We start from the raw sequence: 57,671 nt of genomic DNA on the forward strand, positions 1-57,671 counted from the left end.
GAAGACCGTTCCTGAGCATGCCATAGCCCCTGCCCCACCGCAGCAACGAAACTATCGGCGGCCAACCCGAGAAGCAGAGATCTCAGGGAACGATCGGTTCCCGCAGCATCGCCTCCAGGTCGGCACGGTTACCGTCGACGGTCAGTTCCGCCTCGTCCAGGGTGACCCGGCCCCACAGCAGGAGCGCCAGTCCCTCGGCGGTACCGGAGATCCGCAGCGGCACCTCGTCGATATCGTGGCCCGCGCCGCCGAGCACCCAGCCCGGGGCCGGTTCGAGATCTGTGGCCACCAGGGCGAGCGGGGACGGCAGCGGTTCCGTCCGGCCGATACCCACCTGGCGGGGATAGAAAACCGTGACCACCTCGTCCACGGCATCCGCCCAGACCTCCGGCAAGGCCCGCATCAGGCCCAGTGCGGCCTTACCCGCGATCGCGGCGCGCAGATCGTGCCCGTGTACGAGGGTTTCGTGGACCTGCCGACGATGCCAGAACGATACCGGCCCTTCGCCCATCGGCTCCGGGTACGCCAGGATCCGGGCGGTCGCCGCCGGGTCCAGTTCGGCGAGGGTTTCGCGCAGTTCCGTGGCGCAGGTGGCGTAGTGATCGGCAAGCTCGAACGGCCCCTCCCCCAGCCGTATCGCTTTCCGGGCGCGCGCATTCGCCGCCGCCCAGTGATGCACGAACGCGAGATGTTCCACGAGTTCGCGGACCGCCCAGTCGCCGCACGCCGGAACGGTGGCCGCGGGATCGGCGTCGGGAATCGAGGCGAGGAACTCGCCCTGGAAATCGGAAAGCAGCAGCGGGAAGTCGAGACCGGAAAGCGCGCTCATGGCGTCAAGCTACCGCAGGCCACCGACATCGGAGCCCCGTCCGGCCGGGTCGGATAACCTGGCTGCATGCTCGCCGACAGTCCGCCGCAGCGGCCATTCAGCAGTATTCCCTGGACCGCGGCGCAGCGCCGGACGATGGCTGCCGCGCTCGACCTGATCGGCGTACACGGGGTGAGCGGTACATCGCTGCAGATGATCGCCGACGCTGTCGGTGTCACCAAGGCCGCGGTGTACTACCAGTTCAAAACCAAGGAGGAGATCGTCGTCGCGGTCACCGCGAGCGAGCTGGCCATCCTGGAGGACGGGCTGATCGCCGCCGAGGCCGAACCGGATCTGGCCCGGGCCCGCAAGGTGCTGCTCGATCAGGTCATCGATCTCGCGGTATCGCGCCGGCGCTGGGTGAGCACCTTGACCAACGATCCGGTGATCACCCGGATCCTCAGTCAGCACGAACCGTTCCGGCAGTTCCTGGGCCGCCTGTACTCGGTGCTGCTCGACGAACGGCACGGTGACGATACGCTCACCCGGGTCTCGGCGGCGGTGCTCTCGGCGGCGATCGGCGGCTCGGTGATCAACCCGCTGGTCACCGATATCGACGACGACACCCTGCGGGCGACCCTGGTTCATCTGACCCAGCGGATGCTGGATCTGCCGGACTGAACAGGACACCCGCACTACCAGAGGTAGATGCCCAGCACCGCACCCCACAGCACGATCAGCCACGCATCGGTGGCCGCTTTCAGCCAGCGCGGCGCGGTGCGGGCCTCCATGAAGTACCGGATGATGAGCCGGCCTTTGACGGCACCGAGAACGACGACCAGCATCGTGATCGGTGTGCTCGGTGATACCGGCGCCGCCCCGTGGCCCGGAGCCAGTACCCAGGACAGCAGCGTGATCGCGGAGAGCAGCAGCCACACCGCGGTGGTCGCCCGCGCGGACACGATTCGCAGCATCGCGTTCACCTCATCACGTAGAGGAGGCCGAAGATGACGATCCACAGCAGATCGACCATATGCCAGTAGACGGCCCCCGATTCGGCGACCGTGATCCGCCGCCGGCGCGGGTCGCGCAGTTCGCGGACCACGATCCCCAGGATCAGCAACCCCAGGCCCACATGGAAGAGATGGACCCCGGTCAGCATGTAGTAGAAGGTGAAGAACTCACCGCTGGGCAGGGTGTAGCCGCGGGCGATCTCGGACGACCATTCGTAGACCTTGATCCCGATGAACAGCACACCCAGCCCCGCACCCGCGTAGATCCGGCGCAGGGCCCGATCGGGTGCCCCGGCCCGGGCGGCCTGCACGCTCCGTGCGACGCACCACGAGCTGGTCAGCAGGACAAGGGTGTTCACCGTTCCGAGGTCGAGATTCAGATGCTGTTGGGCGGCGAGGAATTCCTGCGGTGCCATGGCGCGGTGCACCATGAAGATCACGAAATAGGCGCCGAAGATCAGCAGATCACCGAGCACCATCACCCACATATGCCCGTCGCCGGGTAACGGGAGTCGTTCGGCGCCGGCCGATTGCGGCTCACCCGATTCCTCGCGGGTGGCGACGAGGGGCCGGTCGGTATCGGTCATCGCGAACCTCCTTCGCGGGACTCGGTGGTGGGCGCGCGGGTCATGGCAGCGGCGGTTCGCCGGCGGGCTGCCTCTGCCCGGCTTTCCGCAGGAAGGCGATGACACACATCAACCAGAATCCGAAGACGACCGTGCCCATCCAGAAACTGATCGACCCGTTCCAGGCGAACGGTCCTGCCATGGAGATGAACACCGGGGTGGCGAGAATTTCCGTGACGATCTGCCAGACCGTCACGTAGCCGAGCCATTTGGGGAAGATTCCGTTGCGGTCGTAGAAGATCGCGAGAGCGAACCCGAAATATGCGGTGACGAAACAGCCGAGCGAGCCGACATAGGAGAGCAGGCCGAGATCGTAGAGGAGGGCCAGTAATTCCGGATCGCGGTCGTCGCGGTAGACGGCGACCAGGAAGCAGAAGGCCACGAGCAGACAGCCGGGTAGTGCACCGACGGCCATACCGCCCATATAGATGTAGGCGCCCACGGAGCCCACCGACATTCGTTTCATGTGATAGACGACGATGCCGTTCGATATTCCGGCGCCGCCGACTATCAGCAGCAGTACCGCGAACCCGATCTGGATGGTCACGGTGTGGGTGTCGAAGAATTGCGTGATCTGCTCGGGGCCGGTGTCCGGCCGCGGTGGCGGCATCACTCGGGCGAGCAGGACGAAGATCAGCCCGAACGCGGTGTAGAAGGCCGGGACGATCGCGAAGCAGACCCAGACATCTCTTTTCCCGGCCGGTTCGGGGGGATCGCGCTGCGGATCTCCGCCGGCTGCCCGGTCGAATACGGGTTGCAGAACTCTCATCGCGACCCGCCCGTCGCCGCCGCCTGCCGTCGCAGAGTGGCCCGCAGGACGAAGAACATCACGACGGTGAACGCCGCGAAGGCGCCGTTGCGCAGCCAGAACGATATGACGCCGTCCCAGGCCAGCGGGCCACTGGTGACCACCGCGGCGGCGGTGGCGGGCGCCATCGCGATCGCTGTGCCGACGGCGAAATGGGCGACCCAGCGCGGGAATACCCGCTGCGGACCGCTGTCGAAGTAGATCGCCGCGGCCAGCAGCAGATTCTGGGCCACGAGAATGCCGACCGGCGCGATGAACACGATCCAGGCCATATCGTTGAGCAGCAGGATCAATTCGGGATCACGGTCGGGCCGGAAGGCGGCGACGAGGTAGAAGATATCGGCCAGTGCGAAAATCGTCGCGCCGCTCACCGTGGCGGTCAGGTAGCAGTAGGCGAAGACATGGGTCTGGGTGGCCATTCTTTTCAGCTGCGCCACGATCACCATGAAGAACGGGATCAGCATGATGCCACAGAGATTGAAGGTGATCATGCTGAACCGGATCAGCGCCTGATTATCGGCGTAGAAGGCGGCGACCTGCTCCGCCGGCATATCCGGCGATATCGGGGGAAAGAAGCCGGGGAATGCCAGGAATGCGATCAGCAGGATCACACCGGCCACCGGGCCGGTCCACACACTGATCGATTGGATCTCCAGATCTGCGGCGGAGCTGGAATCTTGCGCCTCGGCGGGAATCTGCATCGCACCTCGATTCACTCCCGACCGGCCCGGGGCGCGGCATATCAGCCCACTCCGCAACACCTAGCCGATCGGCTAGAACGAGGATAAACCGACGGACCGGAATTTGTCGATCCCCGAACCGGGATTTCCACTGAGAGACAGCCCGTTACCACACAGCGCACGTGCCACCGGGCCGATTCCGGGCCCGAAATCTTTTCTAGCCGTTCGGCTAGCACGGCCATTCCGGATCCGTTAATCTGCCTCCAACGCCGCTGAGCACAGGCTCAATACCCAGCGGGTGGGCGGAGGTCTTCATGAGCATCGGACCAACCCTCGACGACAACACACCGGTAGCGACCGACCGGATCACCGCATGGTTTCGCGGGTACCTACAGCGCCATCCCGTCGCTGCCCTGGCCACCCTCGGGCGCCAGGTCCTCATGGGCCGGCAAGCATTGCGCTATCTGTTCGCCGATCTGGCCACCGGCCGCTTCCCCGTGGGTGAATTCGTCCATCAGGCCGCGTTCATGGTCCGCACCTCCTGGCTGCCGACGGTCGCGGTGGCGCTCCCCATCAGTGCGACCCTGTCCATCCAATTCGGTTTGCTCGCAGGTCAGGTCGGCGCCACCTCGCTGGCCGGTGCCGCCAGCGGCCTGGCCGTGATCCGGCAGTCGGCGCCCATGGTCACCGCGATCCTGATGGCCGCGGCGGTCGGTTCGGCGATCTGTGCGGACCTCGGTGCGCGCACCATCCGCGACGAGATCGACGCCATGGAGGTCATGGGCGTATCGGTGCTGCGCCGGCTCGTGGTGCCGCGGCTGGCCGCCGGGATCGTCGTCGCCGTCGCGCTCACCGGATTGAGCTGCTTCATCGGCTTCCTGGCCGGATACCTGTTCAACGTCTATGTGCAGGCGGGGACTCCGGGCAGTTTCATGGCCACGTTCTCGTCCTTCGCCACCGCGAGCGACCTGTATCTGGCCATGGTCAAAGCGGTCGTCTTCGGTGTGATCGTCACCGTGATCGCCTGCGAGAAGGGCCTCAGTACCCGGGGCGGTCCCGGCGGAGTGGCCGACTCCGTGAACGCGACGGTGGTCGCCTCGATCATCTTCCTGATGGTCGTCAACGTCGGATTCACGGAGATGTACACGATTCTCTTCCCGAGGACGACACTCTGATGGCAGCGACCTACCACTTTCCCGGGACCGCGCGACCGCTCGCGCTGGTCCGGCAATGCGGCCGGGTGTTCATCACGCTCGGCCATATGATCACGTTCTTCGTGCGGGCGGTCGTCTCGATCCCGGTGGCCCTGCGCCACTACAACCGCGAATCGATGCGGATCCTGTCGGATGTCACCTGGGGCAACGGATCACTGGTGGTCGGCGGCGGGACCGCGGGTGTGATCATCGTGCTGGGGGCCGCCGCGGGCGCCATCGTGGGGATCGAGGGCCACAGTGCCTTGAAACTACTCGGGATGGAGCCCGCCACGGGCATGATCGCCGCGACCGCTGCCACCCGCGAACTGGCGCCGATCATGGCCTCCATCGCCTTCGCCGCGCAGGCGGGTTGCCGGTTCACCGCCCAGCTCGGTGCGATGCGGATCGCCGAGGAGATCGATGCCCTGCACGCCGTGGCGATCAGGCCGATCCCGTATCTGGTATCCACCCGGCTACTCGCATCGATGATCGCCGTGGTGCCGCTGTATGTCGCCGCACTGGCCGCCGACTATCTCGCGGTGGAGTTCTTCGTCTGGGTCGCCGGGGGCGAATCGTTCGGCACCTACGAGCACTACTTCAACCTGGTACTCGGCGGTACCGACGTGCTGTATTCGCTGCTCAAAGCACTGGTCTTCGTGGTCATCACCACGACGGTGCAGTGCTACTACGGCTACTACGCGGCCGGCGGTCCACAGGGTGTAGGAGTGGCGGCCGGGCGGGCCATGCGGGCCGGTATCACGGTGATGATCTCGGTGAATCTGCTGCTGACCCTGGCGCTGTGGGGTTTCGACTCCGGTTCCCGGATCAGCGGATAGGGGGCCTGAGATGCCGAGTGCTTTCGAAGCGGACGACCGGAACCTGCCGGACTGGAAACTACTGGTGCGCGGGATCGGTTTCGCGTTGGTCGCCGCCGCCTTGGTCGCCGCCGGAATCGCGCGCTCGCAGGGGGCTTTCGAATCCACCGTCCCGGTGACCGCACTGATGACCGATATCGGCGACGGTCTCCCGGTGAAATCGGATGTGAAATACCGCGGTGTTCTCGTCGGTATCGTCACCGAGGTCACGCCGGGCGCCGGCGGCGGACCGAACTGGGTCGGGATCGAACTGTGGCCGGAACAGGCGCGTGGTATCCCCGCCACGGTCACGGCCCGCGTCGTCCCCAGCAATGTGTTCGCGGTCCCCTCCATCCAACTGGTGGACAACGGCCCCGCGCCCGCGCTGCGCGCCGATACGGAGATACCGCAGGACCACAGTCTGGCCACCGTCCAGTTACAGACCTCGCTGACCGCCTTGAGCCGGATCGCGGCGGCCGCCGGCCGCTCCCCCACCGACCCCACGGTCGGGATCCTGGCCACGGTCCAGCGCGCGACCAGCGGGCGCGGCGCGGAGATGGTGCAGGCGGGGGCGCAGCTGGAACGGATCGCCCGGGCGCTGGACGAATTCGCCGCACCCGGTCAGGGCCCCTCGACGATCGATACGCTCGCCCGGGCACTGGCCGGTCTGCAGTCGTCGGCGCCGGATCTGCTGCAGGCGGTGCATCATACGGTCGGGCCGATGCGCATGGTCGCCCAGCAACAGGGGCACCTGTCGGCCCTGCTGTCCGGAGGGCTGGTCACCGCATCGAGTGCCGGGACCGCCCTGACCAACCACGCCGGCACCCTCACCGATATCACCGGCAAGATGGCGCCGGTCCTGGATGTGCTGGCCCGCGGCAGTCAGAACTTCGTACAGATGACCACCTCGCAGGCGCGCCTGTCGCGGAAGTTCGGAACCGAGATCTGGAAACCCGAATCGCAGAGTGCCGCCGCCGCGGTCATCGTCGAACTCACCCCGCACAAGCAGTACATCCGCGCCGACTGCCCCCGTTACGGACACCTGGCCGGCCCCAGCTGTGCGACCGGCCCGGCCGGGTCGGCGCCGGTGATCCCCGGGGGGTTCACGCCCGCGGCCGCGGATTCCGGCGGCGGGGCGGTCGGGGGCCAGGGCGAACGCGACAAGGTCACCACGGTATTGGGCACCGCGGCCGATGATCTGTCGACGCTGCTGCTGGGACCACTGGTGCGCGGCAACGAGGTCACGGTCGTACCGGATACGGCGGAGGGTCCGCGATGAGCTATCGCAAACCACTGATCGGACTGTCGATCTTCCTGGTCATCGCCATGACACTGACGTGGATGGTGTACCTGACCCTGCAACGGGGCGTCGCCGAGGAGACCCATTCCTACGAGGCGGTGTTCACCGATGTCTCGGGTCTGCGCGCCGGTGACGATGTGCGGATGGCGGGGGTGAAGGTGGGGCGCGTCGATTCGATCGCCGTCGACGGGACGCACGCCCGGGTCGGTTTCGAGGTCACCCGGGATCAGACCCTCTACGGCAACACCCTCGCCACCGTCACCTACCAGAACCTGATCGGCCAGCGATATCTCGGGCTGGCACCCGACGATTTCGGCAGTCCCGAACCGCTGGAACCCGGGGCGGTGATCCCGGTCGAGCACACCGAACCGTCCTTCGATATCTCCGGCCTGCTCAACGGTTTCCAGCCGCTGTTCAGCATGCTCGACCCGGGCGATATCGACAAGATCACCGCCGCGCTGATCAGGGCGCTACAAGGCGAGGACGGGGCGCTGCTCGCGCTGATCACCGAAACCAGTGCGCTCGTCGAATCGTTCGCGGGCCCGGATCAGGTACTCGGGACGATCATCGACAATCTCGGCCGGGTCCTCACCGATCTGGCCGAGCACAGCGGCGAATTGCAGACCACGATCACGCAGACCCGCGAGATCTTCGACAGTCTGCACGCCCGGCGCGACACCCTGCTGTCGCAGACCACCGATATCGCTGTGGTCCTGGACCGCGCGGCGCAGGTGGTGGGCGGCGCGGCACCGGCGCTGGCCCATTTCGTCACCCGCGAACCCGGCTTCGCGCGGCATTTCCTGGACAACAAACCGAAGTTCGCCTATCTGGGGGCCAACTTGCCGCTGATGCTGAAGGCGCTCGCGCGGATCGTCGACAAGGGCGCCTATATCAATGCCTACGTCTGCGATATCGGATTCAGTATGGTGCCGGGTTTCGACCCGCTCATTGCCCAGATACTCGCGCTCGCCTCGCCCAGCGGCCGGGTCGAACATTCGGCGATCTGCAGGTGAGGACCTATGCCTTCGATACTGCGCACGGCCCGCGGATACACCGCGGCACTACGTAATCGGTTACCGGTACGGCGGCGGCGCGATACGGCGGGCCGCCCGTCGCGACCCCTGCGCCTCGGGATCGTGACGGTCGCGCTGGTGGCGGCGGTCTTGCTGGTGACGGTATTCGTCAATTCCCTGCACCTGGGGAAAACCACCTATCGCGCGCATTTCCAGCAGGCCGCGGGGATCGAAGCCGGTGATTCGGTGACCTATGCCGGGGTCCCGGTCGGCACGGTCACCGCCACCCGTCTCGACGGTGCTCAGGTATCGGTCACGATGAAGATCGAACCGGGTGTCCGGCTGGGTGCCGATACCCGGGCCGCGATCAAACTCACCACCCTGCTCGGTTCGCGGTATGTCGAATTGCGGTCCGCCGGAACCGGCGATCTACCCGACCGGCTGATCCCGCTGTCGCAGACCAGCGTTCCCTACGATCTGGAAGCCGCCCTGCAGGACGCGACCACCACCTTCGCCGGGGTCGACGCCGACCAGATCGCGACGTCGATGACCACACTCGCACAGGAGTTGCGGGGCCTTCCCCCGCTGGTGCCGCAGGCGCTGCGGAATATCGAAACCGTGGCCGGTGTCGTCGCGCAGCGCCGCGACCAGATCGGCGCGCTGCTGCAGAGCACCGAACAGGTCACCACCGTATTGCGCGACCAGCAGGCCGATCTCGGGGCACTGATCGGACAGGGCCGCACCGTGCTCCAGGAGATCACCGCCCGCCAGGCCGCGCTGCGCCGGCTCCTCGAGGCGACCACGACCCTGGTGCGGGAACTGGAACCGATCGTCGTCACCGAACGCGGCAAAATCCAGGCACTACTCGACGATCTGCGCGCGATGACCGGGCTGATCGCCGATAACGACGCCCTGCTGCGCAATATCCTCCAGGTCCTGCCGGTGCCCTGGCGGCTGTGGGCCAATGCCACCGGTACCGGAATGGAACTCTCGGCCAACGCCCCCGACGGCGCGTTCATCGATTCCTTCATGTGTGCCCTCAGTGGGCGCGCCGTCCAACTGGGTAAGGCCCCGTACTACGAGGACTGCCGATGAAACGACTGGCCCGCCGGATCGTCCTCGCGCTCATCGTGCTGGGTGTGGGGTTCAGCGGCTGTGCGAGTACACCCGGCCTCCGGACGCCCGACACCACCATCACCGCCCGATTCGCCAACGCCAACGGCCTCTACACCGGGAACGCGGTATCTGTGCTGGGTATGCGGGTCGGCGAGATCGCCGCGATCCGGCCGGGCGGTACCGGTGTGGATATCGAACTCCGGGTCGACGGCACGATCCGGCTGCCCGCCGATGTCCTGGCGTTGGCGATCTCGGATTCCGTGCTCACCGACCGCCGGATCGAACTGAGCCCGGTGTACCGCGGCGGTCCCGAACTGCCCCGGGAGGCCGTCCTGGGGCCCGACCGCACCCGGGTCCCCGTCGAATTCGACAGCCTGCTCGCGATGGTGCAGAAACTCGCGAACTCGCTCGGCGGCGACGGCACGGGAAACGGTCCGGTCGGTGATCTGCTCGACCTCGGCACCGGTGTCACCGCCGGCCACGGCGAGCAGATGCGCACCGCGCTCGGCGAACTGTCCCGGGCACTGCAACTCGGCAGCGATCAGGGCGCGGCCACCCGCGACGCGATCACCGCAGTCGTCACCAACCTCGACGCACTGGTCGCCGTCGCCGCCCGCAACGATACGACGCTGCGCGAATTCGGCGCCGGCGTCCACCAGCTCAGCGATTTCCTCGCCGCGCAGGGACTCGGCTCCGGCGATACCGGCGCCCGGCTGAACCGGATCATCACCACCGTCACCGAACTGCTGCAGCAGAACCAGGACACGCTCGGCGGCCTCGCGGGCAATACGAACACTATTTCCCGCGCACTGGCGGACTACCACGTGAATATCGGCGAGTTTCTCGACGTCTTCCCCCTTGTCGTCGATAACGCCTACAACGCCATCGATCAGAACACCGGCGCCCTGCGCGTGACATTCGATCTGAACAAATTCCTGCTCGACGGCCAGATGGTGAAGGAAGTGTGCAATCTGCTGCACCTCACCGAACTCGGATGCGATACCGGAACGATGCGCGATATGGGACCCGATTTCGGTCTCACCGCGATACTGCAGGCCTTGGCGGAGGGACAGCCACGATGATCCCGGGCAGAGTCACCAGTTTCCTGGCGGCAGCCGCGGTCGCGGTATGCACGGCCACCGGCTGTTCGGCGAGCCTCGACGAACTACCGTTACCCGCCCCCGGTGTGCCCGGCGATTCCTGGTCGGTCACCGCGACATTCGCCAATGCACTCAATCTGCCGGCGAAGGCGAAGGTGCGATTCAACGGCGCCGATATCGGCCTGGTCGAATCGATGGTGGCACGTGATTACACCGCCGTGGTCACCATGCGGATCCGGCCGGAGGTGCAGCTTCCGGCCGGGACAACCGCCGAACTACGTTCGGCGACCCCCATGGGCGATGTGTATGTCGCACTCGCCGCACCCCCGTCGCCGCCGCCGGACGGCGGGCTGCTCCGTGACGGCGCCACCATTCCGATCGGATCCACCTCCGCCGCCGCGACGATCGAAGAGGTCCTCAGCCGGTCGTCGCTGCTGGTGAACGGGGGTGCGATCAAGAACCTCACCGAAATCGCCCAGGCCCTCGGCGAACATCTCGACGGCCGCGGCGACCGGGTGGCCGCCGTCCTCGACCGGACACGGCGGCTCCTGGAAACGCTGACCGCGCGCTCCGGGCAGATCGACGCGATACTCACCAGCGCCGCGGCGCTGAGCACGACCCTGGGCAACCAGCACACCGCCCTCGGCGATGCGGTCGCCGCGGCGCAACCGGCCACACAGGTCCTCGGCGCGGAAACCGATTCGATCATCGCCCTCGTCGACCGGGTGCACGCCATCACCGTGCAACTGGCCCGATTCCCCTCGATCCAGGGCACCAACCAGGGCAGTCTGGTCGCCGATATCAACGGGCTGGCCGCGGGACTCAATGCCGCGGCACTGAATCCGGAAGCCGATCTGGGCACCCTCAACGACATCCTGTCGATCGTGCTCAAAGTGACCAACGGGTCGTCGGCACATGCCGATATCGATGTGGCACAACTCGCGCTGGGCGCCGTACCCGATCCCAACTTCCCGGGTGATCCGGGTGCGCGGCTGCCGGACGCCACCGACTGGACCGCCTTCGTCGGATCGCTCCAGTACATGCTGGGGCGGCTCGGCGGACGACTGAACGGGCCCCCGCGATGAGCGCCCGCGGCGCCGTGGCCGAACGGCCGGCCCGGATCCTCGTCGGTACGGTCGACCGGGTCCGGCGATACCGCACCACCACATCCCTGTTGGGCTTGCTGCTCGTGCTGCTGATCGGTAGCGGTTATCTGCTGTTCGGCGCGCTCGATATCAATCCGTTCGCCGCGCAGTACCGGGTCCGGGTGGAGCTGCGCGAATCCGGTGGGTTGCTGCCGGGGCAGGATGTCACGTTGCGCGGGGTACGGATCGGGGAGGTCGACTCGGTCGAGGTGGCCGGCGGCAAGGTCGTGGCGGTCGCCGCCATCGACGAACGGATCCGGATCCCGGCGACCGGGCGGGTACGCACGGCCGCTCTGTCGGCCGCCGGCGAGCAGTACCTGGATTTCCTGCCGGACACCGACGGCGGGCCCTACCTCCAGCCCGGCGCGGTGGTGACCCAGGACCGGACCTCGAGCCCGGTTCCACTGTCCACCATGCTGGAAGGCCTGTCCGGCATCCTCGCGCAGGTCGATCCCGATCAGCTCCGCACCATCTCCGACGAACTGGGTGCCGGCGACGCGGGACCCGAGAAACTGGCCGCGCTCATCGACGGCGGTTTCTTCATGATCTCCACCCTGGACGGGGTTCTGCCGCAGACCGTGAGCCTGCTGCGCAACAGCCGGACCGTACTCGGCACGATCGCGGAGACCGCGCCCGGCCTCCGCAACACCGCCGCCGGCCTGTCCACCACCATGGGCGGGATCGCCGCCATGACGGGTGGATTCGAGCACCTCGTTGCCCGCACACCCGAAACCTTGGCAGCGATCGATACTTTGATGGCCCGGAACGGGCCGACCATGGTGCAGTTGCTCGGCGAACTCACCACCGTCGCGCAAATGGCGAACCCGCGAGTACCGGCCTTCGAGGAATTCTTCTTCCCGCAACAGCGTGGCGGCTCCGCCCTCGACGCCATGGCCACCGCCTTCCACGACGGGAAGATCTGGGCGCTGGCCAGTATCTACCCGCGCTATCAATGCGATTACAACGTCCCCCGGGCCCCGGGCCCCGTCCCCGATTATCCGGAGCCCTACCTGTATTCGGACTGCACCGACCCGGACCCCACCCTGCTGCCCCGCGGCGCACGCAATGCCCCGCGCCCACCCGGAGTGAGCCCGCTACCGGCGGTACCGCCGGGAGCAGACCCCCTCGACACCGCGGACCCCACCCCGACCGGGCCGCTCACCATCCCGACCCCCTACGGCGGGCCGTATACGCCCACCTATGTGCCGCCCAACTGAGGAGCGATCAGTGACATCACCGGAGGAACCCACACCGGATCCGGACACCGGGACACCGGGGCCGGACGCCACCACGGAAGCCGTGCAGGAGACAGGCCGGGGAACAACCACATTCGGCCGGCCCGCTCGCCTGCTCGCCGGAGTCCTGGCCGTGTTGCTGATCGCCGCCACCGGCGTGGCCGGTGTCCTCGGCTGGGAGTGGAAGGACCGCCGCGATACCGATCGTGCGGCCACCGCCGCCCTGGCCGCGGCCCAGCAGTACGCGGTCGCATTGACGAGTATCGATACGACCGAAATGGACGCCGACTTCGCGGCTATCGCCGACGGCGCGACCGGCGAATTCAAGAGTATGTACACCCGGTCCGCCGAACAGCTCAAACCACTTCTGGCACAGGCACAATCGGTGAGCAAAGGCCGGGTTGTCGCGGCGAGCGTACAGTCCGCGTCCCAGGACCGGGTGGTGGTCATGCTGTTCGTCGACGCCGAAATCACCAACACCACCACACCGCAGCCCCGTCTCGACCGCAACCGCATCATCATGACCATGGACCGGGTCGGCGACCGCTGGCTGGCCGGTGAGGTCGAACTCGTCTGAGGCCGGTTTCAGCCGATCGGCAGCCGCGAATCCAGTAGGAACGGCAGCAGGAAATCGCCCAGCAGGGCGCGCTCCTCGGCCTCGTCCGCGGGCGGCAGGGTCAGCAGCGACACCATGATCCGCACCGCCCACCGCCCCAGCCGTTGCGCCGCGGCGGCCGGCAGATCGGGCCGGAACCGGGACACGAAGGCCGTGACGAGGGCGTCGATCACCTCCGACGAATCCGCCAGCCGCGCCACGATTCCCGCATTCGCCGGTTCGAACCAGACCGCCAGATGGGGCGTTTTCCGGGTTTCGGCCAGGGTGGCGGTGATGCCGTCCAGGAGCCGTTCGGCCCGGTCGGGACCCTCCAATTGCTGGTCCCGCCAGACCCGTTCGATCAGCTGGGTCGCCTCGCGTCCGGCGAAGGCCACATACAGCGACTGCCGGCTGTCGAAATACCGGTAGAGCGTGGCGCGCGAGCAACCCGCGGCCTCGGCGATCTCGGCCATACCGACGGTTCCGGCGCCCTTATCGATCACCAGAGCCCGGACGGCATCCAGAATTCGCTCCGCCGCCAGTTCGCTGCGTCCACCGGCAAGCCAGTCACCACTCATATGCCGCCCCGCATGCCGACGCTCTGCCGCGCCGAGCCCGGCTCGCTCATACCGCGCACCGGAACGGAACGCTGGTGGGGCGCCGGACATATGGACCGGGAGCGTAGGTGACGGCGTCGATATCCACCTGGTACCGCGGGAAACGATCGAGCAGTTCCTCCAGTGCCACCCGCGCCTGCATGCGGGCGGCGGCCGCGCCGAGGCAGTGATGCGGGCCGTGACCGAAAGTCATGATGCGCTGCGGATCGCGCTCGATATCCAGTTCCGCCGCATCGGCGCCGAAGGCCTGTTCGTCGCGGTTCGCCGAGCCGTACACGAGGAGCACTTTACGGCCCGCCGGGATCGTCCGGCCGTTCAGCTCCACATCCCGCGTCGTGGTGCGGGCCAGCCCCTGCACCGGGGAAGTGAGCCGGGCGAATTCTTCGATCGCCGGCCGGATCTGTTCGGGGTCGGCGGCGAGCGCGGCCCGCTGCTCGGGGTGCTGTTGCAACAGTTGAACGGCACCGCCCAGGAGCCCGGTGGTGGTGTCGTTTCCGCCGGAGACCATGGTCCACGTGTAGGCCAGGATCTGCACCAGCCCGTTCACATCGGCATCGTCGGCCGCCATCCCCGCCTGCACCAGCAGTGAAACGGTATCGTCGCCGGGATCGGTGCGCCGCCGTTTGATCAGTTCGGCGAAATAGCCCAGCATCTGCATCGACGCCGCCTGCGCGTCCACGGTGCGCTGGGTACTCGCCGCGACGACGGCATCGGTCCATCCGTCGAAGAGCGGCCGGTCCTCCTCCGGAACCCCCAGGTAGTAGGCCACCACCATGGTGGGTAAGGGTTTGAACAGGTCGATGACGATATCGCCGCCGCCCTGCTCGGCCAGCCGGTCCAGCCGCTCCCGGACGAACCGGCGGACCACGGGCTCGACCTCCGCCACCTGCCGCGGCGTGAAGCCCGCGGCCACCAGTTTGCGGAATTCGGTGTGCTGGGGTGGATCCTGCATCACCATCGGCGGGTTGGCGGTGAGGTTGATCTTCTCCAGTTCGCCGTACTCCACGGTCAGCCCCTGCCCCGAGGAAAAGGTGGCGACATCACGCGCTGCCGCGTACACGTGCTCGTGCCGGGTGAGCACCCAGTAGTCGTCCTCCGGCTGCCTGGGCGGAACGACCCGATGTACCGGGTCGTGCTCCCGCAGACCGGCGTACATCGCCCACGGCGACCGCCACGTCTCCCCCGAACGCAACTCGAAGTACGCCTCGCCCTGATACGTCTGACCCGCCATGTTGTAACGATAAGACAGAATCGGCATTTTGTCTGACGAATCGCGCTACTGCCGCCACCCGATAACGCCCACCCATCTCGGCGGCGTGAAGCCCTCCCATCGACCGGACAGAAGGGGCATAGTTGGGATCACCCCGATATAAACCCTGGCACCGGCAGGTGGGACGCCCATAACCTCGGCGGGCCGCAGCGGCGTATCCCGGCCGAGGCAGCCGGAAAGTACGCTTGATCGTTCCCGACCCAGTACAGAAGGACATCGCGATGACCGATTCCACCCCGCCGCCGAATCCTGCCGACGGCTGGAGCTTCGAGACCAAGCAGATCCACGTGGGACAGGTTCCCGACGGCACCACCAATGCCCGCGCCCTGCCGATCTACCAGACCACGTCCTACACCTTCCGCGATACCGAGCATGCGGCCGCTCTTTTCGGCCTGGCCGAACCCGGCAATATCTACACCCGGATCATGAATCCCACCCAGGACGCGGTGGAGCAGCGGATCGCGGCGCTCGAAGGCGGTGTCGCCGCACTCGTGCTGTCGTCGGGACAGGCCGCCGAGACCCTGGCGATCCTCAACCTGGCCGGTGCCGGTGACCACATCGTCTCCAGCCCGCGGCTCTACGGCGGCACCTACAACCTCTTCCACTACACCCTGCCCAAACTGGGTATCGAGGTGTCGTTCGTCGACGAACCCGACGATCTCGGCCAGTGGCGCGACGCGATCCGCCCGAATACGAAGGCCCTCTACGGGGAAACGGTGTCCAACCCGCAGAACCATATCTTCGATATCCCGGGTATCGCCGAGGTGGCACACGCCGCCGGTATCCCGCTCATCGTCGACAACACCGTCGCCACCCCCTATCTGATCCAGCCGCTGGCGCACGGTGCCGATATCGTCGTCCACTCGGCGACGAAATATCTGGGCGGCCACGGTGCTGCCATCGCGGGCGCGATCGTCGACGGCGGCACCTTCGATTGGACCGTGCGCGCCGAAGACGGCCCCCGCTTCCCCGGATTCACCGAACCGGATCCGAGCTACCACGGCGCCGTATTCGCCGATCTGGGCGCGCCGGCGTTCGCGCTCAAAGCCCGGGTCCAGCTACTGCGCGACCTCGGCCCCGCGGTCGCCCCGTTCAATGCGTTCCTGATCAGCCAGGGCCTGGAAACCCTGAGCCTGCGGATGGAACGGCATGTACAGAACGCTCAGGCCGTCGCCGAATTCCTCACCGAACGGCCCGAGGTCACCTCGGTGTCGTACGCCGGTCTGCCGTCCTCGCCCTGGTACGAGCGCGGTAAGCAGCTCGCACCGAAGGGCACCGGCGCGGTGATCTCCTTCGAACTGGCCGGCGGTGTGGATGCCGGGAAGAAGTTCGTCGACGCACTCACCCTGCACAGCCATGTCGCCAATATCGGTGACGTCCGCTCGCTGGTGATCCACCCGGCCTCGACCACACATTCCCAGCTGACGCCCGAGGAACAGATCAGCTCGGGAGTGACACCCGGTCTGGTCCGGCTGGCGGTCGGTATCGAGGGAATCGACGATATCCTCGCCGATCTGCGCGCCGGGTTCGCGGCCGCGGCCGGCTGATCCCGCCACCCGACTACCGAGAACCGAAGAGTCGGACCTCGCCCACGAGCGGGGTCCGGCTTTTTGTTGTGTGAGCCGCTCACATCGGGACGCACGGCGTGCCCGACGAATACACATGCAGTACGCAGCGCACGGCCAGGATGATGGCGTCGGCCAGTTCGGCGGGCGTATAGGCGAACGGGTGCATGAACGGTCCTCCGAGTGCAGGGCCGGGATCGTCCCGGCCGGGCGGACATTCTTTGCGTGAAGCCTCCCTTCAGAGTGCGCCCTCGACCCGGTTCGCGCGCCGATTCGCCGGACACATCTCCACATCGACTTCGCGCGCAGGCCGCGCATCGGTCTCCGCAGACGCGCAAGGAAGGCGTCAAGGCGTGGGCGGGGGGCGTAAAGGACTCGTCAACGGGCGGGGCGCCGGGGTTTGCAGCTCGTAGTTTCGACCCGGTTGGGCAGCCGCAGCCGTTCGGGTTGCGTCGCGCTGCCCACGGTTTTCGGAATGGAGGCGGACGTGTCGATCCTGGCCTATCTCCTGGTCACGGTCGCGGTATTCGGTGTGCTCGGGTTCGTACAGCGGATGGTGGAGCGACTGTGAACATCGTCGATGCCGTGGGCCTGGCCCTGGCCGTCGTGGTCATCGGATTGATGGTGGCCGCCCTGCTGTTTCCCGAGAGGTTCTGAGTGAGTACAACCATTGCGGGTGTGCTGTTCCTCGGCACGCTGGTGGCGGCGCTGGCCGCGGTACATGGGCCGCTCGGGGACTACATGTACCGCGTCTACACGCGCACCACCCATTCCCGCTTCGAACGCAGGCTGTACCGGCTGGTCGGCGCCGACCCGAACCGCGAGCAGACCTGGGGCGGTTACGCCCGCAGCGTCCTCGCCTTCTCCGCGGTGAGCGTGGTGTTTTTGTTCGTCCTGCTGGCCGTGCAGCACAAACTGCCGTTGTTCCCGGACGAGACGGCCACCCCGATGACCGCCGCCCTGGCCTGGAACACCGCCGCCAGTTTCGTCACCAACACCAACTGGCAGAACTACTCGGGCGAGTCCACGCTGGGCCCGCTGGCCCAGGCCGCGGGGCTGACCGTGCAGAATTTCGTCTCCGCCGCGGTCGGGATGGCCGTCGCCATGGCCGTCGTCCGCGGCCTGGCGCGCTCACGCGGCGGCACCCTCGGGAACTTCTGGGTCGATCTGGTACGCGGTACGGTGCGCATTCTGCTGCCCATCTCCACCGTGGCCGCGATCGTGCTGATCGCCGGCGGCGTGATCCAGAACTTCCATCTCAACGATCAGGTGGTCACCACGCTCGGTGGCGTGCAGCAGAACCTGCCCGGCGGGCTCATCGCGAGCCAGGAGGCCATCAAGGATCTCGGTACCAACGGCGGCGGACCGTTCAACGCGAACTCCGCGCATCCGTTCGAGAACCCCACCGCGTGGACCAACTGGGTGGAGATCTTCCTGCTCACGGTGATCGCCTTCTCGTTGCCGCGCACCTTCGGCCGCATGGTCGACAGCCGCAAACAGGGCTATGCGATCGCGGCCGTCATGACCGTGCTCGCGTTGGTCAGCGTCAGCCTGGTCAGCGTTTTCCAGCTCCAGCACCACGGCACCGTGCCGGCCGCGGTCGGGGCATCCATGGAAGGCGTCGAGCAGCGCTTCGGCGTGGCGAATTCGGCGACCTTCGCCGCCGCCACCACTCTCACCTCCACCGGTGCGGTGGATTCGATGCACGATTCCTACACCAGCCTCGGCGGCATGATGCTCATGTTCAACATGCAGCTCGGTGAGGTGGCGCCCGGCGGTGTCGGCTCGGGCCTGTACGGCATGCTGGTGCTGGCGCTGATCACGGTGTTCGTTGCCGGACTGATGGTCGGGCGCACCCCGGAATATCTCGGGAAGAAAATCACGCCCCGCGAGATCAAATTGGCCGCCGCCTATTTCCTGGTGACGCCGGTGATCGTGCTGACCGGGACCGCGCTGGCCGTGGCCATGCCGGGACAACGGGCCTCGATCCAGGATCCAGGGCCACACGGCCTGTCAGAGGTGCTGTACGCGTTCACCTCGGCCGGTAACAACAACGGCTCCGCCTTCGCCGGCCTGTCCGGCAATACCGAATGGTTCAACACCGCACTCGGCCTGGCCATGCTCTTCGGCCGGTTCCTGCCGATGATCCTGGTGCTGGCCCTGGCCGGTTCACTCGTGAAACAGCGCACCACACCCGCTTCGGTGGGAACCCTGCCGACACATCGGCCGCAATTCGTCGGCCTGGTCGTCGGGGTCACCGTAATCCTGGTCGCTCTCACCTTCCTGCCCGCGCTGGCGCTCGGGCCGCTCGCCGAAGGACTGCACTGATATGTCCGCTCCCACCATCGAATCCGATCCAGTACCCGCGGCGCCGCAACCCACGAAGAGCCGGGTCCGCGGTGGTCTGCTCGATCCGCAGATGCTGCTGACTTCCCTGCCGCAGGCGGTGCGCAAACTGGATCCGCGCACCCTGTGGCGCAATCCGGTGATGTTCATCGTCGAGATCGGCGCGGTCTGGGCGACGGTGCTCGCGATCGCCGATCCGAGTTTCTTCGCGTGGGCGATCGTCGTCTGGCTGTGGCTCACCGTGGTGTTCGCCGATCTCGCCGAGGCGGTGGCCGAAGGACGCGGTAAGGCTCAAGCCGATACGCTGCGCCGCGCCAAGGCCGATACCGTTGCCCGCCGACTGGTCGACTGGGCACCCGGCGCCGCCCTCACCGAGGAATCCGTTGCGGCGCCGCAATTGCGCCGCGGCGACCATGTCGTCGTCGAGGCCGGGCAGGTGATTCCCGGCGACGGCGATGTGGTGGAAGGTATCGCCTCGGTGGACGAATCCGCCATCACGGGCGAATCCGCCCCGGTGATCCGGGAATCCGGCGGCGACCGGTCCGCGGTCACCGGCGGCACCACGGTGCTGTCGGACCGGATCGTCGTGCGGATCACGCAGGAACCGGGCCAGAGTTTCATCGACAAGATGATTGCGCTGGTGGAGGGCGCCGCCCGGCAGAAGACGCCGAACGAGATCGCGCTCAATATCCTGCTGGCCGCGCTCACGCTGATCTTCGTGGTCGCGGTGGTCACGCTGCAGCCGCTGGCGATCTTCGCCGTGGACAACAATCCCGGCGTGCCGGACAGTCTCGCCCTGGGCAGCTACGGGATCACCGGGATCGTGCTCGTCTCCCTGCTGGTGTGCCTGATCCCGACGACCATCGGCGCCTTGCTGTCGGCGATCGGGATCGCGGGGATGGACCGGCTGGTGCAGCGCAATGTCCTGGCCATGTCCGGCCGCGCCGTCGAGGCCGCGGGTGATGTGAACACGCTGCTGCTGGACAAAACCGGCACGATCACCCTCGGTAACCGGCAGGCCACGCAGTTCCTACCGTTGTCCGGTATCGGCGAACAGGAGCTGACCGATGCAGCGCAGCTGTCCAGCCTCGCCGACGAGACCCCCGAGGGCCGGTCCATCGTGGTGTACGCGAAGGATGCCTACGGGCTGCGCGAACGCACCCCGGGCGAACTCGCGCACGCCGAATGGGTGCCGTTCACCGCCGCCACCCGGATGTCCGGGGTGGATATCGACGGTGTGCAGTTGCGCAAGGGCGCCGCGAATTCGGTGGCCCAGTGGATTCGCAGCAACGGCGGTACGGTACCGGCCGAACTCGATACCGTCGTCGACAGAATCTCGGAGGGCGGCGGGACTCCGCTCGTCGTCGGGGAGATCCGCGACGGTCAGGCCCGTATCCTCGGCGTGATCCGCCTCGAGGATGTGGTGAAACAGGGGATGCGGGACCGTTTCGCCGAAATGCGCCGGATGGGCATCCGCACGGTCATGATCACCGGTGACAATCCGCGTACCGCCAAGGCGATCGCCGACGAAGCCGGCGTGGACGATTTCCTCGCCGAGGCCACGCCCGAGGACAAACTGGCGTTGATCCGGCGGGAACAGGAGGGTGGGCGGCTGGTCGCGATGACCGGCGACGGCACCAACGACGCGCCTGCTCTCGCACAGGCCGATGTCGGAGTCGCGATGAATACCGGGACCTCGGCCGCCAAAGAGGCCGGGAACATGGTCGATCTCGATTCCGATCCGACCAAACTGATCGAAATCGTCGAGATCGGCAAACAGCTGCTCATCACCCGCGGCGCGCTGACCACGTTCTCGATCGCCAACGATATCGCCAAGTACTTCGCGATCATCCCGGCGTTGTTCGTCGGGTTGTTCCCGGGGCTGGATCTGCTGAATGTCATGCGGCTGGCCAGTCCACAGTCGGCGATCCTGTCGGCGGTGATCTTCAACGCGCTGGTGATCGTGGCCCTGATCCCGCTGGCCCTGCGCGGCGTGCAGTACACGCCCGGGAACGCGGCGAAACTGCTCGGCCGCAATCTGTCGATCTACGGGCTGGGCGGGATCATCGCGCCGTTCCTCGGGATCAAACTGATCGACCTCATCGTCCAATACCTGCCCGGGATGTCCTGATATGCCTGTCTCCGATCTGATCCGCCAGCATTCCGCCGCGCTGCGGGCGCTGCTGATACTGACCTTGATCACTGGTTTCGCCTACCCCGGGATCGTCTGGGTGGCGGGCCAATTACCAGGGCTGCACGATAAATCGCACGGTTCGATCGTCGAGGCCGGCGGTCAGGCCGTGGGCAGTTCCCTGCTCGGCCAATCGTTCACCGATACGAACGGCAACCCGATCACCTGGTACTTCCAGAGCCGTCCCTCGGCGGCCGGCGACGGTTACGACAGCCTGGCCTCGGGCGGAAGCAATCTGGGCCCGGAGAACATCGTCGACACGCCCGCCGACCCGGCCCTGCTCGCCACCGGAACCGACCCGGAATCGGCCGGATTCACCCCGAGCCTGCTCACCCAGGTCTGCACGCGCAGCCACGAGATCGGCCTGCGCGAGGGGGTCGACGGTGCCCGGCCGTTCTGTACACCGGACGGTGTCGGGGCGGCGCTCTCGGTCATGGGGACCTACACCGCGGACGGCGCGGTGATCCCGGAATGGGTGGTCAGTGTCAACGAACCCTGCCGGGCCGGATCCACGGTGTTCCGCGCCGAATACCAGGGCGTCCCGGTGGAATGCGCACAGTACGGCGAGGACTATTCGACCGGCCGGATCGTGCCGATCGCCGAGGACGCCCCCAGCCAACCGGCGGTCCCCGCGGACGCGGTGACCAGCAGCGGCAGCGGCCTGGATCCGCATATCTCGCCCGCCTACGCCGCGATCCAGGTGAACCGGGTGGCGGCCGCGCGCGGAATCGAACCGGCCGCGGTCCGCGAGATCGTCGCGGCGCATACCAGCAGCCGGGTCCTCGGTTTCGCCGGCGAACCGCGGGTCCACGTCCTCGAACTCAACCTCGATCTGGACAGCCGCTACCCCGTATCCGGCACCGCGAACGGACAGTGATCCGTGCACGGTGACATGATTCGCACGTGACCGCTACACCACACCGCACCCCGGGTGAGCTGCGCATCTATCTCGGCGCGGCCCCCGGGGTCGGTAAAACGTTCGCGATGCTGGGTGAGGCGCATCGGCGCCTGGCACGCGGCCAGGATGTGGTGGCCGCCGTGGTCGAAACACACGGCCGCGCCCAGACCGCGGAGCTGCTGGACGGTATCGAGCAGGTGCCGCAGGTCGAGATCCGCTATCGCGGCACGGTGCAGTACGAACTGGATGTGGACGCCGTCCTGGCGCGCCGGCCCGATCTGGTGCTGGTGGACGAACTGGCACATACCAACACGCCGGGCAGCCGCAACCGGAAACGGTACGAGGATGTTCAGGAACTGCTGGCCGCCGGGATCACCGTGGTGTCCACCGTGAACATCCAGCATCTCGAGGGTCTCAACGATGTGGTCGAGCAGATCACCGGCGTCACCCAGCACGAGACCGTGCCCGATGCGGTGGTGCGCGCCGCCGACCAGATCGAACTGGTCGATATCACTCCGGAAGCGCTGCAACGGCGGATCACTCTCGGCAATGTGTACGCGCCGGAGAAGGCCGATGCCGCGCTGGCGCACTACTTCCGGCGCGGCAACCTGACCGCGCTGCGCGAACTCGCCCTGCTGTGGCTGGCCGACCAGGTGGATGCGGCGCTGGCGAAATACCGGGCCGACCACCGGATCACCGCCACCTGGGAAGCCCGGGAACGGGTGGTCGTTGCCGTGACCGGGGGCCGCGAATCGGAAACGCTGGTGCGGCGGGCGGGCCGGATCGCCGCGAAATCCAGTGCCGAACTGCTCGTCGTCCATGTGGTCCGCGGTGACGGCCTGACCGGTGTGGCGGCGCCGCAGATGGCCGCGGTCCGGAAACTGGCCGCCCACCTGGGAGCGGAACTGCATACGGTCGTCGGCGACGAGGTCCCCGCCGCGCTGCTGGATTTCGCCCGCACGGTCAACGCCACCCAGCTGGTACTCGGCACCTCCCGCCGGTCGCGCTGGGCGCGGATGTTCGACGAGGGCATCGGCGCGGAAGTGGTGCAGCATTCCGGCAAGATCGACGTACATATGGTTACCCACGAGGCCGCGGGCCGGCGGCACCGGCGGCGCCGACCGCGGCCGAAGGCGCGCCGCACCGCCGCCTGGATCGCCGCATTCGCCGTCCCGTCGGCGATCTCGGCGATCCTGGCCGCCTGGCTCGACCGCTACCTCGATCTGGTGAGCGAAAGCGCACTGTATTTCGTGGCGGTGCTGGCGGTCGCCCTGTTCGGCGGAGTGCTACCGGCGGTCGCGTCGGCGTTGATCGCCGGGCTGCTGCTCAACGTCCTGTTCACCGATCCCCGCTACAGCGTCACCATCCAGGAGCCGAACAGTTTCCTGCCGGCGGTCCTGCTGCTGGTGGTGGCGGTCGCGGTGGCGGTCCTCGTCGATACCGCCGCGCGCCGCGCCGAACAGGCCGGGCAGGCGTCCCGGGAGGCCGAACTGCTCACTCTGTTCGCGGGCGCGGTGCTGCGCGGCGCCGACCCGACCGCCCTGCTGGAAAGGTTGCGCCAGACCTACGGTCAGCAGGCAGTGAGCCTGCGCCACCGCGAGCGCGGCGCGCTCGCCGCGGTCGGTACGGATCCGCCCGAACGCGCGGATGCGGCCGATACCACGATCGAGGTCGGCGACGGGGAGTATGCGCTGCTGTTGTCCGGCCCGACCCTGCGCGCCCGCGACCGGCGGGTCCTGGAGGCGGTGGCGGGTCAGGCCGTCGGCCTGGTCCAGCAACGCCGGCTCACGGAAGAAGCGAACAAGGCCGCGGCACTCGCCGAGGCCGACCGGTTGCGCCGCGATCTGCTCTCGGCGGTCAGCCACGATCTGCGTACCCCGCTGGCGGCGGTCAAGGCCGCGGTCTCGAGCCTGCGTTCCGACGATGTCGAGTTCTCCCCCGCGGACCGGGCCGAATTGCTCGCCACGGTGGAGGAATCCGCCGATCAGCTCACTGCGCTGGTCGGTAACCTGCTCGATTCCTCCCGGCTCGCCGCGGGGGTGGTGCGACCGCGGTTGCGGCCGGTGTATCTGGACGAGGTGGTGCACCGGTCGCTGGTCAGCGTGGGGGTGAGTCCGCGCGGAGCGCGCCGCGGAGCACTCGAACGGGTGCGGGTCAGTGTCGGGACGACGGTGGTACAGGCCGACCCCGATCTGCTGGAACGTATTCTGGCCAATCTCGTCGACAATGCGCTGCGCTACGGCGCCGAATCGGAGGTGACGATCGATGCCGCGGCGGTGGACGGCCGGATCCTGGTCCGGGTGGTCGACCACGGGCCGGGTCTGCCCGGCGCCGATCCCGAACGGGTTTTCGACTCGTTCCAGCAGCTCGGCGACCGGGACAACACCAGCGGCCTGGGGCTGGGTCTCTCGGTGGTACGCGGGTTCGCCGACGCCATGGGCGGCGCGGTGAGCGCCGCCCCCACTCCCGGCGGAGGGCTCACCGTCACTGTCGATCTCGCGGTCGCCGACGGCCGCACCGATACGTCGCCCACGGAGGTTTCGCCATGAAGACCGGAGCACAGCCGGAGCACGGTGCGCAGCAACCCACCGTGCTGGTGGTCGACGACGAACCGCAGATCCTGCGCGCGATGCGCATCAATCTCTCGGTCCGCGGCTACGACGTGGTCACCGCGGCCACGGGCGCGGGCGCGCTGCGGGCGGCGACCGAACGCAAACCCGATGTCGTGGTACTCGATCTCGGGCTTCCCGATATCGATGGGATCGAGGTGCTCGCGGGTCTGCGCGGCTGGACCAAGGTGCCGATCATCGTGCTGTCCGCCCGCACCGATTCGGCGGACAAAGTGGACGCCCTCGACGCCGGCGCCGACGACTACGTGACCAAACCGTTCGGAATGGACGAATTCCTCGCCCGGCTACGCGCGGCGCTGCGCCGCGCCGCGGATGCGGCCGAACCCGGCGAACCGGTGGTGGTCACCGATGCGTTCACCGTGGATCTGGCGGCGAAGAAGGTGATCAAATCGGGCGCCGAGGTCCATCTGACCCCCACCGAATGGGGTGTGCTGGAAATGCTGGTGCGCAACCGCGGGAAACTCGTGGGCCGGCAGGAGCTGCTGCGCGAGGTGTGGGGTCCGGCATACCAGTCCGAAACCCACTACCTGCGCGTCTATCTGGCCCAGTTGCGCCGGAAACTGGAGGACGATCCGTCCCATCCCAAACATCTGGTCACCGAACCGGGGATGGGCCACCGCTTCCGCGAGTGACCGGTCAGGGGGTCACGATCGGGAAGCGCGGGTCGGGTGTGTCCAGCAGGCCGATGAATGTCTGGAGCAGGCTTTCGTCGCCCTTCATGGTCACTCCCTCGAACCCGCCACCGCTCACCGCCTTCAGCAATTGGGCCTTGGTCAGGGTCAAGGTGAGATCCGCCGGGCCGAGGGCCGGTGCCTCGGCGGTGGGCGTGCGGTGGGTGAGAGCGCCGTGCGAGAGGGTCAGCCGGTGCACACGACCCTCGTCGGTCAGCTCCCAATCCATGACGAAATCGGCCGCCGCGGCGCGCATGCCGTCGATCCGGACGGCGAGGGAGTCGACGATCATGTCCAGCGTCAGCGCGGTCAGCATCTCCGGGCTGGCCGAATCGAGCGCAGCCGGGCTCGGTCCGGTACGCAGTTCCTGTGCACCGACGAGGAAGAAGTTGCGCCAGGTGCCGTTCTCGGCGCCGTGGCCGAGTCGCTCGTAGACCTGGGCCAGCGCTTCCTTGGCACCGTCGTGCCCCGGTTCGGCGAATACCGCGTGGCACAGCAGGGTGGCCGCGAAGCGCAGGTCACCGTCGTCGGCGTACTGCCGGCCCTTGGCGACGATCGCGTCGATACCGCCGTAGTCGGCAACATAGCGTTGCGCCTGCTCGACCGGCGGATGCTCCCACAGGTGCGCGGGATTACCGTCGTACCAGCCCATGTATCGCTGGTAGATCGCCTTCACGTTATGGCTGGTGGAACCGTAGTAGCCGCGGTTGGCCCATAGTTTGTCCAGTGCGGGCGGGAATTCGAACTGTTCGGCGATCTCCGGGCCGGTATATCCCTGGTTGGTCAACCGCAACGTCTGGTCATGCAGGTAGGAGTACATATCCCGTTGACCGGCGATCCAGGCGGTCCAGTTCTCCCGGCCCCACGTCGGCCAATGATGGGAGGCGAAGGCGACATCGGCCTTGTCACCGAACCGGGCGATGGCCTCGTCCAGATACCGGGCCCATACGCGGGAGTCACGCACGACCGCACCACGCAGGGTCAGCACATTGTGCATGTTGTGGGTGGCGTTCTCCGCCATACAGAGTGCGCGGCGATCCGGAAACAGGAAGTTCATCTCGGCGGGCGCCTCGGTGCCGGGGGTGAGCTGGAAAACCATCCGCACCCCGTCGATCACCTCTTCCTGGCCGGTGTGGGTGATATCCACCGTCGGCGGAATGAGAGTGATGGTGCCGGTGGAGGTGGTCATCCCGAGGCCGGCCCCGATCTGGCCGTCGGGTGCCTTGTTCAGCACCGCGCCGTACATGAAGATCGCGCGCCGGTTCATCGCATTACCGGCGTAGACGTTCTCGCTCACCGCGTGCTCGAGGAAACCCTCGGGCGCCAGGATCGGTATTTCCGGGTGGCCTTCGGGCACCACTCCCCTGGCTCCGCCGAAATGGTCGGCGTGCGAATGGGTGTAGATCAGGCCTTTCACCGGTCGGTCGCCGCGATGCGCGCGGTACATGGCCAGTCCGGCGGCTGCCGTCTCCGCGGACAGCAGGGGGTCGATCACGATGATGCCCTCGCGGCCCTCGACGAGGGTCATATTCGACAGGTCCAGATTGCGTACCTGGTAGATCCCCTCGGTGACTTCGAAAAGCCCCTGTTTGTTGCAGAGTTTGCCCTGCCGCCACAGGCTCGGGTTCGCGGTGGACGGGCAGTCACCGTCGAGGAACCCGTAGGCGCCGATATCCCAGACCACGCGCCCGTCGGCAGCCTTCACCACCGGCGGGTCGAGCTCGGCGATGAACCCGCGGTCGACGTTCTCGAAATCGGTGGTGTCGTCGAAATCCACCTGCATGGTCATGGTTACCTCGCTCTGCGATGTCTCGGCTGATGAAGCGGTCACGGCGCGGAGGTTCGAGCACTCGTTCGTCCCGGTGGTCGGCCGGGACGGGGACGGGAGCACCGGCGTTGCCCACGCTAGCGGGGTCCTCAACGCACAGGTATCACCTGCGGCGGGTGAGTTCGTCCCCTGGAGCTCGCTTGGCCACGAAAGTGCGGCGAACTCATCCGGAGTGGGTGAAGTCCGATCCGCCGCCGGAACAGCACACTCGGGGTATACCGTCAGCCCACTGTTCGGAGGATCCGATGGCAACCCAGGACACACCGAAGCCGGCACTGCTTTCTCGTATCACGGTGAATCAGTGGGTGGCCGCTGTCCTGGTGGTGCTGTCCGTGGTGTTCATCGCCCAGAACCGCAGCCGGGTGGATATCAATTTCCTGCTGGTCACCGTTCGTTCGCCGATGTGGCTGATCCTGCTGATCATGTTCCTCGTCGGCGCACTGGCGGGTCTGCTGATCAAGCGCCGCGCCCGCCGGTAAGGCCCGCGGTTTCTCGATCAGCGAACCGGGTCTGCGTCGCCCGGGGAACGTGGTGGTTCAGCCGTTGCAGCGGCGACACTCGCGTAGACCGGGATCCGGTGGGGGCCGGTCTGCGCGGCCGCGAGTTCGTCAGCGAACTGGCCGATCGAGCGGGCGATCCGGAATTCGATACCGCGGTGGGCGAGGCTGTCCCGGAGATCGACCAGCATCGCCGCGGCCGTGACATCGATACCGGGGGAGGTTTCGGCGTCGAGCACCACCAGCCGGGTGTGCGCGGTGCAGAGCTGCTCGATCCGGCTCCGCACATGGTCGGCGTCGACGAAGTACAGCCCCGCTTCCACACGGACCACCAGCTGGTCTCGGCGTTGCGCGAGACCCGGGTGCCGGTGCACGTCCAGCCACAAACCGTCGCGAGGGCCGAGGACCGCGATATGCGGCCGGGAGCCGCGATAGACGAGCAGGACGATGGCGACCCCGACACCGATGAGCAGGCCCGGCAAGGTATCGAACAGCAGCACACCGAACAGCGCGGCGAGTGCGGCCACGAAATCGGCGCGGGCGACCGGGCCGTAGATATGGCCCAGCCAGTCGGTCCATACCCGGTAGAGGCGCCGCAAGGCACCGATATCGACCAGTTCGATCACCGCCGCGATCACCACCGCGGCCAGTGTGGCCTCGGGCAGCTGTTCGAACAGTCCCGTGAGCAGTAACAGGGTCACGACGGTCAGGACCGCTACCACCAGCCCGCTGACCTGGGTCTTGGCTCCGGCCGACCCGTTGACCGCGGTTTTGGACAAACTACCGTTGACCACCATTCCGGAAGTGAATCCCGACCCCAAGTTTGCGGCGCCCAAACCGAACAGTTCGCGGTTGGGGTCGATTTCGTAGCCGGCCTTCGCGGCGTATGTCTTGGCCGCTCCCAATCCTTCGGCGAACCCGATCAGCAGGACACCGACCGCGGGCCCCAGCAGGTCGAGATAGTCGCCGAAGCCCACACCTCCGGGCAGGCCGGGAACTGGCAGACCGGGGTCGATATGCCCGACGATGGCCACACCTTTGTCGTCCAGGTCGAACAGTGCCACCGCCACGATTCCGGCCAGGACTGCGAGCAGCGCCCCCGGGATCAGCGGCAGCCACCGCTTGACGGCGAGTACCAGCAGCAGACTCAGGCCGCCGATCAGCAGTGTCCGCCAATGGGTGTCCCCGAGGCCGGACAGCACACCCCACAACTGTTCGAAGAAATCCCCCTCGTGTTTCTCGATCCCGAGCAGTTTGGGTACCTGACCGATGATGATGACCAGCGCCAGCCCGACGATGAACCCTTTCAGCACCGGTTCGGAGATGAACGAGGCGATGAACCCGAGCCGCAGCAGCCCGGCCAGCAGGCCGGCCACACCCGTCGCGATCGCGAGCGCGGTGGTGAGCGCGATATAACGCCCCTCGTCGGCCCCCGCCAGTGGGGCGATGAGCGCGGCCGACAATGCCGCGGTCGCCGACATCGGTCCCACCACCAGATGCCGGGAACTACCGGCCAGCGCATACAGGATCAGCGACGGGACCGCCGCATACAGCCCGACCACCGGCGGAACGCCCGCGATCGTGGCGTAGGCCAGCGCTTCCGGAACCAGTACCGCCCAGACGGTCAGGCCGGCGACGATATCCGGCCGCAACCAGCTACGCCGGTACCCGTGCAGGGAAGGGAACAGCTGGGCGGCGACAGCCTGCATCCGGCTGTCACCGCCTCCCCGCGGCCGGGTGTGTTCCTCGCTCACAACTCACCGTGCCCTTCGCCGAGCGGTGGGTCCGCGGCACCGGCCGCACCGGCGGCCGGGCCGGTCCCGGGCGGTGGGCAGTTCAGTTCTGCGGCTGCCAGGTGGCGATCGCCCAGATCACCACGATGTTCAGGGCAATGACCAGCGTCGACCACCAGGGGTAGTAGGGCAGCCAGAGGAAGTTCGCCAGTATCGACAGTGCCGCAACGGTGATCGCCAGCACCCGGCCCCAGGTCGTACCCGTCATCAGGCCGAGCGCAGCCACGATCAAGATGGCGCCCAGCACGATATGGATCCAGCCCCAGGTGGTGATATCGAACTCGTAGACGTAGTCGATTCCGAGAACGAACAATTCGTCCCGGGCGACCGCAGCGATCCCCTCGAGTACCGAGAGCACGCCGACCGTCAGTAGCAGTATCGACGCGCCGATCGAGGCACCCGCGGCGAACCCCTGCCGCAGCGGGCCGCTGTCGCGGGTCTCGGTGGTGTATTGCGGTGCGGTGGTCATCTCCACTCCTTCCGAGCGCAGTGATTACGTCGACTGTCGCCGTTCGGGGGCGGTCGTGCCTCACCCCGCCGGGGTGAACTCCGATGTTCACCCCGGCGCGGGCGGTGGGTCGGCGGGCCTTTTGTCGCGATCCGGGGCGCGTTCGCCGATGAGCACATCCACCCACCTGGTCGCCGGGTCGATGTCGAACAGCACCGCTTTCGCCAGCAGGGTGAGCGGAATCGCCAGCAGCGCACCCAGTGCGCCGAGTACCCACGACCAGAACACCAGCGACAGGAACGTGACGGTGACGCTGAGCCCGACCGCGTCGCCCACGTATTTCGGCTGGATCACCGATTGCACGACGACATTGAACACGCAGTAGACAACGATCACCCAGAGCATCCGTGTCCATCCGCCGTCCAGCAGGGCCAGCAGCGCCGGCGGCACCAGCCCGATGACGAAACCGATATTCGGGATGTAGTTGGTGATGAACGACAGCAGCGCCCACAGCAGCGGGAACGGCACCGCCAGCAGCCATAGCGCCACACCGTCCAGGACCGCGACGATCAGACCGAAAACCGTGGATACGATCAGGTACTTGCGGGTGCCCGAGGTGAACGAGCCCAGCGCCCGGGCGATATCGGGCCGCATACTCTGCAGCACATCCATCCGGCGTCCGATCGTCATCCCGTCGAACACCATGAACAGCAGCAGCGTGACCACGAAGATCAAGTTGGAGAACACGCCCGCCAGACCACGTAGCAGGTCCTCGAGCAGCTCGACCGCCTTGCCCAGATCGAAGCCGCTCAACGCGTGATCGATCCGTTCCTTGTCGATATCGAAGCCTGCGAGCAGATCCTGGACCTGCACGAGCAGATCGGCGAACTGATCGGAGTACTCCGGGAGCGCGGTGGCCAGCTGAGCCGCGGATACCACCAGGGCCGCGACCAACCCGAGCAGGATCAGGTACACCACCACCAGCGCCGCGAGCATTCCCAGCCAGACGGGCCGGCCGCGGCGCTGCATCCGCTGCTGGATGGGCTGCACGGCGATCGCCAGCATCAACGCCAGGAAAACCGGGCCGAGGACACCGGAGAAGGCGCGGGCGCCGGTGACGGCGACCACCGTGGCCGCCGCGACCAGCAGCACGATCAGACCGCGCGGAATCGCCCACTGCCCGGGACCCGGCACCGCGGGTGGCGGTGCCGGCGGGGGCGCAGCGGTCACGACATGGCCTTGGCCTTGAGGCGCTCGAACTCTCCTTCGGTGATCGTGCCCTCGGTGAGCAGCCGTTTCGCCTCGGCGATCTGCGCGGCCGGATTGGTGCCGGCGGTGCGCTGGATGTATTCCTTCTCCGCGGCCTGCACCTGGTGAGCCTCGGTGATCGACCGCTGTGTCATCCCCTTACCGCGGACGATCAGGTAGACCAGTGAGGTCAGTAGCGGCAGCACGATCAGCAGAACCACCCAGATCGCCTTGACCCAGCCGGAGGTTTCCCGGTCCCGGAAGAGGTCGCCGATGATGTAGAACAGCAGCAGCAGGTACGCGATGAACGCGAAGCTCACCACAACCAGCCAGAGTGCTTCCCAAAACGACACGGTCCACCTCGCTTACGTCGGATCCAGCGGTCCCCACAGCGGGGATCTGCCCCACGCTATGGCGGCCCGGCCGGTGCACGACTCACCCGCTACGGATGAATACTCCCGGATACGCCCTGGTAACAGGTTGGTTCAGGGGCCGCTGAGGGTGCCGTCCGCTCAGGTAGGCTGCGGCCGAGTGCGTGCTAGTGCTGTTTCGGAAATTTTCTTCGGGAGGCACCGTGACCGCTTCGCCAACATTGGATCCGACGGGCCGCCCGATATCGCGAGCCCGGCCCCGGTCCCATATCCCGGTGTTCCCCTTCGACCCGGTATCCCGGCCCCGATTGCATACCGGGCTGGACAGCGTGGTGGATCGCCGCAACGGCGGTGTCCTGCTGGTATGCGGCGCGGTGGGGGTCGGGAAAACGGTTGCCGTGGCGGACTGGGTGGCAACGCACCTGCCGCGTTCGCATCCGGACGCCCGGATCGCCTGGCTCACCGTTCGCGACCAGACCGCGCTGTGGCCGGAGCTGCGCGCCCGGCTGTGCGTGCCCGCCGCGGGATCCGGGCAGCCGGCCGCGGGGGTGGGTGAGGCCGAATCGATCCTCGCCGCGCTGGGCGAGGGCGCGGACCCGACCGTCGTGGTGATCGACGACGCCCACCTGATCACCGATCCGCTCGCCCTGGCCGGTCTGGAATATTTCCTGCAGCACGCACCGCCCGACGTGACAACCGTCCTGTGCGCCCGCTTCGATCCGCCGATCCGCTGGCATCTGCTGCAACTGCATTCCCGCCTCACCCGGTGGGGCGCGCACGATCTGGCGCTCTCTCCCGCGGAGGCGTCCCGGCTGTGCGCGGGGCACGAATGCGCACTCGACGACCAGGGCATGCACGCCTTGATGGGCCTCACCGAAGGGTGGGCGGCGCTGGTGCGGATCGCCGCGATCTACCTCACCGCCAGCCCGAGCGATAACGCCGATGCGCTCACCGCGCTGGCCCGGCCGCCGCATGCGTTCGCCGATCTGCTGATGGGTGAGCTGATCGATACCCTCTCCCCTGCGCTGCGGCAGTTCCTCACCTGCACCAGCGTCCCGGAGGAGTTCACCGAACAACTCGCCGACGATCTCGTGGGCGGTGGTGCGGCGCATCTGCTCTACGAACTCGACCGGATCAATTTCCCGATGACCTCGCTGTCCCGCAGCGGGAAGGTCTGGTATTCGTACCACCCGATGCTGCGGGCCTATTTCCTGGCGGAGGCCAACCGGCTGGGCCGGGATCTGTGTGCCGACCTGCATCTGCGGTCGGCCCGCCGGCTCACCGCTATCGGTGAGTTACAGGCCGCGCTGACGCATCTGCTGGCGGTACCCGACCACCGTGAGCTGGGATCGTTCCTGGCCGAGCACGCACTGGCACTGGTTTTCGCCGATCACGGCGAGAGCCTGTTCGATGCACTCGCCGGCGCGGCGCCGGATGTGCTGACCGATCCGTTCCTGCGCCTGCTGCAGGCCACCGACGCGCTGCTGCACGGTGGCAGCGGTACGGCTCAGGCCTACCGCGACAGCGCCCGTCTCCTCGCCGACGACGACCCGCATTCACTCGCGGGCCCGTACCGGCTGGAAGCACTGACGGCGGCCGTGGACGCCGAGCTCGCGGTGGCGACCGGCGCCGATTCCGATCCGATCGTGTTCCCGGAACGGATGCCGCCCGCCGACCGCCCCGACCTGGACGGTTATCTCGCCGTCACCACCGGCACCGCGCTCGCGCTACGCGGCGAACTCGCCCGAGGTGAGGAACGGCTACGGATCGCCCTGAGCCGCACCCGGTCCCGCTGCCATCCCCGGCTGCGATTGATCGCGGTGACCCGGCTCGCCGTCACCGCCGGCCTGGCCGGATCGATCACGACGATGCGGCAGCGGGCCGAACGGGCCTGCGCCATCGCCCGCGATCACGATCTGCTGGATCTGCCGGAAACCGTGCACGCCACCGCACTCGAGGCGTATGGCGCCTACCTGCAGGGCTCGGATCCGCACCCCGAGCAGATCCGGGTGCTGTGCGCGGAACATATCCGCCGCGACGGCACCCCCGGCCCGGTGGCGGGCCGGTTACCGCATGTGGTCGGCAATCTGCTCGACTGCCAGTGCGGCGACGATCCGGGCGCCACCGACCGGCTGCGCCGCAGTATCGGCCGGCTGCTCGATGCCGACCCCGCCCCGGTGCTCGGCGGTGGTCTGGTGAGTGCCGCGGTGTGGGCGCTGCTGGGCGCGGGCGATACCGCGGCCGCACGGCAGCTGACCGAACGAGCGCGGGCAGTGCTCGGCCATATCCCCGATACCGTGCTGTCCACCGCGGCGCTGACCTCCGTCGCGGGTAACCATCAGACGGTCCTCGGCCAGGTGGAGCCGGTCCTCGCGGCGACCTCCGGTGCCCATCCCGTCGCCCGGCTCACCGGCTGGCTGCTGCACGCCCGCGCCCACCGCGAGCTGGGCAATGATTCCAAAACCCGGGAGGCCGTGGACAACGCCCTGCGGATCGGCGCCACCCATCGGGTGGCCCGGCCGTTCTTCGACGTTCCCGGCACCGTCGACCTGCTCGACTACTACGCCGGATGTTTCGGGCACTGCAGCGACTTCGCCGACAGTATCCGGGCCGGTCACCGGCCGCAGCGCCGGGTCCAGCATCCACCGCTCACGGCGACCGAGCTGCGGATTCTGCAACAACTGCCGTCGGGTCGCACGACCCAGCACATCGCCGACGATCTCAGCGTCTCCATCAATACGGTCAAAACACATCTGCGCGGTATCTACGCCAAACTCGGTACCCGCTCCCGGATGGAAACGCTGCAGGAAGCACGGCGCAGCGGATTGCTCTGAACCCGGCGGAGTCGTTTCACCCGCTCCGGACGATGTGCGGCGGTGACGCCGTGGGACACACTTCATTCCGACGCGGCGACACCTGCCGTCGCGACCGGTCCGGAACGAGGCAGGAGACGGCGATGCGATACCAGTTCACCATCGACGGCGAACTCTCCGAGCGTGCGCTTGCCGCTTTTCCCGAACTCACCGGCGATCACACCCAGGGCACCACCGTGCTGTCGGGTCCGGTCACCGATCCGACGGGTATCCGCGGAATCCTGGCCCGTATCGACAACTTGGGCCTCACCGTGATCGAGATGCGCCGGCTGCCCGATTGAGTGCGGTGGGACCGCGCGCGGGGTTCGCACCGGTGGCGCCGGCCAATAACACGGCCGAGCCGAACGTGCACCTGCCGGCGGTCGCGACCGAGTCACGCCGGTCGCGGTCCGGCGTGCCGAAGCAGTTTCGGTTGCCCCGTTCGAGGCCACCACAGCCGCCCGGGACGGGGTGGGTACTCACGGCGGCACGGAGACCGCAGCGCCCACCTCGGTGCGGAACGTCTTCCTGTGGAAGGCGTCAATAGGTATGTGCCTGGTCGGACCAGCGTGGGTCGAGCCGGTGCGCCGAGCCACGCGGGAACGAGATGCGTTCGGGGTCGCCGTCGGCGGTGTAGCGACGGGCCGGTTCGGCCGCGAGCAGGTCGAGCCAATAGGCGGAGTCGAACGGTACCGCGCCCAGTCCGGAGCGGATCCGTGGCACCGCAGCAGGATCCACCGGACCGAACGGTGACGGCGCGGGGTTCGCGCCGACCAGCATCGCGGCCGCGAATCGGTAGGGCGTCCCGTCCGAGTTCCCGGCGAGCGCGAGACCGGGATCGGCCGGAGCGCTGCCCAGCGGCAGCGCCATCGTGGTCACCTGGGTCCCCGGCGCAGCGGCGGTGATCGCCCGGACATTCTGCGCCAGCTCGCGCTGCACACCGGCGGCATCCAGGCCGGCGAGATCGGGATGGCTCGCGGTATGCGCGCCGATCTCGTAACCGTGCTCGGCCAGCCAGGGCAACGCGCGCGGGTCGGCTTCGAACGGACCGTTGTTGACGTAGAAGGTGGCGCGGGCCGGGAAATCGGGGTGGTCGGCGGCGAAACGTTCCAGTACCCCGACCGCGCAGTCCGCGGTGGGTATGCCGTCGGCGGTGAACCGGAGCTGGCTGCCGGTGGAATCGTCGAAGGTGAGGACCACCGGATGTGTTCCGGCCGGAATATCGATATCCCCGGCGATGTACTGGGCGGCGGTGATCGGGCGATAGCCCTCGCGATACAGCCGGTCCAGTTCCGCCCGGAACTCGGCCGGGCTCTGATCGTATTCACCGGCCGGATCCGCGGTCACCTGGTGGTACATGAGAATCGGTACCTCACCCAGCTCGTCGGCACCCACGGCGGCCGGATCCGGGGGTGCCGGCGGCGGGGGTGCCGCGGAAGTACTCGGCGGTGTATCCGCCGAGGCGGGTTCACCTGTCGTTCCGCAGGCTGTGGCCGCCGCGCAGATCAGCGCCGCCGCGACCACCCGAACATATCTCCCCGGGTACCGCACCATCGCCCGGATATTACGTGCCGGCAACGATTTACGGTTCATCTCCGCGAAACAGATCGGCGTTGCGGCGGACTCGCCATAGTGGGCGGGAAGCTGTTCGCGGAAGTTGGTGTGTTGTGCTCGTGCGGGACCGGGCGGTCGACCGGAAACGGTTGGCGGTCCTCGTATTCGGTGTTGTTGTGATCGTGCTGCTGGTGTTCGCCGGGATCGGAGCCGGCCGTTCACCGGCCCCGGATCTTCCGCTGACCGGTCTTCCGCCGGGCCCCGTCGGCGCCGCAGCATCGAAGGATCTGGCGCTGCGTGTGGATGCCGCCGGACACGATCCGCATGCCGTCGAGCTCACGGTGGACGGTTCCCCTGTCGCCGGCCGGATCGACGGCGATACCGTCGTCTACGAACCCGAAGGACTGTCCGACGGAGAGCACACCTTCACCGCCGAGATACCGCCCGGCGGGGTGACCGGCCGGCTGCGCGACGGCCCCGGCGCCGAAGTGACCTTCACCGTGGATACCACCGCCCCGGAATTGGAGGTGACACAACCGGATACCGTCTCCTCCTACCGTGAACCGGTCACTGTGCGCGGACGGGCACCCGACGCGGAACAGGTCACGATCGGTGCGCATTCGGTGACCCCCGGGCCCGACGGCAGTTTCGTGAGCGAGCTGCCGCACAGCCCCGCCGGAGCGGAGGTGGTCGCGGTGGATGCGGCGGGTAACACCACCACACAGGCGCTCACCACCGGTATCGATCTGCCACAGATGCGGGCCGTACATGTCACCGCGCACGCCTGGTCGTATGGACCGATGCGCGAAGCCATCCTTGATCTGGCCCGCCAGAAACGCATCGATACGGTGCAACTCGATATCAAGGACGAGGACGGTGTCGTCGGTTACCCCTCGAAGGTGCCGCTGGCCCGCACGACCGGCGCCGCCCAGCCGATCTACGAGGCGCGGGCGGCGCTGCGGCAACTGCACGATCTGGGGGTGCAGGTGGTCGGCCGGATCGTCGCGTTCCGCGATCCCACCCTCGCCGAATGGGCCTGGCATCACGGCCGCCCGGACTGGGTGGTGCAGAACCCGGCCCGGCAGCCGTACTCCAGCCACTACGGCGCGATCGCATTCACCAATTTCGCCCACCCCGAGGTCCGCGGTTACAACATCGCGCTCGCGGTCGAAGCTGCCGAACTGGGCTTCGACGGGATCATGTACGACTACGTCCGCCGACCCGACGGCAGGCTGTCGAGTATGCGCTTCCCCGGGCTGAAGGGTCCCGCCACCGAAGCCGTCGCCGGGTTCCTGGCGCAGAGCCGCGATCCGGTGCACGCGGCCGGCGCCCATCAGAGCGCCGCGGTCTACGGGATCGCCGCCACCCGGCCCGACCAGATCGCGCAGGATATCCGGCTGATCGCACCGCAGGTGGATTACGTCGCGCCGATGATCTACCCCTCGCACTGGGGTCCGGGCGAATACGGTGTGGCGAATCCGAACGGGCAGCCGTTCGATATCGTCGCCGCCTCCCTGCGGGATTTCCAAACCGTGACCAAAGGCACGGGGGCGACGGTGATCCCCTGGCTGCAGGATTTCAGTCTGGGCGTGAACTACGGGGATGCCCAGGTCAGGGCCCAGATCGATGCGACCTACAAAACCGGGATAGACAGTTTCTTCCTGTGGAGTCCCAGCGTGGAATATCACGGCGGCGCACTCGACCCGAAATGATCGCGTAACGCCGCGCACCCCCGCCGCGACGTCTCCGGTGACGTAACGGCCCGTCGGGGGGGCCAGTCCGTCCATTTATCAGTTCTGGAATGGAGCACGGGACATGGCTTTCCGAAGTAGCTGGATTCTGCGATCATCCCGCGGGTTCACCCGGCGATCCCGCGGCTGGTTCACCCAGCACCGCATCGCCGCGGCGATCGCCGCACCCGCCGCCCTGGGTGTGGTGGCCGCGGTGGCCGCCACCTATTCGGTGACCGCACCCTCGCAGCAGGCGGATACGCAACTGAAGGCGTCGGTTACCGAATGCCACGATATGGTCACCGTCTCGGTCGCGGGCCGCGGTGACACACCACGCGAAGGCACCACGAAACTGCTGGTCGACGCGCACGGCAACCCGCTGCCCGCGGCGCTGTCGGGCGATCACCGCAGCGAATGGGTGGATCCGGTGGTCAACGCCCCCGCCGACGATGTGGACCCCGGCTCCTACGCCGCGGTCTATATCGCCTACCCGGCGGATATGGCCACCTACGAGGATGCGGTCACCACCGGGGTCGCCAACACCCAGCAGGTGATGCGCGAGATCTCGCAGGCCTGCCCGGACACCCGGTTCGCCATCGTCGGGTACAGCGAAGGCGCCGACGTGGTGCGCCGGGTCGCCATGGAGATCGGGCATCAGGAACAGCAGGACGGCGGTTACGCGATCGTCGACCCGGACAAGGTCACGGGCGTGGTCATCCTCGCCGATTCCGGCCGCGCCCCCGGTGACGGCCCGTTCCCGGGCGCCGAGAACCCGCACGGCAACCCGGACGGGTTCGACCAGGCCTATCAGAACGGGAAGAACCCGGTCCCGGGCCAGGGCGCGCTCCCGGATACGGGCGGCGATTTCGGTTCGCTGAACGGGAAAATTGCCTCGTTCTGCTCCGACGGCGATCTCACCTGCGCGGCGCCGGAGAACATCGCACTGCTGCAACTGGTGGTCAATGTGGCGCGGCAGATGAACGTCGACGCTCTCGAACGCGACGGGCTCACCCCGGCCACCGGGCAGGATGTCGCGGTCGTCCTGAGCCGGGTCGCGCTGCTCGCACTCGCCGATATCGAGTCACAGCCGAACTGGATGGCCAGTGACGAAACCTTCCTCGAGGTTCTGCTGCGGGTCTCCGAACCGGGCTACGAACCCGGCGCCACTCCCCCGGCCGGCGAGGAGCCCGCCGATTCCATCTCGACCGGCGAGATGGCACCCCTGGCCTACCTGCCGCAGAAGGTACTCAACGAGATCATCGGGCTGATCGTGACGAATCAGAACACCATCCCCGTGATCCTGTCCGACCCTTACAACCTGACGCTGGGCCCCGACGCCACCGGCCACCACTTCGACTACTGGCGCGACGCCGACCCGGCCAACGGCAAACCACTGACCTCCGCCGAATATGCCGCGGCCTGGCTCACCCACCTGGCGAAGCAGGCCCAGGCGGGCGAACCGGTGAATACGAAATCCACCCCCACACCCGAAGACCTGGACGACGCCTACCGAGCGGCCGCGGAGACAACCACCGAACAGGCAGCCGAACCGACCGGCACCACTACAGCGGCACCGACCACGACGGGCACCGCCCCGACCACGACCACGCCGGACGAGACCACCACCACACCGCCGGCGGGCGAGCAGACGACAGTGCCGCCCTCCTCGACAACGCAACCCCGGAGTTCGACAACTGTGCCCCCGAGTTCGGCAACCGTGCCTCCGAGCTCCGCGCCCGCACCGGAGGTCGCCGCTCCGCCCACGACCACGCCCACCACGACGGCGCCCCGGACCACCGAGCCCACCACAGAAACACCCGCCCCGCCGGCCGGCGAGCCGGTCGCGCAAACCACGCGCTGAGCGACCGGACCGTCCGGTCGGAACCATCCGGGAAGCAGGCATCAGGTACGGGACCCGCTCGGTGCACCACCTGCGTCGTCTGTTTCGCGCCACGATGATCGCTGCCGAACACATCCCGAACGGGCATTCGGCACTTCGCGCCCTATGGTGAACCGTGTAGAAGAGGGGAACGGTTGCAATGGAACTCACCAAGGGCGCGAACACGCCGATCGAAGCCGCGGAAATCCTGGTTACGGGACTGACGGTGCGGAAAATGGTCGATCCCGGTAAACGATTCGTCCAGTCGAGTCGCTGACCCTTGCTCCGAGATCCTCGCCGGAATCGCCGAGCGTTGCTCGCCGCCGCGGGTTCCCGATCCGCGAAGATACCCGTATGACCGTCACCGCACAGGACCTGACCCATCTCCGCCGCTGCATCGACCTGGCCCGCGAGGCACTGGCCGCCGGCGACGAACCCTTCGGTTCCGTCCTGGTCGCCGCCGACGGCACGGTGCTGTTCGAGGACCGCAACCGCGTGAAGGACGGCGACGCCACCCAGCATCCGGAATTCGCGATCTCCCGGTGGGCCGCCGGGCACCTGTCCCCGGAAGAACGCGCCGCGGCCACCGTCTACACCTCCGGGGAGCACTGCCCGATGTGCTCCGCGAGCCACGGCTGGGTCGGGTTGGGGCGCATCGTCTACATCACCTCCAGCGCTCAGTTCAGGGCCTGGTTGCGCGAATGGGGTGTCCCCGCGGCCCCGGTCGCCTCGCTGCCGATCGGCGAGATCGTCCCGGGCGCGGTCACCGACGGGCCGGTCGAGGAACTGGTCGCGGAGGTCGAGGAGTTGTATCGCGCATGCTTCGCCGAGCGACCCTCGACCTGATCCTGTCCCGAACCTCCGTAACCGCCCGCCTTATTCGTTCGCCGGCGGCGACTCCACTGCGCACTCGGATATCAGAGCGCGGAGCGCCAGGACCTGGACTGTGTCCACGCCCCGTCCGAGTTCCGAGTCGATCTCGAACTCGGACGGAGCAGCACCGCACTGCGCGTGACGCCGGCACCACGTGGCTTCAGCGGGCCGCGTCCGGCGGGGCGGTGAACCGGCCGGTTGCCCATCGGCTTCCAAACCGGTAGTGGCGCAGATCGTGCATGACAAAATGGTGGGTAGAGGTCGACCACGCTCGATCCCGAATCCCGTGCGATTCACGGCGCACCTCGACCGAAAGGTACGACCGATGCGGCTTCCGCATGACACCGATTCCTCGACGGGGCACCTGGCGGGCAACTTCGCCCCGGTCGACCGTGAAGTCACGGTGGACACCCTCCCGGTGACCGGGCGGATCCCGGCCGAACTCAACGGCCGGTACCTGCGCAACGGCCCCAACCCGCGCGACGGCTCGCCACACTGGTTCCTCGGCGAGGGCATGCTGCACGGGGTCCGGCTGCGCGACGGCAAGGCGGAGTGGTATCGCAATCGCTGGGTTCACACCACAGCATTCGAAGGCGACCCCACTCCCCTCTACGACCCCGCCACCGGCAACCGGAACCTGCACGTTGCCGGCGCCAATACGCATATTGTCGGGCACGCCGGGCATCTGCTGGCGCTCGTCGAATCGTCACTGCCCTGGGAAGTGAACCGCGAACTCGACACCCTCGGTGTCTACGATTTCGGCGGCGCGCTGACCAATTCGATGACAGCGCACCCCAAGACCTGCCCCACCACCGGCGAACTCCATTTCTTCGGCTACGGCAGTCTCACCGCCCCGCACGTGCGCTACCACCGCGCCGATGCCGGCGGCACCCTCGTCGTCGACCAGCCCATCGACGTACCCGGCCTGACCATGATGCACGATTTCGCGATCACCGAACGGTATGTCCTGTTCCTGGACCTGCCGGTGGTGTTCAGCCTCGAACTGGCCCGGCAGGGCACGATGCCCTACCGCTGGGACCCCGGTTACGGGGCGCGTATCGGCGTCTTGCGCCGCGCCGATCCGGCCGCCGGCGTGCGCTGGTTCGATATCGCGCCGTGCTACGTCTTCCACGTCGCGAACGCCTTCGATACCGACGGCGTGATCACGCTGCACGCAGTGCGTTACGAATCGATGTGGGTCGGTTCCAGTTCGGCCTTCGACGACCACGGCACCCTGCACGAATGGACGATCGATCTCACCCGCGACCGGATCACCGAGCGGGCGCTGGACGACCGCAGTATCGAGTTCCCGCGAATCGACGACGCTTCCACCGGCCGGCCGCACTCGACCGTGTACGCCGTCGGGTCACATCACCTCACCGGCTACGATATGCACGCTGCGCAGCACCGGACACACGAATTCGGTACCGATGAGCCCGGCGAGGCCGTATTCGTGCCCTCGTCCACCGGTCCCGGATATCTGCTGTTGTTCGTGTTCCGCTCTAGAACCGCCACCAGCGATCTCGTGATTCTCGACGCCGGTGATCCGGCCGCTCCCCCGCTCGCGCAGGTCCATCTCGGTGTCCGTGTCCCCACCGGATTCCACGGCAACTGGTTCCCCGACACCGATCCCGCGAGGTGACGGCCCACCGAGCATCGGCCGTCCCGACAGGGTCATCGGCGAGCTGCCCCTGTTCGCGCTGTGCGCCCGTCAGGTCCGCGCAACCAGGCGATATGGCGACCGGATATGCCGGCGGTGCCGAGTAGTTCGAAGCCGGTCTCTGCGGCGAGCGCTCCGGCATGGTCGATGGCGGCCTCGGCCCACGGGAACCAATCGCCGGTCCGGGCGCGGGTTTCCAGCCGGATCTCCTGAACACTGACCCCTGTTCCAGGAGCCGCGAATTCAACGATGGCCACACCGTCCGGCCGGAGTAGCCGGGCGACCCGGCGCAGCATCCGATGGGGATCACCGCCGATTCCGATATTGCCGTCGGCGAGCAACGCGTAGTGCCAGCGGCCGTCCCCGGGCAGCGGGCCGAACACTTCGCGGGGAACGGCGGGCGCCCCGCGGTGGCGAGTGACTGCGATGGCGGTCGGCGAAATATCCACGCCCAGTGCCATGACCCCGCGCCGGCAGAGTGTGGCGACCAGCCGGCCGGGGCCGCAACCCAGATCCACTGTGGGACCGTCGCAGCAGCCGACGAGGGCCGCGTCCACGCGCCGGTCGGCCGCGGTGACACGGACTCCGCCCAGCCAGCGGCGGGTCGGCAACCGGGTGCGGGCACCGTCGGCGGTGCGCACCCAGCAATCTTCTCCGGTGAGCGCGGGATCGAAATGGCCGATCACCGCGCGACCCGCTCTCCGCCGAGCGCACGCACCTCCGCGGCGAACCGGCCGGTGCAGTCGGCGGCGACCGCCACCGCATCGGTGTAACGGTCCACATCGGTCAGCGTCGGGAGCGTGCCGATCCGGTAACCACTGTCCCGTAGGGCGTTCCGGGTGGCTTCTCCGGTGCGGCTGGTGGACATCGGTACGTCGGCGAGCAGCCGGGCGGCGCGCGGGTCGGTCAGCCCCAGCGCCCACCAGCCGCCGTCGGCGGCTAGTCCGGCGCGCGCGGCGTCGGCGTGCGCATTCGCCAGCCGTGTCCCGAATCCACTGCCCCGCTGCTTCTTGACATCGAAACCGGCTAGCGCACAGCCGATTTCGTCGCCCAACTCGGCCGTTCCGAGATCACCGGCGAAAGCGACCATCCGGGTAACGACCGGGCAGACACGCACCGCGTCGAGGGTGTCCAGCAACGCGGCGGCCGCCGGCCGCGCCGCCTGTACCGGTGTCAACGGGGGACACAATCTGGTTTTGGCGAATCCGGGGACCGGCGCCTTGGCGACGACCAGAACTGTCACGGGGATCAGCACACCGGGCGCTGCCTCGACCTCCGTTCGGGCTCGGGATTCCGGCCGCCTGCGTGGTCCCAGGGTGCTCATCGCAGCACCCGCAGGAAGTCGCGGGTCGCGCGTAGCGATCCCAGGGCCGATCCGGAGATCTTCGATTCACCGCCGGTCCGGGGCCGGTAACTGATATCTATTTCGCGGACGACCCAATCGGCCGCGGCCGCTCGGACCAGCAGCTCGAGGGGATATCCGTAACGGTCGTGCAGGTGTCCCAGCGATTCCAGCCGACCCCGCCGCGCCACCCGCATCGCGCCGATATCGTGTACGGGCAGCCCGTAGCGCCGGCGCAGCCGCCGGGCGACGACACCGTTGCCGAGCCGGGTGTGCCATGGCCAGGCTCCTCGGGTGACGGGCCGCCGCCGGCCGACCGCGAGATCGGCGCCCGCGCGGACAGCTGCCACCAGTCCGGGCAGTTCACGGGGGTCCATCGACCCGTCCCCGTCGAGAACCGCCACGAATTCCGTACCGGCGGCGGCGATACCGGCTTGTACGGCGGCACCGTATCCGGGCAATGTTTCGGTGACCACCCGCGCGCCGTGCTCGGTCGCGACGGTCGCGGTGGTATCGGTCGAGCTGTTGTCGACCACGATCGCACGGTAGCCGGCCGGGACCGCGGCCAGCACGCCGGGCAACGCTTCGGCTTCGTTGCGGCACGGAATCACGACGGTGACGCCGGCCGGTGCGCTGTCCTCTGTCGCCATGGCTGCCACGCTAGGCCGGAATCGGCTCGAAACCTGTGACAAAACGATGACGTCGTATCGGTCCACCAGGTCGATCCGGTGTGACCGGCGAGGGCCGGGCCTAGGGTGGCCTCTGTGCCGGATCCGATCGAAACCATCGCGCCCCGCCGCCGGGTACGCGTGGAGCTGCTCGGCGCGGGAACCGCGGCGTTGCTGGTCCTCACGGCCTTCATCGTTCCGCAAATGGCGAGCGAATCCTGGCGCGAACGGCTGTTCGCCGGGGCCGCGCCGATCTTCGGCTGGTGGTCGCCGCATATCGGCTGGGGAACCCTGCCGGCCCTCGCGCTGGCCGCGATCGTGGTGGTGTGCGGCCCCGCGCCGGCCCGGCGGCTGCGCTGGCGCCCGCTGCTCGGCGCCGGGTATGCGACCGCGCTCGCCTGGGCGTTCGCGCTGGCCATGGTAGACGGCTGGGAACGCGGATTCACCGCGCGGCTCGCCGACGGCCACGAATACCTCGCCGAGGTGCCTGGGGTCACCGATATCCCGCTGATGCTCGACACCTTCGCCGGCCGGATCCTGGACGGGCAGCCCGATTCCTGGACCACCCATGTTTCGGGCCATCCACCGGGGGCGCTGATGTTCTTCGTCCTGCTCGACCGCCTCGGATTGGGCGGACCGGCCTGGGCGGGGATCGTCTGCGTGCTCATCGGCTGCAGCGCGCCGATCGCGGTGGCGGTGGCGTTACGCGCCCTGGGCAGCGAAGACCGGGCCCGTGCCGCGCTGCCGTTCCTCGTCCTGGCTCCTGCGGCGATCTGGATCGCGGTCTCCGCCGACGCGTTGTTCGCCGGAGTGACGGCGTGGGCGGTCGCGCTGCTCGCCGTCGCCGCCCGCGCCGGACGATGGGTACCGGTATTCGCCGCCATCGGGTCGGGGATCCTCTTCGGCTTCGGGATCTATCTGAACTACGGGCTGGTTCTGATGGGTTTCGTGGCGGTGGCGGTGCTGGTGGCGGCCCGCACCGCACGCCCGCTGGTGCCCGCCGTATCCGGCGCGTTGCTCGTGGTGGCCGCGTTCACCGCGGCGGGATTCTGGTGGTTCGACGGCTATCATCTGGTGGTCGAACGGTATTACCAGGGCATCGCGACGGATCGTCCGTACGGGTACTGGTGGTGGGGCAATCTTGCGGCGACCGTTTGTGCGGTGGGCTTGGCGACCGCGGCGGGGCTCCCCCGGGCTCTCGCCCGGTTACGCACACTCGAACCAGCGGCACTGCTGGTTACCGGGGCGGTGTGCGCGATCGCCGCCGCCGATATCAGTGGCCTCAGCAAGGCCGAAACCGAGCGGATCTGGTTACCGTTCGTTCTATGGCTGCTCGTCGCTACGGCCTACCTTCCGTACGCGCGGGCCCGCCCCTGGCTGGCGGTGCAGGCCGCGGGGGCGCTGCTGCTGGTCCATCTACTGTTCACGAATTGGTGAGGGTGATCCGATGTGCATACTCGTGGCCGATGACGACCCGGTGGTGCGGGAGGTGGTGCGCCGGTATCTCGAACGCGACGGCCGCACCGTCGTGGAAACCGGTGACGGCCGCGCCGCGCACGCCGTGCTGGCCCGCACCGGTACACCCGACGATGTGGAACTCGCGGTCCTGGACGTGATGATGCCGGAGCCCAGCGGGATCGACCTGTGCCGTGCGGTGCGCGCCGGGCGGCGTCCGGATATGCCGATCATCCTGCTCACCGCGCTCGGTGACGAGGACGATCGGGTACTCGGCCTGGAAGCCGGCGCCGACGACTATGTCACCAAACCGTTCAGCCCCCGCGAACTCGCGCTGCGTGTCACCTCGGTCCTGCGCCGCAGCTCCCGGCCGGAGCCGGCCCTCGATCAGCAGATCCTGCGTGATGGGTCCCTCACGGTGAATCCCTCCGCCCAGCTGGTGTTCGTCGACGAAGCCGCACTCACCCTCACTCCACGCGAATTCGACCTGCTGGTGTTCCTGCTGCGCAATCCGGGGCGGGTGTACAGCCGGGAGAGCCTGCTGGAACAGGTGTGGGGCTGGGATTTCGGGGATCTGTCGACGGTCACCGTGCATATCAAGCGGTTACGCGCCAAGCTGGGTTCCCGGCACCGGATCGATACCGTCTGGGGTCGCGGTTATGCCTGGGGCCGCTCGGAGATCACCGGGGAGCCGTCGGATGCCTGAGAACCTGCTCCAGATCATCGGGTTCACGCTGGCGTGTTCCCTGCCGGTGGTGCTCGTCGGTGCGCTGGCGCTGCGCGCGCTGCGTGACCGCTCGCTCACCGCCAGTATGGCGGTGCTTGTGCTCATCCCGACCTTGGCGACTCTGGCCGGGATCACCGGTGTGAGCGGTTTGATGTTCACCGCCGAGTTCCGGCGCACCTCCCTGGTGCTGCTGCTCGTCGCGGCCGTCACGGTCCCCGCGGCTGTCCTGCTGGGTCGCGAGCAGGCCCGTAAAACCGTGTGGGAAAAGCAGATCCGCGAACAGGAACGCGCCGCGGAACAATCCCGCCGCGAGCTGGTGGCGTGGGTGAGCCATGATCTGCGCACCCCGCTGGCCGGTATCCGGGCCATGACCGAGGCGCTCATCGACGGCGTCGTCGCCGATCCCGCCGATATCGCCCGCTACGCCGGGCAGATCGACCGGGAGACCCGGCGGCTTTCCCGGATGGTCGACGATCTGTTCGAAATGTCGAAGATTTCCGCTGGCGCCCTGCATCTCGACTTCGAACCCCTCGACCTGCGCGAACTCATCGACGAGATCTATGCCGCCCACCGCGCGACAGCCGACCGGGCGGGGATCGGTTTCACCGCCGAACAACCCCCGGCACCGCTACCGGTCGCGGCCGACGATCACGCTTTGGGCCGGGTGCTGGCCAACCTGGTGTCCAATGCCATCGCGCATACACCGCCCGGTGGGCAGGTCGTGATCACCGCCGGGCGCGAGAACGGCCAGATCTGGACCCGGGTCGACGATTCGGGTCCGGGTATCGCGGAAGCCGATCTACCACGGATATTCGAGGTCGCCTACCGCGGCACCGCGATCCGCTCCCCCGTGGCGGACGACGGTGTGCCGACAGGAAGCGGTATGGGCCTGGCGATCGCGGCGGGCCTGGTGCAGGCGCACAGCGGCGCGATCACCGCCGCCAATCGGGACGTGGGCTGCCGCTTCGAGATCCGTTTACCCGCCGGCACCGGATAACGACCCGGCCGGGAGGAGGGCGCTACGGACGGACAATACAACGGAATCCGAGATGTGAGGTCGAGGTTTCTGTACTTTCGCCCTGCCGCGCAGCCGGTCGATATCGGAGACAGTAGTTGGGTGCGCACAGGTGCGATCCGCCCTTGATGACCCGCCGCGGATACGGCAGCGACTCCGCTCGCCCGGCGGCACGCGGATCGGCCGGACTACAACACGCATGCGCAGGGGCGGCGGCGCGGTCGTCCGCTCCGTGGCTGCCGGTGAAGAGGTCGGTGGTCCATTCCCACACGTTGCCGGCCATATCCATCAGTCCGTATCCGTTGGCCCGGAAGGACCCCACGGGCGAAGTTCCGGTGAACCCGTCCTCGGCCGTATTTTCCCAGGGAAAGTTTCCTTGCCACGTGTTCGCCTGGTGCCGGCCGCGCGGAGTGAACTCGTCACCCCAGACGAACCGCGCACGATCGAGGCCTCCTCGTGCCGCGAACTCCCATTCGGCCTCTGTGGGAAGGTCTTTGCCCGCCCACCGCGCATAAGCGAGCGCATCGCCATACGAGACATGGGTGACCGGATGCCGTTCGCGTCCGGCCAGATCGCTGTCCGGACCTTCCGGGTGGCGCCAGTCGGCCCCGGGCTTCCACATCCACCACCTGCGGTAGTCGTCGAGCGGTACCGGCCCGGGCGGTGGAGCGAATACGAGGGAGCCGGGCACGAGCAGCGCCGGATCGGCATCGGGGTAATCCTCTGCCCGGGGCGGGGTTTCCGCAGTGGTGCGGTAACCGGTGCTCTTGATGAATCTGCGGAATTCGATGATCGTCACGGGATGCGTGTCCATGAAGAAACCGTCGACACGTGCCCGATGGACCGGCCGCTCCTCGGGATAGAATTCCTCGGATCCCATCCAGAACATGCCGCCGGGTAGCCACTGCATATTTTTCGGCGGGGAACTCGGTTTTGCCGCAGAATTCATCGGTCAGCGCGGCACATCGCCGGTGATGGCGACTCGCTCCATGACCCGCCGATGGGGGAAGTAGTCGCTGGCCGCATAATGCTGGGTCGCCCGGTTATCCCAGAAGGCAATGGAATTGGGCGCCCAACGGAAGCGGCACTGGAAATCCGGAACCTTCACCTGATCGAACAGGTGGCGCAGCAGCTGCTGTCCTTCCACCGAATCGAGATCCGGGATATGCGTGGTGAACAGACTGTTCACGAACAATGTCTTGCGCCCCGTTTCCGGATGGACCCGAACAATCGGATGATGGACCGGTGGATAGGTCTCTTTCATCTGCTCGAGCCGGTCGGGATCCATTCCGCGGCCGAACGACGGGACGAAATCGTGCACAGCGGTCAGCGTGTCGATCCGGCTTTTGATTTCATCGGAGAGGCAGTCGTAGGCATTGCCCATATCGGCCCACAATGTGTCACCGCCGGCCGGTGGGACCTCGAGTGCCCGCAGGACCGAACCCAGCGGCGGGCGCTGCTGCCAGGTGACGTCGACGTGCCAGATGTTCTCGGTTCCGGGATCGTCCTGGCTTCTTTCGAAATGCACTACTTCCGGCACATCACCTTGGGCGAGGAACGGGTGCACTTCCAGCGCACCCCAATGCTCGGCGAAGTCTCGATGCTGCGCCGGGGTGATGTCCTGGTCGCGGAAGAACAGCACCTTCCATTCCAGCAGCGCGCGGCGTAGTTCCTCGATCTGCGCCGCCTGCGGATCGCGAAGATCGACCCCACTGACGGTGGCGCCGATATAAGGAGTCATCGGGTCGAGGTGCAGAGTTGTGTACGGCTCGGCCTCGTTATCGCTGACCGTGCGACGGAGCAGCCTGGGTCCGAATTCGATCGTGTGGTCACCTATCACCACCGTGCGGGACGATATCGTGCTGGTCATGGCGCTCCTGTCCGGTCTGCGAGCAGCGCGCCCACAGCCATATCGATCAGGTGGTCGACGGTGTCGTCGAAGCTCGCGAGTTGGGGAAGCCCTTCGGCTCGGCGCTGTTCGACAAGGGCGAGCGCCGAGATGGTCATGTTCAACATCAGGTCGATTCGGGTCAGGGCCACCCGCCGTGGCAGGTGCCCGAGTGCGTCGATGAGCTTGTGGACGATTTCCCGGCCGGCGTCCTGGACCTCACCGAGTTCGGGCAGGGTGAAATCCACCGACGGTGACACGCGGGCAAGAAAGCGTGCGTAGTAACTTCCGTCCGGGGTCTGCGCGAGAAACTCGGTGAGAGGCCGGATCTCGGCCTCGACAAGGGCGCGGACATCACCTTCCCGACCGGCCCGTTCGACATTGTCGAGATAGGCACGCCGGACCTCGTTGATGGTGTGCATACGAAAACGAAAGATCGCCAAAAGAAGCCCTTCCCGGCTTCCGAAGTGGTATTGCACCGCCGAGTTGTTGCGATGCCCGGCAGCAGCCGCGATATCGCGCATCGACACCCCCTCGAGCCCATGTGCGGCATAGAGCTGTTCGGCCGCCTCGAGGAGGGCTTGGCGTGAATCGACTGCCGATGACATGGGGCCACGATAAGCGACCGGAACCGGTGCCGTCAAGACACTGTCTTAAATCGCCGGAGGACCTGTCGGGCAATTACTTTCGAAACGATTCGGCTCGTGCGAATAACCCCGAGAGAGAGGTCCCGCTCAGCGGGACCCGATAGGCGGAGCGCGCAAATCCGTGATTACCGTCATACTTCGACATCATTCTCGGAGCCGACTCCGGCATCCGAACCTCTCCCTGTGCGCGCCGACCTCCCGCCGCGAGCCACCGGCCTTCCTCGGTCCTCTGCCCATCCGAACAAAGGACACCCCTGGTGCACGAAATACCCCCACCGACCGCCGGTGCATCGAAACGGCGATTGTTCGCGATCCTCGCCGTCATCATCCTGTTCTCGGAAATAGCCACCTTCGAAATTCTGATGGTGTACCCGGCGGTGCCGCATATCGCCGAGGAGTTCGAGACCCTCGACGTGGCGTGGGTCATCTCCATCGTCACCCTCGCGGGCGCAACCCTCATGCCGCTGATCGGAAAGCTCGCGGACAAGGCCGGCAAGAAGCGCGTCATCATGGCGCTGACCGTCGTGTTCGTGCTGGGCTGCCTCATCAGTGCTATGGCACCGACTTTCGTTCTCATGCTCGTCGGCCGCGCAGCCCAGGGTGCACTGGTGGGCATCGTGGCGCTGTCCTACAGCCTCGTGCGCGACATCATGCCGCGCGATTTCGTGCCGATCGCGCTGGGTGTGGTCGCGACAGGGATCGGGATGTCGGCTGTCGCCGGACCGTTCATCGCAGGCTGGCTGATCGACGGCTTCGGATTCCGGTCGGTGTTCTGGTTCCTGGCGATCTACGTCGCCGCGTTGATCCCGCTGTACGCGGCGGTGGTACCGGAAAGCCCGGTGCGCGCCGACCGCCCGGTCGACTACGTCGGCACGGCACTGCTCGGCCCCGGCGTCGCTGTCCTGCTGATCGGCGTGAGCAAGGGATCGGCGTGGGGCTGGTCGTCCACAACGACCCTGGGGCTACTCGTCTCGGGTGTGCTCATGCTGGTGTTGTTCGTTGCGCGCCAGCGCACCGCGACCCACCCCCTCATCGACTTCACCATCCTGTTCGGTCGCCGATTCGGGCCTACCGTCCTGGCGGTCGCCTGCGTCGGGTACATGATGAACGCGCACGCCCTGATGATGCCCACGCTGCTGCAGACTCCGGCAGGGATCCCCGGCATCTCGTACGGGGCAGGCCTGACCGCCACGACGTATGCGCTGTGGACCTGTGCACTCGGGCTGTGCGCGATGCTCGCCGGGCCCCTCGGCGGCTACTGTGCCCGGAAATTCGGTCCGCGCCAGGTACTGCTGGCCTCCGGTGCACTGTTCGTGCTCGTGATGTTCCTCGGCGCCGGAATGCCGACCTCACTGATGCAGGTCGTGCTGATCAGTGCGCTTGCCGGCGTCGCAGTCGGCTTCCTGCATTCGTCCAACGCGAACCTGGTACAGGAAGCCCTCCCCTCCGAACAAAGCGGTGTGGGCTCCACGATCGCCGGTGTCGGAATGCAGTTGACATCCGCGATTTCCGTAACGGTCACGGGTGCCGTCATGGCCGGCCAACTCGGCGATCCCGGTTCCGGCGGCCGGTCCGTGATGTATGCGGATTCGGCCTTCGGCTACGGATTCGGATCCGCCGCGCTCGTCGGCGCCGTCGGCATAGCGATCGCCCTGTCCATGAAGCACGGTCGCTCGCCGGCGACCGGCGGACTGCGCACACCGGAGGAGACCGCGGTGGTGCACCACGGCGAGCGTGTCTGACCACCGTCACCGAACGACCCCCTGCCCCCGGCATCAGAACGAAAAGGAATTCACCTATGGACCGCCATTCGCTGCCGATCGTCACCCACACCCCGCAACCGGCAGCTGCCGTCGACTACCGCAGCCAGAGCCGACCCTTCCACCGCAGCGCCCCGGTCCGTCCGCCACAGGGGGCACCGAACATCCTGGTCATCATGATCGACGATGTCGGGTTCGGTGCAGCATCGGCCTTCGGCGGCCCCTGCCGGACACCGACGGCGGAGCGGCTCGCGGAAGAGGGGCTCGGGTACACGAGATTTCATACGACCGCATTGTGTTCCCCGACCCGCGCCGCAATGCTCACCGGCCGCAATCACCACTCCGTAGGGATGGGGGTGATATCCGAAATGGCCAGTGCCGCGCCGGGCTACAACGGCACCCGGCCCGCATCGGCGGCGACGGTGGCCCGGATTCTGCAGGGCAACGGGTATGCGACGGGCGCGTTCGGCAAAATGCACCAGACACCCGCCTGGGAGATCACGCCGGTGGGTCCGTTCGACCGATGGCCGTGCCGGGAAGGCTTCGATAAGTTCTACGGATTCCTCGGTGCCGAATCCGACCAGTTCAATCCTGTCCTCTACGAGGATTTCACCGTCGTCGAACCACCTCGCAGCGCCGAGGACGGATACCACCTCTCCGAGGATCTGGTGGATCGCGCGGTCGCGTGGATCGAGGGCGTGAACGCGGTAGACGCCGACAAACCCTGGTTCTGTTATCTACCGTTCGGCGCTTGTCACGCCCCGCTGCAGGTGCCCGACGAGTACCTCGGCAAATACCGGGGCGAATTCGATCACGGCTGGGATCGGCAACGTGAGATCACGTTGGAGCGGCAGAAGCGCCTGGGTGTCGTACCGGAGGATACGGTGCTGGCCCCGTGGGCGCCGGGGCTTCCCCACTGGGATTCGCTGGACGAGAAGCAGCGGAAGGCTTCCGCGCGACTGATGGAACTGTACGCGGCCTTCCTCGAACACACCGACGACCAGGTCGGCAGGCTCGTCGACCGGATCGAGGAACTGGGCGCGCTCGACAACACTCTGGTGCTGTACATGCTCGGTGACAACGGTGCGTCGGCCGAAGGTGGTGTGGAGGGGTCGTTCAATTACCTTGCGGGTCTCAACGGGTGCGAGAGCACGACCGAGGACATCCTCGACCGTTTCGACGAACTCGGCACTCCGACGAGCTATGCGCACTACCCCGCGGCGTGGGCGCTGGCCCTGGACACGCCCTACCAGTGGGCCAAGCAGGTCGCGTCACACTACGGCGGCACCCGCAACGGGTTGATCGTGCGGTGGCCCGCCGGTATCGCCGAACGCGGCGGGCTACGGCATCAGTGGCACCACTGCGTCGATCTCACGCCCACCATTCTCGAGGCAGCCGGAGTACCGGCGCCACATACCGTCGACGGTGTCGCCCAGATGCCCATGGAAGGTGTGGCGATGAACTACACCTTCGACGATGCCGCGGCCGAGGACAGACACACCACCCAGTACTTCGAGATCTTCGGCAACCGCGGCATCTATCACGAGGGGTGGACAGCGGTCACCGCTCACCGCGCGCCCTGGCTCATGGCGACCGCGGGCGTGGAACTCCCCGAGCTCGACGAAGACCGGTGGGAGCTCTACGACACACGGACCGACTGGTCCCAGGCCCGCGATCTCGCGGCCGAGCACCCGGAGGTCCTGGCCCGGTTGAAGCAGCTCTTCCTCGTCGAGGCCGCCAAGTATCAGGTGCTCCCGCTCGACGACCGCACCGCCGGGCGGCACACCCGGGGGAACCGCCCACCGCACCCGTTCGAGGGCCGCACGAGCATCACCCTGTATCCCCATATGCAGGGCCTGGTGGAGAAGGCGGCACCGTCGTTCTTCAACCGATCGTTCAGGCTCACCGCACGGATCGACAGCGACGGTTCACCGTGCGAAGGCATGCTGGCCGGGATCGGGGGACGATTCGGCGGCTTCGCATTGTATGTACTCGATGCGAAACCGGTGTTCTGCTACAACTTCTGCGCCCGCGAACACACCTTTGTGCGTGCGCCGCAACGCCTTCCGGCCGGGCGAAGCGAGGTGGCGCTGCACTTCGATTACGACGGCGGCGGAATCGGGAAGGGCGCCATCGTGACACTGTTCGTCGATGGCGTGAAAGCCGCGGAGGAACATATCGAACGCACCGCACGGGCGATCTTCTCCATGAACGAGCAACTCGACATCGGCGTGGACAGAGGAAGCCCCGTGACGGAGGAGATCGCGCGTAGCGGCAAGTTCTCCTTCACCGGCAAACTGCACGAGGTCCGGATCAACCTGTCGCGGGGCGGCGGTGTCCCCGAGTCCGAGCGCCGGAAGGTGGAGTTGGCGACACACTGAACCGCACCGTGCGCGCTACCGCGACCAGGTGAGCAGTCCGCTGCGACCGCTCACCTGGCGGCGGGAAATCCACGGATGCCGCCAGCTGTGCACAACGTCGAGGAAACTCAGATGCCTCCGCTGTCCGGGCACGAGCCCGACCACGTCCCTTCCGACCCGCAGGTCACCCGGCCCGCAACTACTCGGCGGTGGCGGCCGAGCGCACTGCGGGCCGGCACCGACCCCGACCCCCGCTTCAGTCTCGCCAACGAGCGCACCTTCCTCGCCTGGATCCGGACCGCCCTCGGTGCCGTCGCTGCGGCGCTTGCACTGGAAGCACTTGCCGGCCGGACCGATTCGGTATCGACCCACCGAATGACGATCGTGGCGTTGCTCGTCTTCGCCGTCCTGCTGACCGCCGTCGCACTGGCCCGCTGGTTTCGGATCGAAATCGCGATGCGCACCGGCCGGCCGCTACCGTTGCCCGGCATCGTGCTTCTCATGGCGGTATTCGCCGTCGTCTGCGCAGCAACCGTCGCGGCGCAGACTCTTCTATGAAGAGGCAGCAATCGACACCGGGCGAGGACACCGCGGTCGATGTCCACGACGATGCCGGGTTACAACCGGAGCGGACCACGCTCGCCTGGGTCCGCACGGCCGCTCTCGCAGTAGCCGTGTGCCTCCTGTTCATCCGCACAGTTCCGGGCCCCGGCGTTCTCGTCGTCGGGCTGGCTGCCGCCGCCGCGCTTCCCGCTCTGGCCATACTGGCCACGGCTCGACGCCACCACCGGCTGCGCGTGCGCGAGTTCGTCGACGGCCGCGCACCGATACACCTCGTTCCTGCACTCGCCGTGAGCATCGAGGTCGTCCTGCTCGCCTGCGCGGCGGCATCACTGCTGGTGACACAGTGTTCGGGATAGCGACGGCCTCCGGAAGGGCGGGAGTAGGCCGACCGTGCCCGGCGGTGGTTTGTGTGTGCCGGCCGGGGCGGTGTGAGCCGCCCCGGCCACCGGGTCGGGCTTGCCGGGTCCCCCAAGCCGTTCGCTTCCCGGGCTTCGGTTCCGGGCCGTCAGCGTCACCCGGTGCTCGCCGCAATCTCCGGATGGTCGCTGTTCAGCGAGGGCATCCTGGCGTTCACGGAGGCCGAGGACGTCGCCCCAGATGAGCTACAGGCGCAGATGGCGGAACTCTTGGCGACCATTATCGAGCTCCCCCAGTTCGCACCCGGCCGCCCCGGATCATGATGTCGCAGGCACCGGGCGGACTGTAACTCGAACAAAGAACACCGGGCGTCATAGACCGGCCTGCCGCAGCGCGACATGGATATGGGACCCGATGAAACCGGCCGCGCCGGTCAGCAGTACTCGCACGCTGCCGATCCTGCCTGCTTCCCCACGGGCCCCGGAAGAACCACCGCGGGGTGTCACTGTTTCGTCAGATATCCGCTGCGAACACCGCCGGAACTTGACCTCAATAATGGTTCATGTTCCAGACTGGTCCGGGAACAGCGAACCGAGGAGGCTCACCGTGCAGGCAGTGCTGGTCAAGGAATTCGGCGCACCGGACGTGCTCGAACTACAGGAGATCCCGGCACCGGAGCCGGGTCCCGGTCAGGTCCTGGTGGATGTCGCCGCGGCCGATGTGATGTTCCTCGATACCCGGCTGCGGTCGGGCTGGGGTACCGATTTCTTCCCGGTCCGGCCGCCGTACATTCCGGGCGGCGCGATCGGCGGGACCGTCCGCGCGGCCGGCTCCGGTGTCGATACCGCCTGGCTGGGCCACCGGGTCGCGACCTGCACGGCGACCAGCGGAATCGGAGGCGGCCTGCCCGTCGGCGGATACGCCGAACAGGCACTCGCGGCAGCCGGAACGCTCACCGAGATTCCGGACGGGGTGAGCCTCGACCAGGCCACCGCACTGGTCCACGACGGCCATACCGCGCTCGCCGTCTTCGATCGCGCCGCGGTGCGGCCGGGTGATCCGGTGCTGATCACCGCGGCGGCGGGCGGACTGGGCACCCTGCTGATCCAGCTGGCCCGGCAGGCCGGTGCGCAGGTGATCGCGGCGGCCCGCGGCACGACGAAACTTGCGCTCACCGAACGCCTCGGCGCACATACCGCCATCGATTACTCGGAACCGGGCTGGACCGACCGCGTTCTTGCCGCGACGGCCGGCCGGGCCCCCCATGTGGTACTCGATGGCGCGGGCGGGCATCTGGGCGATGCCGCACTCGCGATCACCGCCGGCGGTGGGCGGTTCATCGGCTACGGGGCGGCGGCCGGCGAATTCGCCGGATCAGCCTCGGCGGACGCCCGGCAACGCGGTGTCGAGGTGATAGGTCTGCACGACCTGAACAACACCGGTGACGATGATCGTGCCGCACACGCCGCGCGCATCCTCGATGCGGTCGCGACCGGCGCGATCGAGGTAGTGATCGGTCAGGCCTATCCGCTGGCGGAGGCCGCCCGGTCGCACGCCGCCATCGAAGCTCGCACCGCCCTGGGTCGCACCCTGCTGCGCATCGGCTGACCGGCCGCCTACACCGAGGTCGCGTCGACGGCCTCGGTGTAGCGGCGACGCAGCTCGGCGACCTCGTCCGGGTCGGGCATATCGATCGGCCGGCCGTCGAGCGAATCCACGAGTTCGTCGAGGCAGACGTGATACCCGGTGGCAGTACCGGAAATCCCGTGCGGGCCGGGCGTACCGAACCAGACCGTGCACACCAGCCGCGTTCCCGGCTCCTCGGCGAGCAGTTCGAACCGTAGATGTTCGTCGTCCCAGAGGAATTCGAAGATACGCGGCGGCTCCCAGGTGAGGATTCGGCCCGGCAGTTCCGGGTCCTCGAGGTCGACCTCCAGCTCGGTCAGTTCCGCCGAGGCCTGTTCGACAGCCTCGGGCCAGAACCGGAAGCGGATCTCGGCCCCGGCGCGGCGTTCGCCGAGGATATCGGCCGGGAACCAGTGCCGGAGATGATCGGATTCGGTGATCGCCCGCCACACTTTGGCCGGCGGATGCGCCACTATGCGCTCGTAGCGGGCGCCCACGCGGTCGCCGTCGCGCAAGACGTCGCCGAGACGCTGCGTCACTCTTGTCATATCGCTCCTCTGGTGCAGGTTCATACGGTCAGCGGAGGTGTCGACGTATCACGGCACTTCATTCCGCGGGGTCGTCCGGCAGGGTGTCGAGATAGGTTTCGAGATCGTCGAGCCGATCGGCCCAGATCTCACGGAACGGGGCCAGCCATGCCTCGATCTCCCGTAGCCGGCCGGGGTCGAGCGCATAGTGCCGGCGCGGGCCGTCCACCCGGACCCGCACCAGCGCCGCCGCGTCGAGCATCTTCAGATGTTTGGACACATTGGGTTGCGCGGTGCCCAGCGCACCGGCCAGATGGCCGACGGTGCG

General features: G+C 67.5%; 55 protein-coding genes (1 of these 55 running past the window's edge). 34 read left to right on the forward strand and 21 right to left on the reverse strand.

Translation table 11 applies throughout. The annotated features are described in order from the left end of the window. Positions 1-82: 82 nt before the first annotated feature. Entirely contained in the window at positions 83-829 is a 747-nt protein-coding gene (locus ON22_RS30095) for a maleylpyruvate isomerase N-terminal domain-containing protein (RefSeq protein ID WP_033245579.1), read from the reverse strand. 66 nt (positions 830-895) lie between these two features. Between ON22_RS30095 and ON22_RS30100 the strand changes: the two genes are divergently transcribed. Beyond that, a complete protein-coding gene (locus tag ON22_RS30100) occupies positions 896-1,489 on the forward strand; it encodes a TetR/AcrR family transcriptional regulator (protein ID WP_231508674.1) in 594 nt (197 codons plus the stop codon). Positions 1,490-1,503: 14 nt separating this feature from the next. Here the strand turns inward: ON22_RS30100 and ON22_RS30105 are convergent, their stop codons facing one another. The 4 genes from ON22_RS30105 to ON22_RS30120 all read right to left on the reverse strand — a co-directional run bounded on the left by ON22_RS30105 (position 1,504) and on the right by ON22_RS30120 (position 3,956). After that, on the reverse strand, positions 1,504-1,782 hold the full coding sequence (locus ON22_RS30105; protein WP_033245802.1) for a cytochrome C oxidase subunit IV family protein: 279 nt from the start codon (positions 1,780-1,782) through the stop codon (positions 1,504-1,506). A 5-nt stretch (positions 1,783-1,787) separates the two neighbouring features. Then, positions 1,788-2,309, reverse strand: coding sequence for a cytochrome c oxidase subunit 3 (locus ON22_RS30110; RefSeq protein ID WP_033245803.1), 522 nt, complete (start codon positions 2,307-2,309; stop codon positions 1,788-1,790). A 139-nt stretch (positions 2,310-2,448) separates the two neighbouring features. Then, entirely contained in the window at positions 2,449-3,216 is a 768-nt protein-coding gene (locus ON22_RS30115) for a hypothetical protein (protein ID WP_033245580.1), read from the reverse strand. Next, positions 3,213-3,956, reverse strand: a complete 744-nt coding sequence (locus tag ON22_RS30120; protein WP_033245581.1) for a hypothetical protein — start codon at positions 3,954-3,956, stop codon at positions 3,213-3,215. Before ON22_RS30120 ends, ON22_RS30115 begins: the two co-directional genes overlap by 4 nt. 293 nt (positions 3,957-4,249) lie before the next feature. On the opposite strand from ON22_RS30120, the gene ON22_RS30125 reads away from it, so the two are divergent. From ON22_RS30125 to ON22_RS30165, 9 genes are read left to right on the forward strand one after another with little or no spacing between them, the layout of a single operon-like run. Continuing rightward, entirely contained in the window at positions 4,250-5,110 is an 861-nt protein-coding gene (locus ON22_RS30125; RefSeq protein WP_051158285.1) for an MlaE family ABC transporter permease, read from the forward strand. Further along, the gene (locus ON22_RS30130; protein WP_033245582.1) at positions 5,110-5,964 is read left to right on the forward strand and encodes an ABC transporter permease; all 855 of its coding nucleotides are present in this window, start codon (positions 5,110-5,112) and stop codon (positions 5,962-5,964) included. Before ON22_RS30125 ends, ON22_RS30130 begins: the two co-directional genes overlap by 1 nt. Positions 5,965-5,974: 10 nt before the next feature. Continuing rightward, the gene (locus ON22_RS30135; protein ID WP_033245583.1) at positions 5,975-7,261 is read left to right on the forward strand and encodes an MlaD family protein; all 1,287 of its coding nucleotides are present in this window, start codon (positions 5,975-5,977) and stop codon (positions 7,259-7,261) included. Next, positions 7,258-8,295, forward strand: a complete 1,038-nt coding sequence (locus tag ON22_RS30140) for an MCE family protein (protein ID WP_033245584.1) — start codon at positions 7,258-7,260, stop codon at positions 8,293-8,295. Before ON22_RS30135 ends, ON22_RS30140 begins: the two co-directional genes overlap by 4 nt. A 6-nt stretch (positions 8,296-8,301) precedes the next feature. Next, positions 8,302-9,390, forward strand: a complete 1,089-nt coding sequence (locus ON22_RS30145) for an MCE family protein (protein WP_081595939.1) — start codon at positions 8,302-8,304, stop codon at positions 9,388-9,390. Continuing rightward, positions 9,387-10,493: an MCE family protein gene (locus ON22_RS30150; protein WP_051158286.1), complete on the forward strand. Its 1,107-nt coding sequence runs from the start codon at positions 9,387-9,389 to the stop codon at positions 10,491-10,493. The genes ON22_RS30145 and ON22_RS30150 overlap by 4 nt, the downstream gene beginning before the upstream one ends. Beyond that, positions 10,490-11,596 carry an MlaD family protein gene (locus ON22_RS30155; protein WP_033245586.1) on the forward strand — a complete coding sequence of 369 codons (1,107 nt, stop codon included), beginning with the start codon at positions 10,490-10,492 and terminating at the stop codon, positions 11,594-11,596. The genes ON22_RS30150 and ON22_RS30155 overlap by 4 nt, the downstream gene beginning before the upstream one ends. Next, entirely contained in the window at positions 11,593-12,873 is a 1,281-nt protein-coding gene (locus tag ON22_RS30160; protein ID WP_033245587.1) for an MCE family protein, read from the forward strand. Before ON22_RS30155 ends, ON22_RS30160 begins: the two co-directional genes overlap by 4 nt. A gap of 10 nt (positions 12,874-12,883) precedes the next feature. Further along, entirely contained in the window at positions 12,884-13,468 is a 585-nt protein-coding gene (locus ON22_RS30165; protein ID WP_051158287.1) for an Rv1363c family protein, read from the forward strand. Positions 13,469-13,476: 8 nt separating this feature from the next. Here the strand turns inward: ON22_RS30165 and ON22_RS30170 are convergent, their stop codons facing one another. Beyond that, complete coding sequence (locus ON22_RS30170) at positions 13,477-14,064, reverse strand: TetR/AcrR family transcriptional regulator (protein ID WP_033245589.1); 588 nt, start codon at positions 14,062-14,064, stop codon at positions 13,477-13,479. A gap of 46 nt (positions 14,065-14,110) precedes the next feature. Continuing rightward, positions 14,111-15,334, reverse strand: a complete 1,224-nt coding sequence (locus ON22_RS30175) for a cytochrome P450 (RefSeq protein ID WP_033245590.1) — start codon at positions 15,332-15,334, stop codon at positions 14,111-14,113. A gap of 260 nt (positions 15,335-15,594) precedes the next feature. Here ON22_RS30175 and ON22_RS30180 point away from each other — a divergent pair, with 260 nt between their 5' ends. From ON22_RS30180 to ON22_RS30205, 8 genes are all read left to right on the forward strand, one after another. Further along, a complete protein-coding gene (locus ON22_RS30180) occupies positions 15,595-16,920 on the forward strand; it encodes a bifunctional o-acetylhomoserine/o-acetylserine sulfhydrylase (RefSeq protein WP_033245591.1) in 1,326 nt (441 codons plus the stop codon). Between the two features lie 493 nt (positions 16,921-17,413). Further along, entirely contained in the window at positions 17,414-17,509 is a 96-nt protein-coding gene (locus ON22_RS37010) for a potassium-transporting ATPase (RefSeq protein WP_156052360.1), read from the forward strand. Continuing rightward, on the forward strand, positions 17,506-17,595 hold the full coding sequence (locus tag ON22_RS37015) for a potassium-transporting ATPase subunit F (RefSeq protein WP_156052361.1): 90 nt from the start codon (positions 17,506-17,508) through the stop codon (positions 17,593-17,595). The genes ON22_RS37010 and ON22_RS37015 overlap by 4 nt, the downstream gene beginning before the upstream one ends. Continuing rightward, positions 17,596-19,266, forward strand: coding sequence for a potassium-transporting ATPase subunit KdpA (gene kdpA, locus ON22_RS30185; RefSeq protein ID WP_033245592.1), 1,671 nt, complete (start codon positions 17,596-17,598; stop codon positions 19,264-19,266). It begins immediately after the preceding gene. A 1-nt stretch (position 19,267) separates the two neighbouring features. Beyond that, positions 19,268-21,415, forward strand: coding sequence for a potassium-transporting ATPase subunit KdpB (gene kdpB / locus ON22_RS30190; protein ID WP_033245593.1), 2,148 nt, complete (start codon positions 19,268-19,270; stop codon positions 21,413-21,415). A 1-nt stretch (position 21,416) separates the two neighbouring features. Then, a complete protein-coding gene (locus ON22_RS30195; protein ID WP_033245594.1) occupies positions 21,417-22,352 on the forward strand; it encodes a potassium-transporting ATPase subunit C in 936 nt (311 codons plus the stop codon). A 26-nt stretch (positions 22,353-22,378) separates the two neighbouring features. Then, positions 22,379-24,922: a sensor histidine kinase gene (locus tag ON22_RS30200; protein WP_033245595.1), complete on the forward strand. Its 2,544-nt coding sequence runs from the start codon at positions 22,379-22,381 to the stop codon at positions 24,920-24,922. Further along, the gene (locus tag ON22_RS30205; RefSeq protein WP_051158288.1) at positions 24,919-25,635 is read left to right on the forward strand and encodes a response regulator; all 717 of its coding nucleotides are present in this window, start codon (positions 24,919-24,921) and stop codon (positions 25,633-25,635) included. Before ON22_RS30200 ends, ON22_RS30205 begins: the two co-directional genes overlap by 4 nt. A 4-nt stretch (positions 25,636-25,639) precedes the next feature. Here the strand turns inward: ON22_RS30205 and ON22_RS30210 are convergent, their stop codons facing one another. Then, the gene (locus ON22_RS30210) at positions 25,640-27,457 is read right to left on the reverse strand and encodes an alkyl/aryl-sulfatase (RefSeq protein WP_197039705.1); all 1,818 of its coding nucleotides are present in this window, start codon (positions 27,455-27,457) and stop codon (positions 25,640-25,642) included. A 290-nt stretch (positions 27,458-27,747) separates the two neighbouring features. On the opposite strand from ON22_RS30210, the gene ON22_RS30215 reads away from it, so the two are divergent. Beyond that, the gene (locus ON22_RS30215) at positions 27,748-27,981 is read left to right on the forward strand and encodes a lipopolysaccharide assembly protein LapA domain-containing protein (RefSeq protein ID WP_051158289.1); all 234 of its coding nucleotides are present in this window, start codon (positions 27,748-27,750) and stop codon (positions 27,979-27,981) included. Positions 27,982-27,998: 17 nt separating this feature from the next. Here the strand turns inward: ON22_RS30215 and ON22_RS30220 are convergent, their stop codons facing one another. The 4 genes from ON22_RS30220 to ON22_RS30235 all read right to left on the reverse strand — a co-directional run bounded on the left by ON22_RS30220 (position 27,999) and on the right by ON22_RS30235 (position 31,841). Further along, the gene (locus ON22_RS30220) at positions 27,999-29,708 is read right to left on the reverse strand and encodes a SulP family inorganic anion transporter (protein ID WP_033245808.1); all 1,710 of its coding nucleotides are present in this window, start codon (positions 29,706-29,708) and stop codon (positions 27,999-28,001) included. Positions 29,709-29,835: 127 nt separating this feature from the next. Beyond that, positions 29,836-30,261 (reverse strand): DUF7144 family membrane protein, encoded by a 426-nt coding sequence (locus ON22_RS30225; RefSeq protein ID WP_033245597.1) that lies wholly within the window; start codon positions 30,259-30,261, stop codon positions 29,836-29,838. A gap of 87 nt (positions 30,262-30,348) precedes the next feature. Continuing rightward, entirely contained in the window at positions 30,349-31,470 is a 1,122-nt protein-coding gene (locus ON22_RS30230; RefSeq protein ID WP_033245598.1) for an AI-2E family transporter, read from the reverse strand. Then, positions 31,467-31,841 carry a PLDc N-terminal domain-containing protein gene (locus tag ON22_RS30235; RefSeq protein WP_033245599.1) on the reverse strand — a complete coding sequence of 125 codons (375 nt, stop codon included), beginning with the start codon at positions 31,839-31,841 and terminating at the stop codon, positions 31,467-31,469. The genes ON22_RS30230 and ON22_RS30235 overlap by 4 nt, the downstream gene beginning before the upstream one ends. Before the next feature lie 221 nt (positions 31,842-32,062). On the opposite strand from ON22_RS30235, the gene ON22_RS30240 reads away from it, so the two are divergent. Together ON22_RS30240 and ON22_RS30245 are read left to right on the forward strand one after the other, a co-directional pair. Beyond that, entirely contained in the window at positions 32,063-34,693 is a 2,631-nt protein-coding gene (locus ON22_RS30240) for a winged helix-turn-helix domain-containing protein (RefSeq protein WP_156052362.1), read from the forward strand. 122 nt (positions 34,694-34,815) lie between these two features. Beyond that, the gene (locus ON22_RS30245) at positions 34,816-35,013 is read left to right on the forward strand and encodes a DUF8691 family protein (RefSeq protein WP_033245601.1); all 198 of its coding nucleotides are present in this window, start codon (positions 34,816-34,818) and stop codon (positions 35,011-35,013) included. Between the two features lie 238 nt (positions 35,014-35,251). Here ON22_RS30245 and ON22_RS30250 read toward each other — a convergent pair whose 3' ends face one another. Further along, a complete protein-coding gene (locus tag ON22_RS30250; RefSeq protein ID WP_033245809.1) occupies positions 35,252-36,265 on the reverse strand; it encodes a polysaccharide deacetylase family protein in 1,014 nt (337 codons plus the stop codon). Between the two features lie 113 nt (positions 36,266-36,378). Here ON22_RS30250 and ON22_RS30255 point away from each other — a divergent pair, with 113 nt between their 5' ends. The 4 genes from ON22_RS30255 (at position 36,379) to ON22_RS30270 (ending at position 42,389) form a co-directional block, all read left to right on the forward strand. Next, complete coding sequence (locus ON22_RS30255; RefSeq protein ID WP_231508675.1) at positions 36,379-37,977, forward strand: putative glycoside hydrolase; 1,599 nt, start codon at positions 36,379-36,381, stop codon at positions 37,975-37,977. 103 nt (positions 37,978-38,080) lie between these two features. Next, positions 38,081-39,856, forward strand: coding sequence for a cutinase family protein (locus ON22_RS30260; protein ID WP_051158290.1), 1,776 nt, complete (start codon positions 38,081-38,083; stop codon positions 39,854-39,856). A 372-nt stretch (positions 39,857-40,228) separates the two neighbouring features. Further along, complete coding sequence (locus tag ON22_RS30265; protein ID WP_033245602.1) at positions 40,229-40,720, forward strand: nucleoside deaminase; 492 nt, start codon at positions 40,229-40,231, stop codon at positions 40,718-40,720. A 352-nt stretch (positions 40,721-41,072) separates the two neighbouring features. Then, the gene (locus ON22_RS30270) at positions 41,073-42,389 is read left to right on the forward strand and encodes a carotenoid oxygenase family protein (protein WP_033245603.1); all 1,317 of its coding nucleotides are present in this window, start codon (positions 41,073-41,075) and stop codon (positions 42,387-42,389) included. Positions 42,390-42,421: 32 nt separating this feature from the next. Here the strand turns inward: ON22_RS30270 and ON22_RS30275 are convergent, their stop codons facing one another. From ON22_RS30275 to ON22_RS30285, 3 genes are all read right to left on the reverse strand, one after another. Continuing rightward, positions 42,422-43,093 carry a class I SAM-dependent methyltransferase gene (locus tag ON22_RS30275; protein WP_033245604.1) on the reverse strand — a complete coding sequence of 224 codons (672 nt, stop codon included), beginning with the start codon at positions 43,091-43,093 and terminating at the stop codon, positions 42,422-42,424. Next, positions 43,090-43,659, reverse strand: a complete 570-nt coding sequence (locus tag ON22_RS30280) for a TIGR04282 family arsenosugar biosynthesis glycosyltransferase (RefSeq protein WP_033245812.1) — start codon at positions 43,657-43,659, stop codon at positions 43,090-43,092. Before ON22_RS30280 ends, ON22_RS30275 begins: the two co-directional genes overlap by 4 nt. A gap of 68 nt (positions 43,660-43,727) precedes the next feature. Continuing rightward, the gene (locus ON22_RS30285) at positions 43,728-44,399 is read right to left on the reverse strand and encodes a glycosyltransferase family 2 protein (protein ID WP_033245605.1); all 672 of its coding nucleotides are present in this window, start codon (positions 44,397-44,399) and stop codon (positions 43,728-43,730) included. A 222-nt stretch (positions 44,400-44,621) separates the two neighbouring features. Here ON22_RS30285 and ON22_RS30290 point away from each other — a divergent pair, with 222 nt between their 5' ends. From ON22_RS30290 to ON22_RS30300, 3 genes are read left to right on the forward strand one after another with little or no spacing between them, the layout of a single operon-like run. Continuing rightward, positions 44,622-45,854 (forward strand): hypothetical protein, encoded by a 1,233-nt coding sequence (locus ON22_RS30290; protein ID WP_231508684.1) that lies wholly within the window; start codon positions 44,622-44,624, stop codon positions 45,852-45,854. A 10-nt stretch (positions 45,855-45,864) separates the two neighbouring features. Then, entirely contained in the window at positions 45,865-46,578 is a 714-nt protein-coding gene (locus ON22_RS30295) for a response regulator transcription factor (RefSeq protein WP_033245606.1), read from the forward strand. Then, positions 46,571-47,596 (forward strand): sensor histidine kinase, encoded by a 1,026-nt coding sequence (locus tag ON22_RS30300; protein WP_033245607.1) that lies wholly within the window; start codon positions 46,571-46,573, stop codon positions 47,594-47,596. The genes ON22_RS30295 and ON22_RS30300 overlap by 8 nt, the downstream gene beginning before the upstream one ends. A gap of 22 nt (positions 47,597-47,618) precedes the next feature. Here ON22_RS30300 and ON22_RS30305 read toward each other — a convergent pair whose 3' ends face one another. From ON22_RS30305 to ON22_RS30315, 3 genes are read right to left on the reverse strand one after another with little or no spacing between them, the layout of a single operon-like run. Continuing rightward, entirely contained in the window at positions 47,619-48,563 is a 945-nt protein-coding gene (locus ON22_RS30305) for a formylglycine-generating enzyme family protein (RefSeq protein ID WP_033245608.1), read from the reverse strand. A 3-nt stretch (positions 48,564-48,566) separates the two neighbouring features. Continuing rightward, a complete protein-coding gene (locus ON22_RS30310) occupies positions 48,567-49,484 on the reverse strand; it encodes a TauD/TfdA dioxygenase family protein (RefSeq protein WP_033245609.1) in 918 nt (305 codons plus the stop codon). After that, entirely contained in the window at positions 49,481-50,110 is a 630-nt protein-coding gene (locus tag ON22_RS30315; protein WP_033245610.1) for a TetR/AcrR family transcriptional regulator, read from the reverse strand. The genes ON22_RS30310 and ON22_RS30315 overlap by 4 nt, the downstream gene beginning before the upstream one ends. Before the next feature lie 296 nt (positions 50,111-50,406). Between ON22_RS30315 and ON22_RS30320 the strand changes: the two genes are divergently transcribed. The 6 genes from ON22_RS30320 to ON22_RS30340 all read left to right on the forward strand — a co-directional run bounded on the left by ON22_RS30320 (position 50,407) and on the right by ON22_RS30340 (position 56,798). Then, complete coding sequence (locus tag ON22_RS30320; protein WP_231508676.1) at positions 50,407-51,891, forward strand: MFS transporter; 1,485 nt, start codon at positions 50,407-50,409, stop codon at positions 51,889-51,891. Positions 51,892-51,947: 56 nt separating this feature from the next. Next, entirely contained in the window at positions 51,948-54,290 is a 2,343-nt protein-coding gene (locus ON22_RS30325; protein ID WP_033245611.1) for an arylsulfatase, read from the forward strand. A 111-nt stretch (positions 54,291-54,401) separates the two neighbouring features. Next, a complete protein-coding gene (locus ON22_RS30330; protein WP_081595946.1) occupies positions 54,402-54,827 on the forward strand; it encodes a YidH family protein in 426 nt (141 codons plus the stop codon). Then, positions 54,824-55,189 (forward strand): DUF202 domain-containing protein, encoded by a 366-nt coding sequence (locus ON22_RS30335; protein ID WP_051158293.1) that lies wholly within the window; start codon positions 54,824-54,826, stop codon positions 55,187-55,189. Before ON22_RS30330 ends, ON22_RS30335 begins: the two co-directional genes overlap by 4 nt. A 162-nt stretch (positions 55,190-55,351) precedes the next feature. Then, complete coding sequence (locus tag ON22_RS37020; RefSeq protein WP_156052363.1) at positions 55,352-55,513, forward strand: hypothetical protein; 162 nt, start codon at positions 55,352-55,354, stop codon at positions 55,511-55,513. Between the two features lie 283 nt (positions 55,514-55,796). Further along, positions 55,797-56,798 (forward strand): zinc-binding dehydrogenase, encoded by a 1,002-nt coding sequence (locus tag ON22_RS30340; RefSeq protein ID WP_033245612.1) that lies wholly within the window; start codon positions 55,797-55,799, stop codon positions 56,796-56,798. Between the two features lie 8 nt (positions 56,799-56,806). On the opposite strand, the gene ON22_RS30345 is transcribed toward ON22_RS30340, so the two are convergent. Together ON22_RS30345 and ON22_RS30350 are read right to left on the reverse strand one after the other, a co-directional pair. Continuing rightward, positions 56,807-57,364 (reverse strand): SRPBCC domain-containing protein, encoded by a 558-nt coding sequence (locus ON22_RS30345; protein WP_157170453.1) that lies wholly within the window; start codon positions 57,362-57,364, stop codon positions 56,807-56,809. A gap of 58 nt (positions 57,365-57,422) precedes the next feature. Next, on the reverse strand, positions 57,423-57,671 hold the 3' portion of the coding sequence (locus ON22_RS30350; protein ID WP_033245613.1) for an ArsR/SmtB family transcription factor. 75 nt of this gene lie beyond the right edge of the window; the window shows 249 of its 324 coding nt (coding positions 76-324); its start codon lies off the right edge, out of view; its stop codon occupies positions 57,423-57,425.

The sequence above is a fragment of the Nocardia carnea NBRC 14403 genome (assembly GCF_000308515.1).
Classification (GTDB): Bacteria; Actinomycetota; Actinomycetes; order Mycobacteriales; family Mycobacteriaceae; genus Nocardia; species Nocardia carnea.

Coding starts and splice junctions, on each gene's coding strand:
- ON22_RS30095 (WP_033245579.1), bottom strand. CDS start 829: ATGAGCGCGCTTTCCGGTCTCGACTTCCCGCTGCTGCTTTCCGATTTC.
- ON22_RS30100 (WP_231508674.1), top strand. CDS start 896: ATGCTCGCCGACAGTCCGCCGCAGCGGCCATTCAGCAGTATTCCCTGG.
- ON22_RS30105 (WP_033245802.1), bottom strand. CDS start 1,782: ATGCTGCGAATCGTGTCCGCGCGGGCGACCACCGCGGTGTGGCTGCTG.
- ON22_RS30110 (WP_033245803.1), bottom strand. CDS start 2,309: ATGTGGGTGATGGTGCTCGGTGATCTGCTGATCTTCGGCGCCTATTTC.
- ON22_RS30115 (WP_033245580.1), bottom strand. CDS start 3,216: ATGAGAGTTCTGCAACCCGTATTCGACCGGGCAGCCGGCGGAGATCCG.
- ON22_RS30120 (WP_033245581.1), bottom strand. CDS start 3,956: ATGCAGATTCCCGCCGAGGCGCAAGATTCCAGCTCCGCCGCAGATCTG.
- ON22_RS30125 (WP_051158285.1), top strand. CDS start 4,250: ATGAGCATCGGACCAACCCTCGACGACAACACACCGGTAGCGACCGAC.
- ON22_RS30130 (WP_033245582.1), top strand. CDS start 5,110: ATGGCAGCGACCTACCACTTTCCCGGGACCGCGCGACCGCTCGCGCTG.
- ON22_RS30135 (WP_033245583.1), top strand. CDS start 5,975: ATGCCGAGTGCTTTCGAAGCGGACGACCGGAACCTGCCGGACTGGAAA.
- ON22_RS30140 (WP_033245584.1), top strand. CDS start 7,258: ATGAGCTATCGCAAACCACTGATCGGACTGTCGATCTTCCTGGTCATC.
- ON22_RS30145 (WP_081595939.1), top strand. CDS start 8,302: ATGCCTTCGATACTGCGCACGGCCCGCGGATACACCGCGGCACTACGT.
- ON22_RS30150 (WP_051158286.1), top strand. CDS start 9,387: ATGAAACGACTGGCCCGCCGGATCGTCCTCGCGCTCATCGTGCTGGGT.
- ON22_RS30155 (WP_033245586.1), top strand. CDS start 10,490: ATGATCCCGGGCAGAGTCACCAGTTTCCTGGCGGCAGCCGCGGTCGCG.
- ON22_RS30160 (WP_033245587.1), top strand. CDS start 11,593: ATGAGCGCCCGCGGCGCCGTGGCCGAACGGCCGGCCCGGATCCTCGTC.
- ON22_RS30170 (WP_033245589.1), bottom strand. CDS start 14,064: ATGAGTGGTGACTGGCTTGCCGGTGGACGCAGCGAACTGGCGGCGGAG.
- ON22_RS30175 (WP_033245590.1), bottom strand. CDS start 15,334: ATGGCGGGTCAGACGTATCAGGGCGAGGCGTACTTCGAGTTGCGTTCG.
- ON22_RS30180 (WP_033245591.1), top strand. CDS start 15,595: ATGACCGATTCCACCCCGCCGCCGAATCCTGCCGACGGCTGGAGCTTC.
- ON22_RS37010 (WP_156052360.1), top strand. CDS start 17,414: ATGGAGGCGGACGTGTCGATCCTGGCCTATCTCCTGGTCACGGTCGCG.
- kdpB (WP_033245593.1), top strand. CDS start 19,268: ATGTCCGCTCCCACCATCGAATCCGATCCAGTACCCGCGGCGCCGCAA.
- ON22_RS30195 (WP_033245594.1), top strand. CDS start 21,417: ATGCCTGTCTCCGATCTGATCCGCCAGCATTCCGCCGCGCTGCGGGCG.
- ON22_RS30205 (WP_051158288.1), top strand. CDS start 24,919: ATGAAGACCGGAGCACAGCCGGAGCACGGTGCGCAGCAACCCACCGTG.
- ON22_RS30210 (WP_197039705.1), bottom strand. CDS start 27,457: ATGCAGGTGGATTTCGACGACACCACCGATTTCGAGAACGTCGACCGC.
- ON22_RS30215 (WP_051158289.1), top strand. CDS start 27,748: ATGGCAACCCAGGACACACCGAAGCCGGCACTGCTTTCTCGTATCACG.
- ON22_RS30220 (WP_033245808.1), bottom strand. CDS start 29,708: ATGCAGGCTGTCGCCGCCCAGCTGTTCCCTTCCCTGCACGGGTACCGG.
- ON22_RS30225 (WP_033245597.1), bottom strand. CDS start 30,261: ATGACCACCGCACCGCAATACACCACCGAGACCCGCGACAGCGGCCCG.
- ON22_RS30245 (WP_033245601.1), top strand. CDS start 34,816: ATGCGATACCAGTTCACCATCGACGGCGAACTCTCCGAGCGTGCGCTT.
- ON22_RS30250 (WP_033245809.1), bottom strand. CDS start 36,265: ATGGTGCGGTACCCGGGGAGATATGTTCGGGTGGTCGCGGCGGCGCTG.
- ON22_RS30260 (WP_051158290.1), top strand. CDS start 38,081: ATGGCTTTCCGAAGTAGCTGGATTCTGCGATCATCCCGCGGGTTCACC.
- ON22_RS30265 (WP_033245602.1), top strand. CDS start 40,229: ATGACCGTCACCGCACAGGACCTGACCCATCTCCGCCGCTGCATCGAC.
- ON22_RS30270 (WP_033245603.1), top strand. CDS start 41,073: ATGCGGCTTCCGCATGACACCGATTCCTCGACGGGGCACCTGGCGGGC.
- ON22_RS30285 (WP_033245605.1), bottom strand. CDS start 44,399: ATGGCGACAGAGGACAGCGCACCGGCCGGCGTCACCGTCGTGATTCCG.
- ON22_RS30290 (WP_231508684.1), top strand. CDS start 44,622: ATGGCGAGCGAATCCTGGCGCGAACGGCTGTTCGCCGGGGCCGCGCCG.
- ON22_RS30295 (WP_033245606.1), top strand. CDS start 45,865: ATGTGCATACTCGTGGCCGATGACGACCCGGTGGTGCGGGAGGTGGTG.
- ON22_RS30300 (WP_033245607.1), top strand. CDS start 46,571: ATGCCTGAGAACCTGCTCCAGATCATCGGGTTCACGCTGGCGTGTTCC.
- ON22_RS30305 (WP_033245608.1), bottom strand. CDS start 48,563: ATGAATTCTGCGGCAAAACCGAGTTCCCCGCCGAAAAATATGCAGTGG.
- ON22_RS30310 (WP_033245609.1), bottom strand. CDS start 49,484: ATGACCAGCACGATATCGTCCCGCACGGTGGTGATAGGTGACCACACG.
- ON22_RS30315 (WP_033245610.1), bottom strand. CDS start 50,110: ATGTCATCGGCAGTCGATTCACGCCAAGCCCTCCTCGAGGCGGCCGAA.
- ON22_RS30325 (WP_033245611.1), top strand. CDS start 51,948: ATGGACCGCCATTCGCTGCCGATCGTCACCCACACCCCGCAACCGGCA.
- ON22_RS30330 (WP_081595946.1), top strand. CDS start 54,402: ATGCCTCCGCTGTCCGGGCACGAGCCCGACCACGTCCCTTCCGACCCG.
- ON22_RS30335 (WP_051158293.1), top strand. CDS start 54,824: ATGAAGAGGCAGCAATCGACACCGGGCGAGGACACCGCGGTCGATGTC.
- ON22_RS30345 (WP_157170453.1), bottom strand. CDS start 57,364: ATGACAAGAGTGACGCAGCGTCTCGGCGACGTCTTGCGCGACGGCGAC.